Source organism: Parvimonas micra (assembly GCF_021300775.1).
Taxonomy (GTDB): Bacteria; Bacillota; Clostridia; order Tissierellales; family Peptoniphilaceae; genus Parvimonas.
Window position 1 is genome coordinate 634,386 of record NZ_JAJTJP010000001.1, and the last position, 43,577, is coordinate 677,962.

Here is a 43,577-nt window from a genome sequence, read left to right on the forward strand (position 1 = left end):
TATTTTCACGTCCTATACTTACATATATTTCATCTCCATTATAACTTAAAAACAAATCTTCTAACTCATTTTTATTCTCTAAGAAATGAATTAATTCCTTAGCCTTATTTAAGTCTCTATATTCTGGAAAATTAAATATATTTGAAATACCTTCAAGTTCTATGTTAGATTTTTCAGTTTTTGAAATTTCATTTCCTATCAAATTCGTAATATCTGTTATAAATGGAATCTTTGATACAAAAGTTAATTTCAAATACTCTAATCTATCATTTAAATCAGTTACTTTTACATTAATTAAATATTTTTTTAAGTAAAATATCAAATCTTGTAAAAGTTCATCGCTAAGTTCAGTTTTTGAATCAAATACTGTATTAATTACCTTACCATTATCAAAAACAAAAACTAGTACATAAGAATTTCCGCTTATTTTTATAACATCAATACTCTTAACAGAACAATCCATATAATCTGTAATCATTGTAGCAGTAATACATTCTGTTACTTCAGAAATTATCTTTGCAGACTCTTTGAAAATTTTACTTTTCTCTTTAATATGTCTTGATAAAATGTCAACTCCATAAGTGTTTTTAGAAATCTCATCAAAATGAGAGGACAATAGATAATTAACATAATGTCTATATGCCTTGTCTGATGGAATTCTCCCAGAAGATGAATAAGCTTTATTTAGAAAACCTAATTCTTCTAAATCACTCATCTCATTTCTAACCGTTGCTGAACTAACTCCCATATCATATTGTTTTGAGATTGTTCTAGAGCCAATCGGTTCAGATGTGCTAATATAACTATCTATTATGGCATATAAAATTTTCAATTTTCTATCATCAAGCATTTTATCACCTCTTTTTTAGCACTCAATCTATTAGACTGCTAACAATATTATATTATTATTATTCCCCTATGTCAAGTTTTAAAACATTTTTTTAAAAAAATTTTTAAAATTAAGTAATTATCACTAGTTTTTAATAGTAATAAATATATCTTATTTAATAATAATGTATTTTTATATATTTTTTTTAAAATAAATTTTAAATAGTTGACAAATTTTTATAATATTGTTATTATTATCTTGTAAAAATTATAACTTAAACTTATTTAGTTTTTAGGTTTAATTATAATTTAATATTGTATTACATATTAATACAATAAATTTTTACTTTGTTAGTTAAAATTTAAGGAGGACTTTTAAATGAAAGTAGCAGTTGTATATTGGTCAGGTACAGGAAATACAGAAAAAATGGCTGATTGTATCGCAGAAGGTATTGAAAATGTAGGTTCTGAAGTAGAAGTAATCTTCTCTGATGATTTTGGCGCTGATATGTTAAACGATTATGATTTAATCGCTTTTGGTTGTCCAGCAATGGGAGATGAAGTTCTTGAAGAAACAAGCTTTGAACCAATGTTTGAAGAAGTTGAAGAAGAACTTAACGGAAGAAAAATTGCTTTATTCGGTTCATATGAATGGAACGAAGGACAAAAATGGATGAAAGACTGGAAAGTTAGATGTGAAGGAGTTGGAGCTGTATTAGTAGCTGAACCACTTTGCGTATATGATTGTCCAACACCAGAAGATGAAGATGAATGTGTAGCATTCGGAGAAAAAATTGGTAAATAATTAATAATAAAATAAAAAGTAGCTAAAAAATTAGCTACTTTTTTATTTCAAACATTTATAAAATTAAAGAGTTATTACATCTGCTTTTAATTTATATATTACATCTTTTCTTTCAACTATTATATTAACTTTTTCTGAAAGCTCTTCATCACATCTTATTTTTTCTAATAGTCTTTTTGATGGATTAATAGTATATGCATTACCAAATCTTCTAAGCATTGATAAATCTCCGGTAGTATCTCCATATGCATATGATTTTTCAGTATCTATATTATATTTTTCAATTAACTCATTACATACTTTATCTTTACCTTCACTATGCCACATAGGATCTATCTCACCAGTAAATTTTCCATTATTATCATACAAATATTTTGTCGCTCTATATTCTGTAACATCATATTTCTTTGCCATCTCTTCAACTAAAAAGTCTGGACTTCCTGAAACAAAAAATATTAAATGGCCATTAGCTTTATGAAATTCTAGCTGATTTCTAGAAAAAACATAGACTCTTTCAAAAACTTTTTTTATTGATTGTTCTGCTATGAACTTATTATAGTTTATATCAAAGCCTTTTAAATCACTTCTATATTTTTCAGAAAGAGCTTCAATATATGCATCATATGCTCCATATCTATTAACATATTCCATATATAATTGTTTTACGTCATTTACCCAAACACTCTCATCCAATATTTCGTATTTAATAAGTCTTTTAAAATGTTCAATCATTAGTGATTCTCTTGCTATAGTCCCATCTATATCAAAAAAAGCAGCAATATTTCCCATATAAACACCTACTTTCTTTTAAAATTCATAAGTAATAAGGCATAAAATAGTGAAACAACTCCACTTGTTCCAATAATCATTGCATAGTATAACGAATTGATACCCCTAGATGTTAAAATATTTGTCCATCCATCTGCTAAAAAAACAGTACCAACTATAATTAAAACAAATGCTGGAATAAATTTTATAAATCTATTTTTAAATCTACCAAGTAAATATGTTACAAGCATTCCAACAAATATCGCAAGTAATACTGCAATAACTGACAATCTTTTTGCAACTAAAATTCCTAATAACTCTTTCATACTAACCTCTACTCTCTAATTCTTCTTTAAGCTCAGGCAATGATTTTAAACAAATCTTGTCTTCGCTTATATTAAGTAATTTCAAAACTTCACACAAATCTTCGTAATTCGATACCTCAATTTCTATATAAGGATCAGGATATACTTCTTTATCCCAAATATCAATATCTATATGAGCATTTTTTAACTTATATGATGTCCTAAATTTTTTCTCTATATCAAGTTTATCATATCCTATAAGAGACATTATTTTCAACATTTCTTCACTATTTTCTAAAGAAACATTATATTCATTAAACTCTTTCAAAAATTCATTTTTCTTATGTTCCTTATAAGTTAATTCTGAATTAATTTCTTTTCCACTATCATCTAAAAATTTTCTAATTCTTAAAAAACTTCCCTTTGGAATATATTCAAACTTTGAAGAAGATAATCTAATATTTTCTTGATTTTCATAGCCAAGAAATTTCGCTCCTAAATCTTTCAACTTATTTTTTATATCTTCAACATCAATATTTAAAATTTTAACTTCTAATTCTTTTTCCATTTTATCTCCTAATAAGTCTTGGGATAAATTGCAAGTAATCCGCAGAAATACAGTGAAATTCAATTCCTTCAACAACTTCATCAACCACATTATTTAAAGAATATGCATGAAGATGGCCATATACTGCAACTTTTATATTATGTTTCTTTAAAAATAATCCAAAATCATTTAAAGTTCTATCTTTTTCAACTGGCGGATAATGAAAAAGGCAAATAATATCTTTTTCTTTATTTTTAACAGAATCCAAACTAAGTTTTAATCTTGTAAGTTCTCTGTTATAAATCTTTCTATCAGTATCTTCAGAAAATTCAGAAGACTTTGGAGAAAGCCAACCTCTCGTCCCAATAAAAACATAGTCTTCCGTTTCAATACTATTATTTTGTAAAAAAAACATATTTTTTAAATTGAGTTCTTTTATTTTAGTTAAACTACTCCACCATAAATCGTGATTGCCCTTTAAAAAAATTTTCTTTCCCGGAAGACTTTCAATTCTCTTTAAATCATTATATGCTTCATCAATTCTTAAAGCCCAAGATATATCTCCTGGAACAACAATATAATCATCTTCTTTTACAATATCTTTCCAAGCCTCAAACATTCTCTGTTCATAATTTTCCCATGCTGAGCCGAAAACTTCCATAGACTTATCTCCAGTATAATCTAAATGTAAATCAGATAAACCGTAAATCATTCTAACTCCTAAACAAAATTTTTAACTTTATCTATACTTTGACTTGCAAGTAAATATCCTTCCTTATATAAATCAATAACATCTTGCATATTAGTTGTAAAAGACTTAAATTTTAAAGGATTTACAGGTGCAAATACCAGTGCTTTATTGTCCCCTTCTAACTTATCAACTAAATCCATTGTTTCATTATATTTATATTTTTCATTTTCCATAGCCTCTATGAACTTTGGATAATTTTTATAAGCAAGTCTTACTCTATCACTAACTTCTGATTTTACTCTTCTATATCCTCTATTTTTTGCTAGTAAGATTATAAATTTTTCATAGCCTTTTTCTATCGCTCTTTCAAGAGGATTTGTATTATACATTCCACCATCAAAATATGGAATGCCATCAATTATAACATATTTTGCCATATCTGGTAGAGAAGATGAAGCTATTATTTTATCAACCATATCAGAAGTATTTTTTGCGTCTTTTGATGAAAAGAATTTATAACTACCATCAATCAAAGAAGTTACTCCCGCTTCGAATTCACCTTCTAAATTTTTGTCAAATTCAGGAAAATCAAAAATTCTATTAACCATTGATACTAAATCAATAGGTTCTGAAGAATTTTTTAATATTTCCATATTTTTTAAAAATTCATTAAACAATTTATTTACATCGAATTCTATTCCAGTAAGGAATTCAAATCCTGTAATTGCTCCTGCAGATACACCAACAATATAAGGAAATTTAATTTTATTTTCTTTAAAGCAATCTAGGACTCCTTTTAAAAAAGCTCCTCTCATCGCTCCACCTTCAATTACTAATGCAACTTTATCATCCATAAATTACCTCACATTTACTAAGTTATATTTATTATTTTACCATAAAATAAAAAAATATACAAAAAAGCAAGTCAATATGACCTGCTTTTTTGTTTTATTTTTTAATTTAAAATTCTATTTAACAACTATATTACAAATTTTACCAGGAACAAAAATTTCTTTTACGATAGTTTTTCCTTCTACAAACTTTTTAACACTTTCATTATTATATAGTTCTTCTTTAAAATCTTCAAATTTAGCATCTTTTGGAATCATCAAAGTAGCTCTAACTTTACCATTAATTTGAATTGGCATTTCAACTTCGTCATCTATTGTTTTTGCTTCATCATATTTTGGCCAAGTTTGTTCAAAGATATATCCTCCAAAATTCATTTCTTGCCATATTTCTTCTGTTATATGTGGAGAAACAGGATTTAATAAAATTAAGAATACTCTTAAATCTTCTCTAGAAATTTCTTTTGCTGAATAAAATTCATTAATCAAAGTCATAAGAGCTGCTATTGCAGTATTGAATTTTAATGATTCAAAATCTTCTGAAACTTTTTTAATTGTCTTATGAATTGATTTTTCTAAAGATTTGGACATTTCTTCGGATGAATTTGTAATTTCTTGTAATTTCCAAACTCTATCTAAAAATTTTCTACAACCGTTAATTCCACCGTCAGACCAAGACGCACTTCTTTCAAAATCTCCTAAGAACATTTCATAACATCTCAACGCATCTGCCCCATATTTTTCAATCATTTCATCAGGATTTACAACATTCCCTCTTGATTTAGACATTTTTTCTCCATTTTCTCCAAGAATCATTCCATGTGATGTTCTCTTTAAATATGGTTCTTTAGTATTTACTACACCTATATCATAAAGGAATTTATGCCAAAATCTTGAATACAACAAGTGCAATGTAGTATGTTCCATACCACCATTATACCAGTCAACTTGATTGAAATATTTTAAAGCATCCTTTCCAACAAGATTTTCTTTATTATGTGGATCCATATATCTTAAATAATACCATGATGACCCTGCCCATTGTGGCATTGTATCAGTTTCTCTCTTTGCCTTTCCTCCACATTTAGGACAAGTACAATTTACGAATTCATCAATTTTTGAAAGTGGAGATTCTCCTGTTTCTGTAGGTTCAAATGATTCCAGTTCAGGAAGTCTTAAAGGAAGTTCTTCTTCAGGAATTGCAACCCAACCACATTTTTCACAATTTACTAGAGGTATAGGTTCTCCCCAATATCTTTGTCTAGAGAATACCCAATCACGAAGTTTAAAGTTCGTCTTTTTATTTCCAATACCAAGTTTTGATAGATATTCAAAAATCTTTTCTTTTGCTTCTTTAACTGAAAGCCCATTTAGAAAATCTGAATTAACCATAATGCCACTATCAGTATCAGTATATGCTTTTTCTTGAACATTTTCTCCACCACTAACAACTTCAATTATTTCTAATCCAAATTTCTTGGCAAAATCAAAATCTCTAGTATCATGAGCAGGTACTGCCATAATTGCTCCACTACCATAAGTCATTAGAACATAATCAGAAATAAACACAGGTATTTCTTTTTTTGTACAAGGATTAATTGCAGTTATTCCGTCAATCTTAACTCCTGTCTTATCTTTATTCATTTCAGTTCTTTCAAATTCTGATTTCTTTTGAACTTCTAAAATGTAGTTTTCTATTTCTTCCTTATTTTTTATTCTATCTTCATATTTTTTAAGTAATGGATGCTCACATGATATAACCATATAAGTAGCACCAAAAATTGTATCTGGTCTTGTAGTATATACTAAAATAGAATCATCAACATCTTTTATTGGGAATTTAATTTCCATACCATAACTTCTACCAATCCAATTGATTTGTTGTGTCTTAACTCTATCAATAAAATCAACTTCCTCAAGATCATCAATAAGTCTATCAGCATATTCAGTTATTTTAAGCATCCATTGGTTTTTAACTTTATGAATAACTTCACTACCACATCTTTCACAACATCCACCAACAACTTCTTCATTTGATAAACCAACTTTACAAGAAGGACAGAAGTTTATTGGCATTTCCATTTTGTATGCTAGCCCTTTTTCAAACATCTTCATAAAAATCCATTGAGTCCATTTGTAATACTCTGGATCTGTTGTGTTTATTTCTCTATCCCAATCAAAAGAAAATCCAATACTCTTTAATTGTTTTTTAAAGTTAGCAATATTATTTTTTGTTACAACTTCTGGATGAATTTTATTTTTCATCGCATAATTTTCAGTAGGCAAGCCAAAAGCATCCCAACCCATTGTAAACAATACATTTTGTCCTTCAAGTCTTCTTTTTCTACTTACAACATCCATTGCAGTATATGGTCTTGGATGTCCTACATGAAGTCCTTGACCAGAAGGATATGGAAATTCAATTAAAGGATAAAATTTCTCTTTATCATTAATTTCACATTTAAAAGGCTTCTTTTCATCCCAAATATCTTGCCATTTTTTTTCGATATTTTTTGGATCATAATTTTTCATAACATTCCTCCATTCCATAAAAAAACTTCCGCCTCACAAAGAGACGAAAGTTGAAATTTCCGTGGTACCACTCTAATTAGTATTAAACTCACTCTATGATTATAACGTAATCAACGGCATTTGCATTTTATGAACAAGTTCAATACTTCAAAATATTATTTTCCACCAAACAATAACTCTCTAAAAATTTGAATATATTTACTACTTTCAATCAAAAATTTTCTAAATCTATAGTATAAATATTCTATCATATCTTTTATTTTTTTTCAATACATCAAAGTTTAAAATCAAAGTTTTCCCTTATAAATTTTTTGAAGAAAACATAATTTAAAAATCCCTTTACGAATGTACAAAAAGATATTACAACCCATATATATGTTATATCTAATTTTAAATATAAAACTAAATAAGCTAGCGGAATTCTCAGAGCATTTGAAAAAGTACTTATTATAGTAGGTGTTTTCGTGTTTTTTAGTCCATTAAACATACCAGAAAGTCCTATTTCAAGAGCTAAGAATATTTCTGAAAAAGCTAAAACTTTTAAATAGCTAACTCCCATTCTAATTGTTTCTAAATCGTCTTTAATAAATAATCTAATTATAAAATCTGAAGAAACAAATAAAAAGACTGAACAAAAAACTCCAATCCATAAAATTATTTTAAGTCCTTTTTTATAACCAGATTGAATATTTTCAAAATTTTTTGCCCCATAATTTTGAGCGATTAAAGCACATAAGGCAATGGAAAATCCTTCAACTGTCATCCAATTTATTGCTTCAATTTGTACAGCTACATTTTCTGCTGCAACAGCATTTTCTCCCCAGTTTGCAATAATTCTAAGTAATATAGTAGAAATGAAAGCAAATATACAAGATTTAAAAGCAGTTGGTACCCCAAGTCTTATAACCTCTTTAAATATTGCTTTACTAAAATTCTTAACTAAATTAAAGCCTTTTACTATCTTACCATCAAAAAAAGAAAATACTATAAAAATTATTGTAACTATCATTTGAGATAGAGTTGTTGCAATAGCAGCTCCACTTACACCGTATTTTGGTAATCCAAAATATCCATAAATTAATATTGGATCTAATACTATATTTATAATAAGCCCTGCTGAGTTTGCTATAAAAGGCACTTTACTATTTCCTGAACCATTAAACACTCCAGAAAATAATGGATTTAAAAATGTAAAAGGCAGTCCCAATATTACAATATTTAAATAACTACTCGCTAGAGAATTTACCGTTTCACTTTTTATATTAAAAAATCTAATTATATCAACTCCGAAAATATATAATAATATCCCAAAAGTTATTGACATAAATAGATTAATTACAACTGATGTATCAATATATTTTCTAAATTGTTTATCATCTCTTGAACCTATACTATATGCTACACCTATTTCAATACCTGTTTTTGAAACTAGGACTAATGAATTAGCAAACCACATAATAAACGAAACTATTCCAACACCTGCAATAGCTTCTGTTCCAAGCTTTCCAACCCAAAATGTATCCATCAAACTATAAGACATCTGAATAAAAGAAGTTGTCATTATTGGAAGTGAAAGCAATATTAAATTTCTATAGATCCTGTTATCTAATAAATTAATTTTTTTCATTGTTTGTTCCTACAGTTTATTTAATAAATTTTTAATATGTTCAACACTTCTCTTGTACTTCTTATCACAGAAATTACAAGAAATTTCAATTTCTTTACCTTCTTCTATTATATCATTAAGCTCTTTCTTACCTAACCCTAATAACATATTATCAATCTTTTCATTACTACAATTACATTTATAATGAATAATTTTTTCTTCAATAATTCTAATATTAAATATTTTTAAAATAGAACAGATATACTCATAAAAACTCATATCATCAGTATTTGAAGATAAATAATTTTCTAATTCAACTTTAAACATATCTGAATATATTTTAAATTGAGATAAATCTTTTTCTGTATAATTAGGTAAAAGTTCCATCATAAAACCAAATGAAAAATACTTATCTTCAACTTTTTTTACCTGTAAATCAATTGATGTTACAGTTTGGTTTGAAGCACTGAAATAATTACTAAAATTTTCACTAATATCAGAAGAAATTATACTTGTTTGTCCAATATATGGTGCTTTAAGACCTAAATCTTTAATTAAAACAAGTATTCCGTTATCCCCTATAAAATCTTTTGAAGATTTTCCCTTTTCATATATTTTATCGTATTTACTTATATTTTTATTTTCTAAATATCCTGTTATAAATGAGTTATTATATAATTTTGAAATTATAAGACCGCATTCTCCATTTGTCTTTAACTTCAAGTCAATAGAATCAGTATAATTTTTCAAGTCGGAATAAAGTAACGTATTCATCGTTAAAACTTTTCCCATTTCAATATTTGCACTAACAGAACTATTTTGTAATTTTTCAAAGTCTTCAACTAAATCATCAGTAAAAGCAAAGAAAAATCTCATTGAATTATGTTCGTCAATACATCTCAATATTTTAGCCATAAAATCTCCTTAATATCAATTTCATATAAAAATTATATACTAAAACTTTAAAGAAATCAATTGAAAAATTAATATATTTTCCCGTATTTTTTCTTCGCAATTTCAGTATATTTTTTAATGAATTCTCCTTTTGATTCTGTATAAGCATCTCGATTATGTTCAAATTTTTCCCATAGAGATAATTTAAGTTTTTCATACTCTTTTGCAATTTCAGAATTCTCAAATAAATAATCTCTAAAATACAATTCATCATTGTCTCCGACTAATCTTATATGTAAATGAAATACTTTTTTAGCAAATCCTTTTTCAGTATATCCTTTATTCATAGAAATTCTCTTTTCATCTTCACTCATACAAAGCCAATTATTTTTTAATAATATATCCTTTACAAATTGAAAATCTTCATTATTCTTAATCTCTAAAAGAATATCCACAATATTCTTTGCCCATATTGTAGGAATATATGTACTTCCTATATGTGAAATTCTGTAAATTTTTTCATTTGGAATTAATAATAAAATATTTGCTTTTTCATCTTTATACCAAGTTTTCCATTCATCATTATGTTCAACTAGAAATATTGGAAAAATTTCCCACAATTCCTCTAAACTCATCTCATATAATTTTTTACTCATAAAATATCCTTTTAAATAAATTTAAAAAATCTCCTAAATAGGAGATTTTACTTCTTGATTAATATTAATATCACAACATACTTGTATGCTGAAATAGATTTTTTATTAAAAAAACAATCTTATAACTTAACAACACCAGAAGCTTGAGGACCTTTAGCGCCTTCTACTATTTCAAATTCGACAGCTTGTCCTTCTTCTAAAGTTCTAAATTCACCAGTTTCTTCTAATGCTGAAAAATGTACGAATACATCTTCTCCATTTTCAGTTGAAATAAATCCAAATCCTTTAGCCGCATTGAACCATTTTACAGTTCCTTTCATATCCTTTAAATCCTCCATTACTATAGGAAATTGTAGCAAAAAATTACTACCTTCATACTATAACACAATTAAACGAATAAATCAAGTATTTTTATTCATCTTCTAACATGCTTAACTGATTTTCCATTTGTTTTCTGATTTTTTCTTTTTCATAATAGCATTTTCTGCACAGAGGTTCATAGCTTTCAGCAGCTCCAAGTTTTATTCTCTCATCGTCATGAGTTTTTCTGTAACTAACCCATGCATCAACTCCACAATTAGCGCATACAGCATGATGTTTATATAGATAATCTGCTCTTGGCATTAATTCCTTTACTAATTCAAAAGGATCTGCTTTAAAGTCCATATCTAATCCAGCAAGTACAACTGTAAACTCATTTTCTAAGAATAAATTTAAAGTTTCAACAATTTTGCTTATATCGCCTTTTATAAATTGTACTTCATCTATTCCTATTATACTTGCTGTACTAGTTTTCATATATTCAATTATATCATCAATACTTTCAACTGGAATTGCTCTCATTTTATTATTATCATGAGTAACTATCTCTTTTTCTGCATATCTATTATCAAATTTAGGTTTGAAAACAACTGTTTCATATTTTGCAATTTCAAATCTATTTAAGTCCTTCCACAAACTTGAAGTCTTTCCAGAGAACATACTCCCAGTATGTAAAATTAATTTGCCTTTATATTGATGCATGATTAACCCTCAAATACTTTTTCTTCAATTGATAAAATTACCTTATCTTCTATTGGTTTATCATCTTTTGAACAATAAGTATTTGCTATTTCATCAACTACTTCCATTCCTTTAAACACTTGTCCAAAAACTGAATGTTTAAAATCTAACCAGAAAGCTCCTCCAAGTTTTTCGTAAGTATCAACAACTTCATCAGGATATATTTTTTTATCTGAATTTTTTAAGTGATTAATATGGTCATCAGAAACTTTACTATTTTGTACAATAAAAAATTGACTACCATTTGTATTAGGACCAGAATTTGCCATTGATAATGCACCTCTGTAATGTCTAAAATCACCATCAAATTCATCTTCAAATTCTTTTCCCCAGATACTTTCTCCTCCCATACCTGTTCCTTCTGGATCTCCACCTTGAATCATAAAATCTTTTATTACTCTGTGGAAAGTAACTCCATTATAATATCCTTTTTTAGCTAAAGTTATAAAATTTTCACAAGTTTTTGGAGCAATTTCATTAAATAATCTTAAATAAATATCTCCTACATTTGTTTTCATTATATAAACTTTTTCACCAACTTTAGGCATTTCTAATTGTTTCATATTCTTTTTCTCCTTTTAAATAATTTTTTCTTAAAATTGCTCTATATACTAAGGTTATATATCTTCCTTTTAAAAATTCTACATCTTCAAAGATACCCTCTATTTCAAGTCCACATTTTTCCATAACTTTTCCTGAAGCTAAATTTTCTCTAATATGTGTTGCGCTTACTCTATTAACTTTTAAGGTATTAAAAGCATAACCAAGCATAAAATTTAAAGTTTCCGTCATATAACCTTTGTTCCAAAATTTTTTATTTAAAACATATCCAAAAGATAAGGCATTGTTTTTTATATCCGCTTTAAATTCAAAAGAACCGATACATTTATTTGAAATTTTTTCAACTATTGCAAAACAATATTTATTTTTCATAAAATAATCTGTAATTACTTTTTCAGTTTCCAAAATATTTTTGTGTTTATCCCAAGTAACGAATTTACAAGTTTCATCATCACTTCCAAACTCAAAAACATCATCTATATCATCTAAACTGAATTTTCTAAAAATTAATCTTTCGCTTTGCATAATAACTCCTTGTTAAATTCCAATCCTGTTTTATTTAAAATACTAAAAAAATATTCATCCGGTAAAACAGTAAAACTTAAGTTTTCCTTTGTAATTGGATGTGAAAACTCAAGATAATATGAGTGTAACATCTGTCCATTAGCTTTTATCTTTTCGTTTTTATTACCATATGTGTCATCACCTACAATAGGATGATTTAGACTACTAAAATGAACTCTTATTTGATGAGTTCTACCTGTATGAAGAGTTACATCAACTAATGAATACTTTAAATTTGAAGTTAAAATATTATATTCTGTAAGTGCTTCTTTTCCGGACTTACTTTTAACACTCATTTTTTTTCTGTCTTTTTCATCCCTACCAATAGGCTTATCTATGAAACCAGATTCTTTCGAAAAACTTCCATTACAAATTGCTAAATATTTTTTACTTATATCTCTTTTAGAAAACATATCAACTAATTTTAAATGTGTTTCATCATCCTTTGCACAAATAATAAGGCCTGTTGTATCTTTATCAAGTCTGTGAACAATCCCGGGTCTTTCGGAGTTGATCATTGATAATTTACAATGGTTTAAAAGTGCATTTACTAAAGTATGATCTTCATTTCCTACAGCAGGATGCACAACCATATTTCTAGGCTTATTTATAATTATAATATAATCATCTTCATATACAATATCCAAGTCTATTTCTTCAGCAACTAATTTAATTTCTTTTTTTTCAGGAATTGAGACTGAAATTTCATCCCCTATATCCAAAATAATATTAGGCTTTATATTCTTTCCATTTACAAAAACAAATTTCTCTTTTATCAATTTTTGAATTGAAGTTCTAGATAAATTAGAAATTTTTTCCGATAAAAAAATATCACATCTGACTTTCTTATCACAAATATAATTCAATTCTGTCAAAAACTACACTCTCCAATCTATTGGTTTAACTCCTCTACTAATCAAAAAATTATTCGCTTTAGAAAATGGCTTACTTCCAAAAAATCCTCGATGAGCAGAAAAAGGAGACGGATGCGGACTTGTAATAATAAAGTTATTTTCATTACTTTTTATTAAACTGCTTTTTGATATAGCAAAACTTCCCCATAATATAAAAACTTTTGGATAATCAAAATTTGAAATTATCTCAATAACTCTATCGGTAAAAATTTGCCAACCAATATCCTTATGAGAATTAGGCTTTGCTTGTTCTACAGTGAGTGTAGCATTTAAAAGAAAAACGCCTTGTTCTACCCAAGCAGTTAAATCTCCATGCTTTGCTGGAATAATACCTAAATCTGAATTTAATTCAATGTAAATATTCCTAAGTGAAGGTGGAATTTTTTCTCCTTTATTTACAGAAAAACTCATTCCATTTGCTTGATTTACACCATGATATGGATCTTGTCCTAAAATAATAACTTTAACATCTTTAGGTGCTATTTTATCAAAAATTTTAAAAACAGCTTCATTAGGTGGAAAAATAGTTTTATGTTTATATTCTTCATCTAAAAATTTTTTCATTCTAATGAAATAATCTTTATTAAATTCATCTTTTAAATATTCGTTCCAAGCAGTATAATTTGACATTTTTAGTTCTCCTTCTTAGTAAACGAAACTACTATTAGTAGAAAACAAGCTACACATATATAAATATCTGCAAAATTAAAAACTGGAAAATCATATAGTCCACCGAATTTTGTGTGTATAAAATCTACAACAAATGAATATCTAATTCTATCAATACAATTTCCTAATGCACCACAAGCTATTAAAGTATATAATATTTGCTCTACTTTTGAGATTTTATCCTTATTTTTATAAATATAAAGTAAAATTCCAAAAAATGCTACTAAAGAAATTATAATAAATAAGAATTTATATCCTCTAAAACTACCAAAAGCTACTCCAGTATTCTCTACATAAGTAAATTCTAACCAATCCTTAATTATTACTACTGAATCTACACCTTTTAATTTTGTTATTGTAATGTATTTTGTAAACTGATCTAAAACTAGACCAATAACTAAAATTGCATAAATCATATAGAATACCTCTTAATGTTGACCACATATTTATTCTTTTTTGTTAAACCACCAAGACTATCAACTTTAAACTTACCTTCTTTTCTGATAGAAATAATATCATTCTCATTTATCTTCTTATCAAAGTCTTTACATTCATCGTAATTCAAATTAACATTTCCAGACTTTATAAATTTTTGAGCAATTTCTCTTGAAGTTCTTGCAAGTTCTTTTACAAAACAATCTAATCTTAAACTAGAAACAATTATTCTTTCATCTTCAAATTTTCTAAAATTTGAAGGAATAAAATTCACATTTAAAATCTCTAATTTTAAATCTTGTCCTGCAAATCTTAAGCCATTAGAAAACAAAAAGGTTCCTATTGGTTTTAAACAGTAAATATACCAATAGTCGTTAACTTTTATAATTTCTCCTACTTTTTCACGATTTATCCCCAAGTGTGTAATACTTCCTAAGATATTTCTATGTTCAATACCAGAAATATCTTTAAATCTTAAAGTTTCTAAATACTCACTTAAAGAATAATTATCTCTATAAAAAATCAAAAACTTTCTCTCATAATCATCATCAGAAAATATTATATCAAAATCTAAATCAATATTTGCCAAAATTCTCTTAACATATTTAAACTCCAAAGGAGTAAAAAAATTAGAGACAAAAATATCTTTATAATTTTTTTCCATAGAAACAAGACCATCTAAAAATTTATTGATGGTCTTTTTTACTTCTATATTATTAATATTATCTAAGATTTTTAATTTATCAAATGACTTCATTTAATTATAATTGATAAAATCCATTATTTTCAATTTGATCTTTAACTTTTCCGTCAATATCAATTCCCTTAGGAGCTAAGATGAAAATATCTTTAGTAACCTTTTGGATTTTTCCGGATAGAGAATAAATACCTCCACTAACGAAATCAAAAATTTGTCTTTTCTTATCAACTTCTAACATTTCTAAATTAAGAACTACAACCTTACCTTTTAAAACATCATCTAAAACTTGAGTTCCATCATCAAAAGTAATAGGTTCTCTAATAGAAATTAAAAATCTACTAATATTTGGCATTGTAACAATATTTGATTTTTCCTTTTCTAAAGCTATTTTACTTCCAGCGCTTCTTGCATAACTTTCTCCTACTGATTTAGGTTGTTTTTCTACAATAGCCTCTTCTTCATAATCATCATATTCATCATCCAAGTCATCGCTTCCAACAAATTTTTTAATTTTGTCCATAAACCCTGCCATAATATTCCTCCTCATATTTTTATTATTTTTTATAACAAATGAAAATTCAAAAATTTTCTAATTATAATCCTTTTATATACTTTCATAGTTATGAAAGTACTCTATAATCTCTTTTTCCAAATATTGAAGTTCCAATTCTAATTAGATTTGCACCTTCTTCTATAGCAACGATAAAATCATTACTCATTCCCATAGATAATATTTTCATATCGATATTTTTTAATCCAAGACTTGAAATCTCATCAAATAAAGATTTCATCTTTTTAAAATAAATTCTAGTATCTTCAACATTTTCTCTATATGGAGCAACTGTCATAAGACCTTCGATTAAAACATTATCTCTTTTTGAAACTTCTTTAATAAAATCTATTACTTCTTCCTCAAAAAGTCCAGATTTACTATCTTCTTTCCCAATATTCACTTCAACTAAACATCTAACTTTAATTTTTTTATTTTTAGCTTCAGTTTCTAGCTTATCTAAAAGTGATATTCTATCTAAAGAATGTATTAATTCAACTTTATCAATAATTGATTTTACCTTATTTGTTTGAAGATGCCCAATCATATGAAATTTTACTTTTCCTTCAAAAAAATCATATTTTTTTAAAATCTCTTGAACTTTATTTTCTCCAAACGTATTAAATCCTAATTCTATTGCCTCTTGAATTTTTTCTACATCTACCGTCTTAGAAACAGGTAACAAAAATATTTCATCTCTATCTCTATTTGAATTATTACAAGCTAGATCTATATTATTTTTTATTAAATCAATATTTTCTTTCATTACTTTGAAATTGCACCTTCTTTAACTTTACTAGCATCTTTTAAAATGTTAGAAAAAATTCCTACAGAACTATTTCTAGAATCTATATACACTTTAGAATTAATCTTATCAATAAAATTAACTTTAACTTTTGCTCTACTAATATTGTCAAAAGAATCTACTACTAAAACATAATCTTCACCATCTACTGTAGATAATGCTGTTAAAGGTAATTCAAAAGAGTTAGAGACCGTCTGAATAATATTTAAATCAATAAATCTTTTATCTGCAATTTCATTAAAAGCAGAAGAAAATTGACCAACAATTAAATCATATTCTGAACCTTTTTTGAATTTTTTAACTATACCCGTAGCTACTGAATCTCCAATTTTAACTTTAATACTCTTATTTTCTTCTAAATTTTCAAAAGCACCAGCTTTAACTCTTATACACAAATAATATTTTAAATTATCAACAATTTTAACACCATCAATACTAGAGATATTATTTGAACTATCAAAGTTAAAATCTTTTTCATCTATAGAATCAATAACAGAAAAGTCATATACATTCTCAAGACCATCAATTTTATTTAATACAACTCCAGAGTTCTTTGAAATAATTTTACCAGAGTTTATTGTATCGTTTAATAATGAATATCTGAAAAGTTTATCTGAGCTATATTTTTTACCAAAAGCATTTTTGTTCTGATCACTTGATAAAATTTCAAAAGTTTTGGAAAAGTTCTTTTCTCTCACAAAGTTTAAAATATTTTCTATATCAATGCCTTCAACTTTGGAATCTTTATTCTCTTCTTGTGCTTTTAAAACTTCAACTTTGGAATCTTTATTCTCTTCTTGTGCTTTTAAAACTTCAACCTTTTCTGCTAAATAATCTTTTAAATTTTGGTCAATTTGATTTACGTCAACTTCACCAATTTCTTTATCTACTGCAACTTTTGAATTATCAGTTTCAATATTGCTTTTTCCAATAAAATATAGGTACTCATCTTTTATAACTAATGCTTTAGAAGATAAGTTTATGTCGTAACTTTTTGGATTTTCTAAAGCTATGATATCTTTATTTAAGTTTTTACTAAAAAATACATTTTTAATTAAAAATAAACTTACAAATAAAAATAAAATTACTAAACCTATATTTTCTCTAGCATTAGGTAACAATTTTTTACGTTTTTTCATATAATACCCATTAGTCTTAATTTAAATTAAAGACTGCTATTCTTATAAATTATATCTTCTCTTTTTGGACCATTAGAAATCATTTTAATAGGAACTTCCAATTCTTTTTCGATAAATTCTATATATTCTCTACATTCAACTGGTAGTTCATCATAATTTTTAATTCCTCTTATATCCCTATTCCATCCCTTTAAGACTTTCCAAACTGGTTTAGCCTTTTCAAGCTTATCAGATGTTGGAAAATCTCTAGTTACTTCACCATCAATTTCATATCCGATACATACAGGAATTTCTTCTAAATATCCTAAAGCGTCAATAACTGTTAATACAGCTTCTGTACTTCCTTGTACTCTACAACCATATCTTGAAGCAACTGCATCAAAATATCCAACACGTCTTGGTCTTCCAGTTGTAGCACCATATTCACCTTTATCTCCACCACGTTTTCTTAATTCTTCTGCTTCTTCTCCGAAAATTTCACTTACAAATGCACCAGCACCAACTGCACTTGAATATGCCTTAACAACAGTAACAATATCAGTAATTTCATAAGGTGGAATTCCAGCTCCAATAGATCCATATCCAGCTAATGTTGATGAAGAAGTAACCATTGGATAAATACCATGATCAGTATCCTTTAAAGATCCAAGTTGTCCTTCAAGCAAAATTTTCTTGCCATCTTTAATGGCATCATTTAAGAATTTTGATACATCACAAACATATGGTTTAATTGCATCTCTCCATACTAACATATGGTCATACAATTCTTTTGCATCAATTTTTTCTTTTTTATATAAATTTTCTAAAATTACATTTTTTAGTTCAACAACTCTTTGAACTTTTTCAAATAAATTATCATCAAAAAGTTCATTTACTTGAAAACCAATTTTAGCATATTTATCTGAATAACATGGTGCAATTCCTGATTTAGTTGAACCAAAAGAATTTTTACCAAGTCTTTCTTCTTCATATGCATCAAAATCAATATGATAAGGCATTACAAGTTGCGCTCTATCTGATACTAAAATATTAAGATCTGGAACATTTTTTTCCTTTAAATACTCAATTTCTTTAAGTAAATAAGGAATATTTAATGCTACACCATTTCCTATTACAGATGTTGTATGTTTATAAAAAACACCTGATGGTAATAAATGTAGGGCGAATCTTCCATACTCATTAATAATAGTATGTCCCGCATTGGAACCACCTTGGAATCTAACAATAATATCAGCATTTTCTGCTAACATATCTGTTATTTTTCCTTTTCCTTCATCTCCCCAGTTTGCTCCTACTACTGCTTTAACCATAATTCCTCCTCATATTAAAACAAAAATTTATAATAAAAACCAATATTATACAAATAAATAGTCCAGCTAAAAAATACAAGACCTAATAAGGAACCAAATATAACATCTGAAAACCAATGAACTCCTACAACAATTCTACTTATTGCAATACTAAGTCCAAACAAAATACCTAAAGACATCCAAATTGGAAAAGAACTATGACCATTAAATAATACATACATAACAGTCGGATAAAAACTTAAACCAATACAAGAGTGTCCACTTGGGAAACTATATCCCCAGTATTTAATATCAGAATGTGATACTGGACGTTCTCTCCTAAATAAAAATTTAAAAGAGTTTAAAAATATCATATTAAATAGTGATGAATTTAAAATAGCACTAGCTAACACATAGTTTTTTTCTGAAACAGAATAAAAGAAGATTGGAAAAATAATAATCAATGACGTAACAACATCCCCCATTAAAGTTATATGTTTCATTGAAGATTTCAAAAATCTTAAATTATTATTTTGAAAAAAGTTTTTTAACTTTAAGTCTACTAAAAAGTTCTGTTTCTTTAATTTATTTCCTACTATTGAAGTAAAAATAAATACTACAACAGTAAAGATAATTAAATATACCATTAATCCCTCCAAAAATTAAGATATATCTCTCTAGATAATCTATAAGATAAATATCCCAATGTAAGTCCTACAATAACATCAGTTGGCCAATGAACACCTAAAATAACTCTACTTAAAGCGATCATTATTATTAGAACATATATAAATATATCTAAATACCTGTTCTTTTTCTTTCGATTTAATAAAAATCTAAAAGTTAAATAAAAAGCTGATATATTCATTGAATGTCCACTTGGATAACTATATCCTGTAACATTAATTATAAAAAACTCAATAGGTCTTTTTCTTAAAACTATATGCTTAATCAATTCATTTAAAATATAAGTTATTAATAATGAACAGACTAAAAATATAAAGTCTTTCTTTAAATCATTAAAATAAAAATATATTCCCATTGGAATTAATAATATAAAGCAACCTATCCCATTTCCCAATGATGTTATAAACTTTATAAAATTTAGGAGAATAGTATTATTAGTAAAAATATTATTACTTTGAACAAAACTCATTAGTTTATAATCAAAACTATCAGTAAGTTTTACACTTTTTAAATAAAAACCAAATAAAATGCTACAAAGTACAACTATAGAAAATAAAATAATCAATTGTCTTAATTTTAATTTTTCCATTTTTCCTCCTAAACAACAATTATTATACCATAAATTGAGTTATTAATCAAAGAAATAACATAGTTTTTAACAAAAAAACTACCATTAAATTACAAAAATTTAACAGTAGTTTAAAATTATTATTAACAATATTATTTAATATCTATAAATGCTAAAAAAAGTAAATATTATTTATTTTTTTATAGTTAATCATAAAAAAAGGCTCAGTAAAAACTGAACCTCTTATTTATTATACTAATATTATAATCCTAATACTTTTGATAATTCTGCTTTGTCAAAACCAACCATTTCAAAATCATCAACACAGATTACAGGAACACCCATATGTCCTTTTGCCATTAATTCTTTTCTAGCTTCTAAATCAGTTGAAACATTTTTTTCAACGAATTCAACATTATTTGCCTTTAAGAATTCTTTTGCTTGTTTACAATATGTACAAGACTCACTTGAATATACTACTACTTTTGCCATTTTAGTTTCCCCCTAAAAAATTTTTTTTTGTAATTTTAAATATTTTCAATATTTATTTCAATAAATTTATACCCTATGATTTTTTATTTAAACAAAGCATAAATTTTTTTTATACAAATTAAGTATAAATTTATCTTATTTAATTACATATTTTCATATTCTTTTGCAATATTTTTAAAATCTTCGAGCGATAGTTTTTCAGCTCTTGTTCTAGTATCAATGTTTAATTTATCTAATACTTCAATAATCTTATCTTTTTCAATTCCAGATTTACAAAAAGAATTTAAAATTGTTTTTCTCCTATTTTCAAATCCATTTTTTATAAGTTTAAACATTGTTTTTTCATACTCAAATCTATCTTTTTTTAATTTCAAATTTACAACAGCACTATCAACATTAGGTGCTGGAACAAATACATTTCTTGAAACATTAAATGCTATATTTGCATCTGAATAATATTTCACAAACAAACTAATGCTGGAATTATCTTTGCTTGTTTCATCAGCAACAAGTCTTTGAGCAACTTCTTTTTGAACCATAATAGTTATAGATTCTAAGTCTAAATTACTTTCAAGAAGCTTTGTTATAATAGGTGTAGTTATATAATAAGGTAAATTCGCTACAACTACAATTTTCTTTTGAGTAAATTTTTCTTCGATAAGTTTTTTAAAATCAATTTTTAGAGCATCTGATTGAACAAATTCAAAATTATCATAACCACTAAGTGTATAATCTAAAACTTCTTTTAATCTTGTATCAATTTCAATTGATACAACTTTTCCAGCTTTTTCAAGCAAAAACTTAGTAAGAACACCAAATCCAGGTCCAATTTCTATTACACCATAGTCCTTATCAATAGCTGAAACTTCTACAATCTTTTCCAAGATATTTCTATCTGTCAAAAAGTTCTGTCCAAAATTTTTAGAAAAAGAAAATCCAAATTTATCACAAATTTCTTTTATTACTGATAATTTATATAAATCCATATTAAACTTCCTTTCCTAAAATATTCTCAACAGCTAAAATTAACTCCTCTTCAGTAATTCCAAAACTATTCAATCTATTTACAAATTGTTTTGAGTTACAATATCCTATTTTAAAATACTCACAAAGTTGTTCTCTAAGTTCTTTGCTATTACTCATACCACTAATTCCTAAGGATGTTAAAAGACTTAAATCTATTTCATCTTTTCTATCTAAAACGGTTACTTTAGCATTCTCAATAGCTTCTATAATATCTTCAACTTTAGCATTTTCTACTCCAATATTATCTCCCTTTAAAGCAAGCCTTCTACTCAAAAATGCATTTTTACAATTAGGAACAACCTTGTTTATATTTTTTCTAATCTTTTCTCCTGCGTAGTCAGGGTCAGTAAAAACTATTACTCCACATTTTTCATTTGCCTCTTTAATTTTTTTTAGCAAATTTTTTGAAAAATGCGTTCCATTTGTTGCAATAACATCACAATCAAATGCAGCTTTTACTTTTGAAATATCATCCTTTCCCTCAACTACTATTATTTCTTTAATTTTTTTCATACTAATCCTCTATTGAAAAAAGATTTCTAACATTGCTATTAGTATTGTAAATTAAATCATTTAATTCCATTTCTTTTAGTTCAGCAACTTTTTCAGCTGTAAACTTTACATATTTAGGTTCATTTCTTTTTCCACGATGTGGTTCTGGAGTCAGATATGGACTATCTGTTTCTACAAGCAAATTATCTAACGGAATAGTTTTTACCATTTCTCTAACATTAACTGCATTTTTAAATGTTACAGCTCCAGAAATTGATATATAATAGCCCAATTCCATAAATCTTTTAGCCATCTCACTAGAACCAGTATAGCAGTGCATTACTCCTATTACTTTACCTTTAAATTCAGATAAAATATCATAAGTATCTCCCGTCGCATCTCTTGTATGAATTATAACTGGAAGTTTTCTCTTTTCAGCAATTTCAAGTTGTTTTCTAAAAACTTCTTTTTGTTTTTCTCTAGGAGAATTATCATAATAATAATCTAGTCCAATTTCTCCAATAGCAACTATTTTATCACTAAAAGACATCTGATAAACTTTTTCTAAATCTTCATCAGTAATTCCTTCAACTTCATGTGGATGAATACCAACTGCACCATAAACTTTATCATATTTTTTTACTATTTCAATAATTTTTTCGCTTGATGCAATATCTGAGGCTGGATCAACTATAAAATCAATTCCATCATTTTCAAAGTTAGAAATAACCTCTTCTCTATCATAGTCGAATTTTTCATCATCAATATGACAGTGACTATCTACTATTCTCATTATGATACCTTTGATCCTTCTTTAATATCATTTAAAACTGTTAATACACTTAAGTTTTCTTCATCAGAAGCAGCAAGTATCATACCATTACTTTCAACACCTCTTAGATTAACTGGTTTTAAATTTGTAACAACAATAACTTTTTTACCTATAAGGTCTTTTTCGTTATAGAATTTTCTAATTCCTGAAACGATAGTTCTTACTTCATCCCCAATATCTATTTTAGAAACTAAAAGTCTATCAGCTTTAGGATGTGGTTGACAATCTATAATTTTCCCAACTTTAAGTTCTACTTTTGCAAAGTCATCTATTGTAATTAATTCTCTTTCTTCATCAACTACTTCTTTTTCTTCGTTAAATCCTGAATTTTTCTTCTTTCTAAATTCAATTAATTCAGAATTCTTTTCTACAATTATTTCTAATTCCTTATCTACATCAAGTCTATCAAATAAATTTTTACCTTTACATACTTTTGTTCCAACTTTAAGTAGTCCAAATTTAGTTAAGTCTTCATAAGAATAATCTGAATATCCTATTTGTTCATTAATCTTAGATGAAGTTTCTTTCATGAAAGGTTTAATTAATCCAGAAATAATTCTTATGCTTTCAAGTAAATTATAAATAACTGTTTTAAGTCTATCTTCTTGTCCTTCTTTAATCAAAGTCCAAGGAGTTGTTTCGTCAATATACTTATTTGTTCTTCTTACTAACTTCCAAATTTCTTCAAGTGCCATTGAGAAGTTAAGTTTATCCATTAATTCAGCGACTCTATCTCTAGTTGTAACAGCTGTTTCAATTAAATCATTATCAATATCTGTTAATTCAGTTTGTGCAGGTACTATTCCACCGAAATACTTTTCGCACATTGCAACAGTTCTTGAAACTAAATTTCCTAAGTCATTTACAAGATCTGAGTTTATTCTATTTAACATTTTTGTATAAGTAAAATTACCGTCTTGCCCAAAAGTAAATTCTCTAAGCATGAAATATCTTAATGCATCCATACCATATCTTTCTATAATTGGTTCCGCATAAACAATATTTCCTTTACTTTTACTCATCTTATCATCATCAAATAAAATCCAACCATGACCAAAAATTTTCTTTGGAAGTGATAAATCTAAAGCCATTAGAATTGAAGGCCAAATAATTGCATGGAAACGCATAATTTCTTTTCCTATTAAATGAACATCACAAGGCCAGTATTTATTAAATTTTTCTTCATCTGTTCCATATCCAACTCCAGTTAAATAACAACTTAAAGCATCTATCCAAACATATACAATATGCTTTTCATCAAATGGTACTCTAACACCCCAGTCAAAACTTGAACGTGTAACTGATAAGTCTGTTAAACCCTCATTAATGAAGCTAATCATTTCATTTTTTCTTGATTCTGGTTGAATAAAATCAGGATTTTCTTCATATAATTTTAAAAGTTTATCTTGATATTTTGAAAGTCTAAAGAAATATGTTTCTTCTTCACTCTCAGAAACTTCCCTACCACAGTCTGGACATTTATTTCCTTCTACTAATTGACTCTCAGTCCAAAAAGCTTCGCAAGGAACACAATACATTCCTTTGTAACTTCCTTTGTATATTTCTCCCTTTTCATATAACTTTGTAAAAATATCACTTACATTTTTTTCGTGAATTTTATCTGTACTTCTAACAAAAGCATCAAAATCAATATCTAAAGTCTTCCACAACTCTTTTGCACTATCAACAATTGGATCAATATATTCTAAAGGTTCTTTCCCAGCTTTTATTGCTGATTCTTGTAATTTTTGACCATGTTCGTCAGTTCCAGTTGTTAAAAATACATCATAACCTTGAGCTTGCTTGTATTTTTTTAATACATCTGCAACTATTGTAGTGTAAGTATGACCCAAATGTAAATTACTATTTGGATAATAAATAGGTGTTGTTAAATAAAAGTTTTTCTTTTCCAAAATAATCCTCCTAAAATTTATATCTTTATTTTACTTGCCAATCCAAAAATTTCTTCCCCTTCAACAGAAACTCCATTACAATAGACAACTTTATTTTTCATGTTTTCATTATAAGGGGCCGAAAATCTTATATAATTTCTTGTATATCCTACAAGTCTATTTCCATTAACATTTTCTTCAAATAAAACCTCATGTTTTTCTGAAAGTTGTTTTTTCAAAAATTCCGTTGTCATTTCCTTAGCTAATAATATTAATTCATTGCTTCTTAACTTCTTAATATTTCCATCAACTTGTTCTTTAAAATCATAAGCAGGAGTTCCTTTTCTCTTAGAATATTTAAAAACATGAATTTTAGAAAAACCAATTTCTTTTACAAAATTTACTGTTTCCTTAAAATCTTCATCATTTTCTCCTGGAAATCCTACGATTATATCAGTTGTAAGAGCAACATTTGGAAAAATCTCCTTAATCATAGTAACTTTTTTTCTATACATATCAGTTGTATATCTTCTATTCATAAGTTTTAAAATTTTATCGCATCCACTTTGTAAAGACAAATGGAAATGCTCACAAACTTTTTTACAATTTTTTAATCTAACCAAGAAATCTTTAGAAATTATTCCAGCTTCAATTGAGCTAAGTCTAATTCTATCCAGGTTTTCTATTGTAGATAATTTTTCTATAACATCAATAAGTCTAATATTATTATCTAAATCCAATCCATACGAACCAACATGAATACCTGTAATAATTACTTCTTTATATCCATTATTCGCAAGTTTAACAGCTTCATCATAAATATCATCAATTGGTCTTGATTTAATAGGACCTCTTGCATAAGGTATAATACAATATGTACAAAACATATTACAACCTTCTTGTATTTTTAAATATGCTCTAGTTTTACTTTCCTGATTTTCAATTGATAATACATCGAACCCACAATCCTTTGTAAGTTCTGAAACTATATTAAACTTCAAATTAGATTTCTTTGATTCTTCGCACAATTCAACTATTCTAGCTCTATTTTTTGTTCCAATAATAACATCAACATCTTCAATGGCTGATATTTCATCTGGAGCAACTTGCGAATAACAACCTACAACCGCTAAAATAGCTTCTTCATTTAATTTTTTTGCTCTAGAAATAAATTGTCTTGACTTTCTATCGCTTAAATTCGTAACAGTACAAGTATTTATAACATATACATCACATATATCTTCTTCATTACAAATCTCATACCCTCGTTTCTTAAATAACTCTTGCATAGCCTCAGTTTCATACTGATTTACTTTACATCCCAGAGTTAAAAAACTAACTTTGTTCATAAACCTCCTACATAAATTCATATTGTAGAATTGAAAGCAAATTAATTCCAGCAGTTTCCGTTCTTAATATTCTTGCACCAAGTCCAATACTATATGCACCATTATTCTTTAAGAAATCTACTTCTTCTCTTTCAAATCCACCTTCTGAACCTATTAATATATAAATATCTTTGTAGGAATTATCTTTTTTTATTTTACTAATTACATCTCTTAATGAAATATTTTTATCTTCTTCATAAGCTACGAGTAAATAGTTATCTCCTACAATATTTATAATATCCTTAAATTGTATTACTTCATTTATCTTTGGAACAATTAATCTCTTAGATTGCTTTGACGCTTCATAAGCAATTTTTTGCAATCTTTCAATTTTTTTATTCTCCTTTTTTTCATCAATCTTTACGATACATCTTTTTGAATTAACTAAAATTATATCGTATACTCCTAGTTCAACAGCTTTTTGAACTATTAAATCCATTTTTTCACCTTTTGCTAAACATTGCAATAGATGAATTCTAATATTTGATTCAGTATTTTCAGAAATTTTTTCTAAATTAATAACAGAAATATATTTGTCACAAATCTCTATATTCCCAATATAAAGCTCTCCTAAAACAACGACTTCAATTTTTTCGTCTTCTGTAATTCTAAGAACTTTTTTTATATGATTATAATCATCTCCGTATATTTTAACTTTTCCTTCTATGATTGACTCATCAGTAAAAAATCTATGCATTCTTTCTCCTTGCAATCACACAAACCCAATCTTTATTTCTATTTACTTCTAAAATTTCAAAATTATTTTTTAATAAAGCATTTTCGACATCAACATACTTTTCTTCAATTATTCCAGAGCCAATAAAAATTCCATCAGTTTTTATAAATTTACTTATATCATCTAATAATTTTACTAAAATATGCGCAAGAATATTAGCAACAATTACATCAGCTTTTGAAGTTAATTTTTCACACAAATCACCATGATGAACTATAATTCTATCTTCAACTTTATTTAATTTTGAATTATCTAATGTTGCTTCAACTCCTAAAATATCAATGTCAACAGCTTCAACTTGTTTTGCACCAAGCTTCAATGCACCAACAGATAAAATTCCACTACCTGAACCGATATCAAAAACTGTTTTATCTTTTAAATCAATTTTTTCTAAAGCTTCTAAACATAGAGCTGTAGTTTCATGAGTTCCAGTTCCAAAAGCCATTCCAGGATCTAACTCAATCATAACTTCATTTTCACTTAAATTATACTCTTCCCAAGTTGGTTTTATTATAAAATTTTTACCAACTTTTGTAGGCTTATAATATTTTTTCCACTCATTCGCCCAATCTTCAGTTTTTATTTTAGAGTCTATTTTTAAAATTACTTCTTCATTATATTCTTTTTCAAATTCTGAAATTCTATCTTGTAAAACTTTAAGATTATCTTCAAGCTCATCATCATTTTTCAAATAAGTTTTCACAGTAATATATTCACTTTTTTCAAAATCATCCTCATCTAAAACTACCCAATAAGGCTTATCTTTTGCAAACTCTTCATAGTCTCTTGAATCCTTTATATTTATCCCGTCTATGTCAAATAAATAAAGTATACCAACTATATTATCTTCAAATTGATTTTTTACTACAACCTCGATTTCAGTCCAATCCATTAGTCAAATAGCTCCTTTACTTTTTCAAAAAAGTTCTTTTTATGTTCTGTCAAATGCTCTTCTCTTTCATTAGAAAATTCTCTTAGTAATTCTTTTTGCTTATCAGTTAGATTTTTTGGAGTTATAATCTTTACTTTAAATTTTAAATTTCCTGTTCCGTAACCATTAACATCTGAAATACCTTTGCCTTTTAAAACAAACTCAGTTCCTGTTTCTGTTCCTTCTGGAATTGTATATTTTTCTTTTCCATCTAAAGTAGGAATTTCAACTTCAGCTCCTAAAGTAGCCTCTGTGAAAGAAATAGGCAATTCATAAGATACATCATTTCCATTTCTAACAAATAACTCATGAGATTTTACTTTGAAAATTACATAAACATCTCCATTAGGTCCACCATTTTCACCACAATTTCCTTGACCTTTCAATGTCATAATATTATTTGTATTTACCCCTTTAGGAGCTTTAATAGTAAATTTCTTTCTTACTAAAACATACTTTTTACCTTTACATTTTTCGCATTTTTCTTCTATCATTTCTCCAGAACCATTACATTCATCACATAATTCTTCAGAAACAACAGTTCCAAAAAAGCTTTGTCTTTGAACTCTAATACTTCCTCTACCATTACATTTTGAACATGTAACTTTCTTTGTACCTGGTTTTGCACCACTTCCAGAACAAGTATTACAAACTGTCTTTACATTTATAAAAATTTCTTTTTCAACTCCATTAACAGCTTCAAAGAAATCTAAATCTAAATAAACTTCAGTATCTTCTCCTTTTCTTGGACGATTTGAATTTCTATAATTAGATCCAAATCCGCCAAAGCCTCCAAAGTTACCAAAAATACTTTCGAAAATATCTTCCATATCAGAGAAGCCACCAAATCCACTACCTCCAGAAGCATTAGCATTAAAACTAGCCTCTCCATAAGTATCATATTTTTGTCTTCTATCTTCATCACTTAGTATTTCATAAGCGAAATTTACCTCTTTAAAATTTTCTTCTGCCTCTTTATTATCAGGATTAACATCAGGGTGATACTTTTTTGCTAATTTTCTATAAGCAGATTTTAATTCTGACTTATTACAATTTTTATCTACCCCTAAAATTTCATATAAATCTCTCATACTCTCTCCTAAAAAATATATAATTACTCAATATATTATTTTACCACAAAAAGTAGTTTCTTTCCAGTATTTATAATTATTTTAAGCTCATAAATTCTATTTAAAACAGGCAACAAAAAAAGATTGGGAAATCCCCAATCTAAATGTTAAAAACATAATTATTATTTAAAAATTTTCTAAAATTAATCTTGCAAGTCTATCTTCGTTATGTCTTGAATATCCAGAGGACTTACTAATCAAGTTGTCTTCTAAAACTCTTATATTTAACTTTTTTAAAGTTTTTCTCTCTTCATCACTTAATAATAGTTGACTTGCACTTTTTCTTTTATATTTCAAATCTACTTCTTCCGGAATTATTTCATTATTTACTATAATTGTATCAATTTTAATTCCTTCACAATGCTTATAAATTGCATTTAAATGATCAGTAACCTTATAATCAAAGGTTTCTGTTGATTGATTAACAACATTTAAAATAAAGCAAATTTTTGCTTTAGTATTAGTTAATGCTTCACTTATTTCAGAAATTAATAGATTTGGAATTACAGAAGTATATAAACTTCCCGGACCTATAAAAATTACATCAGAATTGTAGATTTCGTGAACAACTTCATTAAGTGGTTTTGCATATTTTGGAGAAATAAAAACTCTATTTATTCTACTACTATTTTCATCTTCTAAATTCAAAGCAGTAATATTACTTTCTCCCTCAATTATTTCACCATTCTCAAGTTCTGCAAATAATTTTATATTATCCAAAGTAACAGGTAATACTTTTCCAGTTATTGCTAAGATATTAGAAGTTTCTTGTATTCCCAAAACAAAGTCTTTATAAATATCAGCCATTGCAACTAAAAATAAATTTCCAAAACTTTGACCTTTTAAATTTCCCTCTTTAAATCTATATTTCATCAATTTTTCCATTGACTTTTCTGTATTTGCAAGAGAAATTAAACAAGCTCTAATATCTCCAGGTGGTATAACTCCTAAATCATCTCTAAGCATTCCAGAACTTCCACCATCATCAGCAACAGTTACAATTGCAGTAATATCTTTAAAATATTTTTTTAATCCTTTTAGAAGAGTAGAACTACCTGTTCCTCCTCCAATCGTCACAACTTTTAAATCCTCTACCATAATCTATCGTCTCTATGAGCAATATTAACATTAGAATGTCTTTTTTTAAGTTCAGCAAATAATTCTTCAGCTAGGCAAACTGAACGGTGCTTTCCTCCGGTACATCCTACACCTATTGTCAACATAGTTTTCCCTTCAGTTTTATACTTTGGAATTAAAAATTCCAACAAATCTACAATTTTATTTAAAAATATTTTTGAGTCTTCAAAACTCATTACAAAATTCTTTATTTCTTCATTTGTTCCATTAAAATCTTTAAGATCTTCAAGGTAATATGGATTAGGTAAAAATCTTACATCAAAAACTAAATCAGCTTCAACAAGTATGCCATTTTTGAATCCAAAAGATTCTATATTTATAACTAAATCTTTTTTGTTCCCATTAAAAAATAGAGTATTTAATTTGTTTCTAAAACTACTAGCGGTTAATCTTGTTGTATCAATAATTATATCTGACTTATCTTTTATATCACTTAACATTTCTCTTTCTAATTGTATAGACTCAGAAAGAGTTCCCTTTGGATTTACCGGATGTGGTCGTCTTAATTCTTTATATCTGTTAATAAGAGTTCTATCACTAGAATCTAAAAATAGAACTTTTAACTCACAATCCATTTTCTTTAAGTTTTGAATTGTTTCTGATAAATCTTCAAAAAATCTAGCTCTTACATCAACAACTATTGCTAAATTTTCAATTCCTTTTGTAGAATTATTTATAAGTTCTACAAAATCTACAATAAATTTTGGAGGAAGATTTTCCATACAATAATATCCCATGTCTTCAAAATGGTTTAATGCTAATGTCTTTCCTGCTCCACTCATTCCTGTAATAATAACTGCTTCCATAATCTAATCCTTTAATATTCTTACCTCAGTCTCCAATTTGACTTCAAATTTTTCAAAAACAACTTTTTGAACATACTCAATAAGTTCCATAACTTCTTTATAACTCGCATTGCCTTTATTTACAATGAATCCGGAATGTTTTTCAGAAACCCATGCATCATTTATATGATATCCTTTAAGTCCTGCATCTTCAATCAATTTTGAAGCAAAATGTCCCTCAGGTCTTTTAAAAGTACTTCCTGCAGAACCAAAGTTTAAAGGTTGTTTTGAATTTCTTCTTTCCCTTAAATCTTCATAAACAGCTTTTATTTCTTCTTTATTTCCTTTTTTTAATTTTAATTTTATAGTTAATACTATATAATTTTTTCTTTGAATTATACTTTTTCTATAAGAGAAATCTAATTCTTCATTTTTTAATTCTTTTACTTCATAATTATCAAGATCTAGCACTTCAACAGATTCTACTATATCTTTCATTTCTCCACCATAGGCTCCAGCATTCATAAAAATCGCTCCACCTATTGTTCCTGGAATCCCAGAAGCAAATTCAAATCCAGTTAAAGAGTTTTCATATGCAACTGTGTAAACTTCTGATAATTTTGCTCCAGAATGAGCAATTAAACATTCCCATTCAACTTGTATATTTGAAAATTCACTTTTTATTTTTATTATAACTCCGTTATAGCCATCATCTGGAACTAATAAATTAGATCCATTACCTATAACGAAAAATTTTAGATTATTTTCTCTACAAATTTTTATTGCTTTAATTATATCTTCTACCTTTTTTGGTTCGATAAGAGCAATACATTTACCACCAATTTGAAATGTTGTATGATTTTTTAATGGCTCATCATATTTTACAACACAATTCAATTTACTAAATAACATAATTACCACCTAATTCGATTTATTATTAATTTCTTCCATTATTCTTTTAGTTAGTTCCTCAGCAGCATTATAACCATACATCTTTTGGCGTATATTTCTTGCTGCAACCTCTACTATTAAGGCTATATTTCTACCTGGTTTAACTGGAATAACAATATGAGGAATTTCTATTCCTAATATATTTTTATATTTATCATCAAGACCTAATCTATCATATTCTTTATCTTCAACCCAGTTTTCGAGTTCAATAACAAAATCAATATCAGTAGATCTTTTTATCGCTCCTGAACCGTATAATCTTTCAATATCTAATATTCCTAGACCTCTAATTTCTAAAAAATGTCGAATGTTTTCAGGAGACTGTCCATATAGTTTATTGTCAATTTTTTTTATATCAACAGCATCATCTGCTACTAATCTATGACCACGAGCAATAAGTTCTAATGCAGTTTCACTCTTTCCAATACTACTTTTACCTATTATTAATATTCCCATACCAAAAACTTCTAGTAATCCACCATGAATTCTAATTTCTTCACTTAAAGCATATTCTAAAAAATCACTCATTTTAGAAATTAATTTTGTTGTTCCATAATCAACTCTTAAAATAGTTCTATTATGTTTTTTTGCTAATGAATAAACTTCATAAGGTACATTAATATTATAACTATAAATTAAAGCAGGTATTGGATAAGAAAAGTATTTATCAAAAACATTTCTTCTTTTATCAAACGGTAAATGTTTATCATAGTATTCATGTTCTGGTTGTCCAATTATTTGAATTCTTTGATATGGAAATGTATCAAAAAAGCCATTTAGTTGAAGACCAGGTCTATTAAATTCATTAAATTTTATTTCAATATTATCATAATCATCACTTTTATATACAATTTCAAGCTCTAGTTTTTCAACTAAATCTTTTAATAGAACACTTTTTTCCATACTATCCCTCATTATTAAAAAATTCAAATATATTTTTTGCCGTTCTTTTATCCATTTTATCAACAGTCATAAGTTCATCTATACTTGCCTTTTTAATCGCAGAAACATTTCCAAAATGAGATAAAAGTTTTATCTTCTTAATTTCTCCAACACCTTTAATTTCATCTAAAATTGAATTTTGTAATTTTTTATTCTGCAAACTTCTATGATAATTAATGGCAAATCTATGAACCTCTTCTTGAATATCAAATAAAAATCTATATATATTTGTATTTATATCTAGCTCAATATAATTATCTTCAAAAATTATTCCTTTTGTTCTATGCTTATCATTTTTAACAAGTCCTATAACAGGAACATTTAAGTTTTTCTCCAAAAGAACTTCTTTTGCTACATTAACATGCCCCTTACCACCATCCATTAAAATAAGATCTGGCATTTCAGAAAAACTACTTCCAATAGAATTTATTTTTTCATCTAAAAACCTGTTAAATCTTCTTGTAAGCATCTCTTTATGACTAGAATAGTCATCTTGACCTACAACAGTTTTTATTTTAAACTTTCTATAATCTTTTGAACTCTTAAATCCATTTTTATAAACTACCATACTTCCAACATTAAAATCACCAGAAATATTTGAAATATCGTAACATTCTATTCTGTTAAGAGTTTCAATATCTAAAATATTCTTTAAATAGTTAATTGCTTCTAAATATTTTATATTAATATTTTTACTATCAAAAATATGTTTAGTTAAAATTTCTTTTGCATTCTTTTGTAAAATCTTTATTTGTTCAAATTTTACACCTTTTTTAGGATTTTTAACCGAAATTGTATTTTCATCAAAAATTTTTGATAAAAATAAAGATATCTCATTTAAAAATCTATCATCTGAATAATCAATATATATTTCTTTAACCTTATTATGATGACTTATGTAAAATTGTCTAATTATATTTGAAAATAATTCTTCAAACTCCAAGTCTAGATTGTTTTCAACAATAAAATGCTTTCTATCTATTACAAGACCGTCATTTACAATAAAAATTGCAACTACCAATATATTTTCAACATATGCATACGAAATTAAATGATATTCTTTAAATTTCTTTATGTTAAATATTTGTTTTGTAAATAAATAATCTAATTCACTCAAAAAATCTCTGTATTTAATCGCAAGTTCATACTCTTCTTTTACAGAGGCTTCTTTCATCTTATTAAGCAAAATTTCTTTAATTTCAGAAGTATCTCCAGAAAGAAATTTAATAACTTTTTTTACATCATTATTGTAATTTTCTCTATCTATATTTTGAGTACATGGTGCTGAACATCTTCCCAAATAATAGCTCATACAAGGTCTTTGTAAAAACTTTCCCCTATCAAAATTTAATTTACAATCTCTAATATTATAAATTAATATAGATAATTCCATTAATTTTTCTAAGTCTGAAATTGAAGGAAAAGGCCCAAAATATTGAGCCTTATCATCCTTTACATCTCTAACTTTTAAAATTTTTGGAAATTTTTCATTTGTAATCTTTATATAAGGATACTGCTTATCGTCCTTTAAGTTAATATTATATTTTGGTCTATTTTTTTTAATCAAATTTGCTTCTAAAACTAAACTTTCAGTTTCATTATTAACAATTATATATTCAAATCTATGAATATGTTCTACCATAGCTTGAACTTTCTTATACTTATGATTAGTAGTAAAATATGACCTAACTCTATTTTTTAAAGAAACAGACTTGCCAACATATATAATATTGTCATCCTTATCATACATTATATAAACTCCAGGTAAATCTGGTAGTTTTTTTAATTCGTAATTTATATCAAATTCTCTTAAATTTCCTTGCATTGTTCTCTTAAGTATTCTAAATCATGTCCACTTAAATATGGAGATAATTTTTCATAACACATTTTATTATAATCATTTAACCAAGCAATTTCATCATCACTTAATAATGATTTATCAACTGGTCTTGTATCAATTGGAACAACTGTTAAATTATCAAATTTTAAGAATTGTCCAAATTCATTCATTTCATCTTCAACACAAACCATTATACTTTCAATTCTAATACCGTGGCTTCCACTAATGTAGATACCTGGTTCATCTGAAGTAACCATTCCAACTTCCATTGGATACTCATTTCCAGCAGTTGCTATTCTTTGTGGTCCTTCATGAACATTTAATACGTGACCAACACCATGTCCAGTACCATGATTGAAGTTAATTCTATTTTTCCATAAGCAATATCTAGTAAATGCATCTAAATATCCACCATTAGTTCCTTCTAAGAATTTAGCTTCCATTAAATTAATATGAGCTTTTAAAACAAGAGTATAGTGGTAAATTTCTTCTTCTTTTAATTTACCAACAGCAATTGTTCTTGTAATATCAGTTGTTCCATCTAAATAATGTCCACCACTATCAATTAAATATAATCCTCTTGGTTCAACCTTTACAGGATTTTCATGACTTGGTTTATAATGTGGCATTGAAGCATTTGCACCATAAGCAGAAATTGATTCAAAGCTATCTTCTATAAATAAGTCTTGTTGTTTTCTAAATTCTAATAATTTTTCAGAAGCTATCATTTCTGTTATAGTTCCTGTTGGAATTCCTGTTTCTAACCAATTTAAAAATCTTACTAAAGCAACACCATCTTTAATGTACGCATTTTTAGTATTCTTGATTTCTATTTCATTCTTATGACATTTCATTAATGAAGTAAGATTTGTTCCAGTAACAATATTAACACCTCTTGCAATTGATGAATAAACTGCTACATTTGTTTTTCTTGGTTCTAAGTATAATGTTTTTCTTGCTTCAATATCAGAAACATCTCTTCCTATAACTTCATATGGTTTAATGCAAACATTATTTTCTTTTAAGTAATTTGCAACTTCTTCAGATAATTTTGATTTATCAATATATAAATTACAAGCCTTATCAGAAACTAAAAGGTATGAAATAACAACTGGGTTACATTGAACATCATTCGCTCTAATATTTAAAACATATGCTATATCATCTAATGATCCGATGAAATGATAATCTATTCCTCTTTCTTTCATCATAGCTCTTAATCTAGCTAATCTATCAGAAGTTGACTCTCCAGCATATTTTTCATCAAAAATATATACTTTACTATCTGGACTTGCTGGACGACCTTCTTCATTCCAAATTTCTCCAACATAGTCAACATCAGTTATAAATTCAAAATTAGGTAATTTTTTAATTAAATTTTCATATTCAGCAACAGAAGTATTATTACCATCAAATGCAATTTTTCCTCTATTTGGAAATTCTTGTAATAAAAATTCTTCAATAGATATTGATTCTGGTAATCCTGTTTTATATAATTCAACTTCTCCAGCTGCTAATTCTTTTGCAGCTTGAATGAAATATCTTCCGTCAGTCCATAATCCTGATTTCTTTGTTGTAATAACAGCAGTACCAGCTGAACCTGTAAAGCCTGTTATAAATTCTCTTGTTTTGTAATAATCAGCTAAATATTCTGATTGATGAGGATCTGAGCTAGGTACAATATAGGCATCTATATTTCTTTTAGCCATCATTTTTCTCAACTTACTAATTCTTTCATTAATCATAATAATACCCCCTAAAATTTTTAAATTTTAACAATTATATTATATCATTGTAAACTTATTATTTCAATAATAAAAAACTTTTAAATAAAAAAGATACTATTTAAAATAGTATCTTACTTTAATTTTCTTAATTATTTTTTTCCCTTTAAATCTTTTGCAATTAAAGCATCAAGAACTAATTCATATCCTTCAGCGCCAAATTGTAAAGATCTATTTACTCTACTAATTGTAGCAGTTGATGCTCCAGTTTCAAGTTCTATTTCATTGTAAGTTTTTCTAATTTTTAAAAGTTTTGCAACTTCTAATCTTTGAGAAATAGAATTTAATTCACGTAAAGTACAAACATCTTCAAAGAATGCATAACAATCATCTTTGCTTTTTAACATAAGAATAGCTTCAAAAAATTCATCTAATTGTTTTGATTGTAATTTTTTTAAGTTTGACATAATAATACCTCCATTTATTTAATAATACCACGAGCTAATTATACTTCATTGTACAATAATAGTCAAGTGTTAAATCACATTTTATAAAAAAATTGGCGGGAATATGTGGGAATCGAACCCACCTAAGAAGCTACAAACTCCTTACGCTGGTTTTGAAGACCAGAGAGCACACCAGAACTCATCTACTCCCATAAAACAACATTAAGTATTATACATTATTTTGTTTAAAAAATCAACCATTTAAGAAATTAATTCATAAAAAAGTTGATTTTATACAAAATATTAATACTACTTCTCCGAAAATTCTCCAATTTTATCTGTAATCTCATTGATTTTATTAACTCTATCAAATTTAACTCTTTTAATTGATTTAGAAAAAACTGCAGATATTAAAACTCCGATCGCTATAGAGCATGCGTGAATAACAGTGCTTATGCCACTATTTAAAGCTAGTAGATACTCGCTTTTTGCAAAATATTCCATAGTATGATACATTCTATATCCTGGAACTAACATAACAATTCCTATATATAAAAATACTGTTGAAGGAAGTCTTAGTTTTACAGAAAAATATTCAGCAAATAGTCCTACAACTATAGAAGCTATTAAATTGCTAACTGCATTTCCAAAATGTTTACTACAAAAATAGTAAACAATCCAACTTATTGTACCTGTTATTGTACAATATACAATTGCTTTTTTGGGAACAATAAAAAATATTGAAAATGCTATACTTGAAACAATAGCACACATAACATTTAAAAATAAATCCATAAAAACTCCTATCCAAAAATTCTAAGCACTAAAACTACTCCAATAGCAATAGAAACCGCAGTAAATATTGCAGACATTATACCAATTATTCCCGATAAAATATCACCTGATAAGATATCTCTCATAGCATTTGTTATCTGAATTCCAGGAAATAATGGGACAATTGAAGCTATCATAATACTTGATAAATTTGCTATACTTACAATTTTCGACATAGTCATAACAAAAAGTGATACTCCACTTGCAGATAAAAATGTTGTTAAAAATGAAGGCAATCCAGATTTTTCTATATATACTAAGATTAACATTTCAACAAACATTGCTAAACAAGCTGGAATAAAATCACCTATTGTACCTCCAAAAATAAATGCCAAAAATGGAGCTGATAATGTTACTAATGAAATTTTAGTAAAATTACTATATGAACTCTTGTTTTTTATATTTTTTAATTCTTTAAATCCATCATCAAGATTTACTTTCCCAGAAACTATACTTCTAGAAAGATCATTTAACAAGGATATCTTCTCTAAATTTTTAGCAGTATCATTTATTCTTCTCATACTAGTATAATTCGTTTCATTATACACAAAAGAAATCATAACCATATTACTCAATGCAAAAGCATTAACTGCTTTAATGTTTTGAAAAGATTTACAAATTCTATTAATACTATCTTCAACTCTATAAACTTCAGCGCCATTATAAAGTAAAGAGTATGAGAATTTAATGCTAAAATTCAATAGCTTTTTAGCTTCTATATCACTATTTATTGTATTATTCTGATTCTTCATCATCGTATTCATCAAAATGATCTTCCATTTCTTTTTTAAATTTATTTCTTGAACGAACAACATATATTATCAACAAAAGCAATACTCCTGGAACAATTAACATAATAGGATTTTTTAAAAAACTTGTAATTTTTTCCATTCTTTTTTCATAATCTTTTTCAGATTTTTCATTAACTGCTTTAAGTCTTTCCTTTTTTTCTTCTTCAGTTAGTTCATCATAGTTTTTAGTAAAATCATCTTTAGGTTTTGTATATTTATTAGCTTCTAATCTTTTATTCTTTTCGATTTCATCAAGATTAGGAACATACTCTCCCTTATTTATCATATTTTGAAATAATTTAACTTCAGCATTATTAGGATCTTTATCATTTGCTAAATATAAAGTTTCATAATTAGCAGATGTAGCTTTAAAAATCCAAGTTAAATCTAATGTATTATCTTTCTTTAAGATCCCAACAAAATAATCTCCTTTTGCCGGAACTAATCTACTATAGCTATATTCATTAAATTTAGGAACTTCAATTTCATCAATATTTTCTCCAAGAAAAATTGTTGTCGCTTTAACTTTAAACTTTCCATCTGAGTCTTCTATAATATTTCCTATAAAGAAAGATTTATAGTCCATATCATAAATTCTATTTGCTCTATCAAAATTATCATCTGCAAAAGAAATTTTTGAAATAAAATTTAAACTTAAAATAGATATTAATAATATAACAACTATCCTCTCTACATAAGTCTTTATATTAATAAATTTATTTTTCATAAAATCACCTCTATTAATATTTTACCATAAAAAAACAATAAAAAATAGAGAAGAATTAAATTCTTCTCTACATTTATAAATATTAAATTATTTTTACTAAGCATTTTCTTTATTTAATAATTTCATTAAAAAATAAACAACTGCTCCTATAACCAATCCACCAAGACCAATTACAATTTTTTGCATATCTGAATTATATAATAACCAGAAACTGACAACTACAGCTAAAATTGGAATTACTGGTCCAAATGGAACTCTAAATGATGGTTTTAAATCTGGACGTTTCTTTCTTAAAACAATTACGGATAAGCAAGTTGGTACATATTGTACAAATCTTGATACAACGCTTATAGCAGCTAATATTGCAAATGAACCTATTAATGAACCATATAAGCCTAAAGCTAAAGTTAAAACACCAGTAATAATTATTGCAATATATGGAACATCCTTTGAGTTTTTCTTAGCAATAACTCTAGGAATTAAACCATCATCAGCAAGAGCTGAACCACTTCTTGGAGTCATTATAGATGCAGCTAAATTAATACCACCTATTGATACTAATGTACCAGCACCAACTAAGTATTTTCCAGTATTACCAATAATTCTTTGGAAAGCTTCTTGAATAGGAGCTTTTGCTGTAACTAAATCTGTTCCTAAAATTCCTATTGCTATTCCAATAATTAAAACATAAAAAATTGAACAAATAAATATAACCAATAGAATAGCTTTTGGTACATCTTTTTCTGGATTGTCCATATCTTCAGCAGCAACAGCTATACTTTCAAAGCCAGTAAATGCATAAAATATTGTTAATGCAGCTGCACCAATAGCAGCACCAGTTGACATAGCTTGTCCACTAGCATTTTTTCCAGGAACAAAGAAAGGAGTAAAGTTTGAGCCATTTATAAAGAACAAACCTACTGCAATAAAAATAATAAGTGGTAATAACTTTCCTGTTGTTACAATATTATTTAAAATCTTTGAAGTCTTAATACCTGATAAATTCACTAAAGTAAGTAAAACAACAATAATAGTAACTATAATAGCTTTTGCAATATTCTCATTAGCAAATGTTCCCTTAGGTAATAATCCCATTAAAGCTTCAGCAAAACCAACAGTCATTGTAGCCCAAGCAATAATAGCTATTGCCCATTTCATAAAACCTACTTCAAAACCAACAAACTCACCAAAGGCCTCCTTAGCATATACATAAGGGCCACCATTCTTTTTAAACATTCCACCAACTTCGGCAAAACATACTGCAATACTAATAACTAATAATGCATCAAATAATGTTACTAAAACGGCTGCAGGCCCAACTTGTGCCATAACCTTATTAGGTAACAAAAAAATACCTGAACCTATAATACCATTAAATCCTAAAAGAATAATACTAAATAAGCCCATCTTATTTTTATTAGTCATAAAAATATGCACCTCCTACTTCTTGTATTCTATGACTTTTTTTACAAATTCATCAAAAACTTTTTGAGAATCTTCATATTTTACTGACAACATTTCCGGATGCCATTGAACACCAACTACAAAACAATCTTCTGTAATTTTTTGAATAGATTCCACAACCCCATCTGGACTCTTAGCAACAACCTTAAATCCAGGTGCAACATCCTTTAATATTTGATGATGGAAACTATTAACTTTATTTTCTTCACCCAAAATTTCTCTTAAGAATGTTCCTTCTTCAAAATTAACAGAATGAGTTGCTTGACTTGGATTATCTTGTTGATCATGCTTTAATTTAACAAAATCAGCATAAGATAAATCTTGATATAAAGATCCTCCATTAACAACGTTAATAATTTGGAAACCTCTACAAATACCAAACACAGGCTTATTAAATTTAACAGCTGTTTTATAAATTTCCATATCAAAAACATCTCTTTCAGGGAAAACTTCCCCTATTTTTAATAATGGATCTTCTCCATAATTATATGGATTAACATCATGTCCACCTGATAAAATTACTCCATCTACATGTTCTACCATTTCTCTTATACTTTCTAAATCTTCATTAAATGGTATAATGAAAGGAATACCACCTGCTCTTAATACAGCTTCAACATAATCTTGATTGACATAAGATCTTCTATATCCAGAAAAAGTATTACCTTTATTAATTAAAATATTACCTGAAATTCCAATAACTGGTTTCATCTTTCTCGCCTCCTTAAATAGTATCTTAACAATTATATCAAAAAAGTGTAATAATTACAATATAAATAGACTAAAATACATAAAATATTATACTAAAAAAACATAAAAATAATCTTATTTAAATATTATATAAATAATATTATCAATATAATATATATTATTATCTAATTAAAGTAATTGTTTCACTTTCTAGTAAATAAAATAGCAATATTAATATACCCAAAATTAAAGATAAAAAAAGAGTCAACATAATATTTGACTCTTTTTTTATCTGGTAATTCATACTTGGCGTGCCATAGAGGATTCGAACCCCTGGCCTTTTGGTCCGTAGCCAAACGCTCTATCCAGCTGAGCTAATGGCACATATTAGAAAACTCAGAATAAATTCTGAGTTCTTGGAGCGGAAGACGAGATTCGAACTCGCGACCCTCGCCTTGGCAAGGCGATGCTCTACCACTGAGCCACTCCCGCAAATATGGAGCTGGTGGGAGGACTTGAACCCCTAACCTACTGATTACAAGTCAGTTGCTCTACCAATTGAGCTACACCAGCAAAAATTAATTGGCGACCTGGATGGGACTCGAACCCACGACCTCTAGCGTGACAGGCTAGCATTCTAACCAACTGAACTACCAGGCCTTATTTGGTGGGCACAATAGGGCTCGAACCTATGACCCCCTGCTTGTAAGGCAGATGCTCTCCCAACTGAGCTATGCGCCCAAATACAACCTAATAAAAAAATGGTAGCGGAGAAGGGATTTGAACCCCTGACACTGCGGGTATGAACCGCATGCTCTAGCCAACTGAGCTACTCCGCCACAAAAAACATAATGGTGACCCCACCGGGATTCGAACCCGGGTTACCGCCGTGAAAGGGCGATGTCTTAACCGCTTGACCATGGGGCCTAAATAACTGGTGCCGAGGACCGGAATCGAACCGGTACGATGAGTTAACATCGCAGGATTTTAAGTCCTGTGCGTCTGCCAGTTCCGCCACCCCGGCACATTGGCTCCCAGGGTGGGGCTCGAACCCACAACCTACCGGTTAACAGCCGGGTGCTCCACCATTGAGCTACCTAGGAGTTTGGCTGTTTTCTATTCTCCCAGTACGAGATGTACTAGTACCTTCGACGTTTAGGAGCTTAACTTCTGTGTTCGAGATGGGTACAGGTGTATCCTCCTAGCCATCACAGCCATACTGTAATTTAATTTTTGCTGTTAAGCTCCGAGCTTTCACTGTCGAAACTTTCCATTTGTTTCACAAATGGAGTTTCTTAGCATCTGACCTACGACGCAATCACAGATTGCTGTTAGGTCATGAACTTCTGTGTTCGAGATGGGTACAGGTGTATCCTCCTAGCCATCACAGCCATACTTAAAACTTTAAGTCATAAATAATTATAACATAAAATAAATAACATTAAATAAACAAAAAACCATTCTTACGAGTGGTTTGTTTGGCTGTTTTCTATTCTCCCAGTACGAGATGTACTAGTACCTTCGACGTTTAGGAGCTTAACTTCTGTGTTCGAGATGGGAACAGGTGTATCCTCCTAGCCATCACAGCCATACTTATTTATTTACTTTTCTTTGCCGTTAAGCTCCGAGCTTTCACTGTCGAAACTTACCATTTGTTTCACAAATGGAGTTTCTTAGTATCTGACCTACGACGCAATCATAGATTGCTGTTAGGTCATTAACTTCTATATTCGAGATAAAACAGTGTATTCTCTTAAGCTTTACAGCTATACTTATTTGTTTTTTTCTTTTTCAATATATTTCTGTTGAAATCCTCCAATTAAAGAGTATATATTTCTGGTCAAGCTTTCGATTTATTAGTATCAGTTAGCTTTGATGTTGCCACCTTTACACCTCTGACCTAT

The 43,577-nt window shown here is 27.4% G+C and carries 46 protein-coding genes, 10 tRNA genes and 2 rRNA genes (1 of these 58 only partly in view); 1 reads left to right on the forward strand and 57 read right to left on the reverse strand.

Going from position 1 to position 43,577, the window contains the following annotated elements:
- Positions 1 to 850 carry the 5' portion of a heat-inducible transcriptional repressor HrcA gene (hrcA, locus tag LW893_RS03050; RefSeq protein WP_233055747.1) on the reverse strand. Its footprint begins 164 nt before the window's first position, so the window shows 850 of its 1,014 coding nt (coding positions 1–850); the start codon lies at positions 848 to 850; the stop codon falls past the left edge of the window.
- 357 nt (positions 851 to 1,207) lie between these two features.
- Between hrcA and LW893_RS03055 the strand changes: the two genes are divergently transcribed.
- Entirely contained in the window at positions 1,208 to 1,633 is a 426-nt protein-coding gene (locus tag LW893_RS03055; protein ID WP_233055748.1) for a flavodoxin, read from the forward strand.
- Between the two features lie 63 nt (positions 1,634 to 1,696).
- Here the strand turns inward: LW893_RS03055 and LW893_RS03060 are convergent, their stop codons facing one another.
- The 56 genes from LW893_RS03060 to rrf (LW893_RS03335) all read right to left on the reverse strand — a co-directional run bounded on the left by LW893_RS03060 (position 1,697) and on the right by rrf (LW893_RS03335) (position 43,265).
- A complete protein-coding gene (locus LW893_RS03060; protein WP_233055749.1) occupies positions 1,697 to 2,422 on the reverse strand; it encodes an HAD family hydrolase in 726 nt (241 codons plus the stop codon).
- Between the two features lie 8 nt (positions 2,423 to 2,430).
- Positions 2,431 to 2,727: a hypothetical protein gene (locus LW893_RS03065; protein ID WP_233055750.1), complete on the reverse strand. Its 297-nt coding sequence runs from the start codon at positions 2,725 to 2,727 to the stop codon at positions 2,431 to 2,433.
- A 1-nt stretch (position 2,728) separates the two neighbouring features.
- Entirely contained in the window at positions 2,729 to 3,274 is a 546-nt protein-coding gene (locus LW893_RS03070) for a class IV adenylate cyclase (protein WP_233055751.1), read from the reverse strand.
- A 1-nt stretch (position 3,275) separates the two neighbouring features.
- Positions 3,276 to 3,965, reverse strand: coding sequence for a metallophosphoesterase (locus LW893_RS03075; RefSeq protein ID WP_233055752.1), 690 nt, complete (start codon positions 3,963 to 3,965; stop codon positions 3,276 to 3,278).
- Between the two features lie 8 nt (positions 3,966 to 3,973).
- Entirely contained in the window at positions 3,974 to 4,798 is an 825-nt protein-coding gene (locus LW893_RS03080) for a patatin family protein (protein ID WP_233055753.1), read from the reverse strand.
- Between the two features lie 114 nt (positions 4,799 to 4,912).
- Positions 4,913 to 7,324 carry a leucine--tRNA ligase gene (gene leuS / locus LW893_RS03085; protein ID WP_233055754.1) on the reverse strand — a complete coding sequence of 804 codons (2,412 nt, stop codon included), beginning with the start codon at positions 7,322 to 7,324 and terminating at the stop codon, positions 4,913 to 4,915.
- A 274-nt stretch (positions 7,325 to 7,598) separates the two neighbouring features.
- Complete coding sequence (locus tag LW893_RS03090; protein ID WP_233055755.1) at positions 7,599 to 8,951, reverse strand: MATE family efflux transporter; 1,353 nt, start codon at positions 8,949 to 8,951, stop codon at positions 7,599 to 7,601.
- A 9-nt stretch (positions 8,952 to 8,960) separates the two neighbouring features.
- On the reverse strand, positions 8,961 to 9,845 hold the full coding sequence (locus LW893_RS03095; protein WP_233055756.1) for an Hsp33 family molecular chaperone HslO: 885 nt from the start codon (positions 9,843 to 9,845) through the stop codon (positions 8,961 to 8,963).
- Positions 9,846 to 9,913: 68 nt separating this feature from the next.
- Positions 9,914 to 10,480 (reverse strand): GrpB family protein, encoded by a 567-nt coding sequence (locus LW893_RS03100; RefSeq protein WP_233055757.1) that lies wholly within the window; start codon positions 10,478 to 10,480, stop codon positions 9,914 to 9,916.
- A gap of 119 nt (positions 10,481 to 10,599) precedes the next feature.
- Positions 10,600 to 10,800 carry a cold-shock protein gene (locus tag LW893_RS03105; protein ID WP_233055758.1) on the reverse strand — a complete coding sequence of 67 codons (201 nt, stop codon included), beginning with the start codon at positions 10,798 to 10,800 and terminating at the stop codon, positions 10,600 to 10,602.
- 91 nt (positions 10,801 to 10,891) lie between these two features.
- Complete coding sequence (locus LW893_RS03110) at positions 10,892 to 11,503, reverse strand: thymidine kinase (protein WP_233055759.1); 612 nt, start codon at positions 11,501 to 11,503, stop codon at positions 10,892 to 10,894.
- 2 nt (positions 11,504 to 11,505) lie between these two features.
- Complete coding sequence (locus tag LW893_RS03115) at positions 11,506 to 12,105, reverse strand: peptidylprolyl isomerase (protein WP_233055760.1); 600 nt, start codon at positions 12,103 to 12,105, stop codon at positions 11,506 to 11,508.
- The gene (locus tag LW893_RS03120) at positions 12,083 to 12,628 is read right to left on the reverse strand and encodes a GNAT family N-acetyltransferase (protein WP_233055761.1); all 546 of its coding nucleotides are present in this window, start codon (positions 12,626 to 12,628) and stop codon (positions 12,083 to 12,085) included. Before LW893_RS03120 ends, LW893_RS03115 begins: the two co-directional genes overlap by 23 nt.
- Positions 12,610 to 13,542, reverse strand: a complete 933-nt coding sequence (locus tag LW893_RS03125) for an RluA family pseudouridine synthase (RefSeq protein ID WP_233055762.1) — start codon at positions 13,540 to 13,542, stop codon at positions 12,610 to 12,612. The genes LW893_RS03120 and LW893_RS03125 overlap by 19 nt, the downstream gene beginning before the upstream one ends.
- A 3-nt stretch (positions 13,543 to 13,545) precedes the next feature.
- Positions 13,546 to 14,211, reverse strand: coding sequence for a uracil-DNA glycosylase (locus tag LW893_RS03130; RefSeq protein WP_233055763.1), 666 nt, complete (start codon positions 14,209 to 14,211; stop codon positions 13,546 to 13,548).
- A 2-nt stretch (positions 14,212 to 14,213) separates the two neighbouring features.
- Positions 14,214 to 14,666 (reverse strand): signal peptidase II, encoded by a 453-nt coding sequence (gene lspA / locus LW893_RS03135; protein WP_233055764.1) that lies wholly within the window; start codon positions 14,664 to 14,666, stop codon positions 14,214 to 14,216.
- The gene (locus LW893_RS03140) at positions 14,663 to 15,442 is read right to left on the reverse strand and encodes a YlmH/Sll1252 family protein (protein WP_233055765.1); all 780 of its coding nucleotides are present in this window, start codon (positions 15,440 to 15,442) and stop codon (positions 14,663 to 14,665) included. Before LW893_RS03140 ends, lspA begins: the two co-directional genes overlap by 4 nt.
- A gap of 4 nt (positions 15,443 to 15,446) precedes the next feature.
- Positions 15,447 to 15,917, reverse strand: coding sequence for a cell division protein SepF (locus tag LW893_RS03145; RefSeq protein ID WP_233055766.1), 471 nt, complete (start codon positions 15,915 to 15,917; stop codon positions 15,447 to 15,449).
- Positions 15,918 to 16,005: 88 nt separating this feature from the next.
- Complete coding sequence (locus LW893_RS03150; RefSeq protein ID WP_233055767.1) at positions 16,006 to 16,701, reverse strand: YggS family pyridoxal phosphate-dependent enzyme; 696 nt, start codon at positions 16,699 to 16,701, stop codon at positions 16,006 to 16,008.
- Positions 16,701 to 17,879 (reverse strand): HlyD family efflux transporter periplasmic adaptor subunit, encoded by a 1,179-nt coding sequence (locus LW893_RS03155; RefSeq protein ID WP_233055768.1) that lies wholly within the window; start codon positions 17,877 to 17,879, stop codon positions 16,701 to 16,703. The genes LW893_RS03150 and LW893_RS03155 overlap by 1 nt, the downstream gene beginning before the upstream one ends.
- 26 nt (positions 17,880 to 17,905) lie before the next feature.
- On the reverse strand, positions 17,906 to 19,189 hold the full coding sequence (locus LW893_RS03160) for an adenylosuccinate synthase (protein ID WP_233055769.1): 1,284 nt from the start codon (positions 19,187 to 19,189) through the stop codon (positions 17,906 to 17,908).
- A gap of 14 nt (positions 19,190 to 19,203) precedes the next feature.
- Complete coding sequence (locus LW893_RS03165) at positions 19,204 to 19,815, reverse strand: phosphatase PAP2 family protein (protein ID WP_233055770.1); 612 nt, start codon at positions 19,813 to 19,815, stop codon at positions 19,204 to 19,206.
- A complete protein-coding gene (locus LW893_RS03170) occupies positions 19,815 to 20,444 on the reverse strand; it encodes a phosphatase PAP2 family protein (RefSeq protein WP_233055771.1) in 630 nt (209 codons plus the stop codon). Before LW893_RS03170 ends, LW893_RS03165 begins: the two co-directional genes overlap by 1 nt.
- Positions 20,445 to 20,684: 240 nt before the next feature.
- On the reverse strand, positions 20,685 to 20,915 hold the full coding sequence (locus LW893_RS03175) for a glutaredoxin family protein (RefSeq protein ID WP_233055772.1): 231 nt from the start codon (positions 20,913 to 20,915) through the stop codon (positions 20,685 to 20,687).
- A gap of 143 nt (positions 20,916 to 21,058) precedes the next feature.
- Entirely contained in the window at positions 21,059 to 21,901 is an 843-nt protein-coding gene (rsmA, locus tag LW893_RS03180; RefSeq protein ID WP_233055773.1) for a 16S rRNA (adenine(1518)-N(6)/adenine(1519)-N(6))-dimethyltransferase RsmA, read from the reverse strand.
- 1 nt (position 21,902) lies between these two features.
- A complete protein-coding gene (gene rnmV, locus LW893_RS03185) occupies positions 21,903 to 22,454 on the reverse strand; it encodes a ribonuclease M5 (protein WP_233055774.1) in 552 nt (183 codons plus the stop codon).
- Between the two features lies 1 nt (position 22,455).
- Positions 22,456 to 23,226, reverse strand: coding sequence for a TatD family hydrolase (locus tag LW893_RS03190; RefSeq protein ID WP_233055775.1), 771 nt, complete (start codon positions 23,224 to 23,226; stop codon positions 22,456 to 22,458).
- Positions 23,226 to 25,184, reverse strand: coding sequence for a methionine--tRNA ligase (gene metG / locus LW893_RS03195; protein WP_233055812.1), 1,959 nt, complete (start codon positions 25,182 to 25,184; stop codon positions 23,226 to 23,228). Before metG ends, LW893_RS03190 begins: the two co-directional genes overlap by 1 nt.
- Before the next feature lie 11 nt (positions 25,185 to 25,195).
- The gene (gene mtaB / locus LW893_RS03200; RefSeq protein ID WP_233055776.1) at positions 25,196 to 26,506 is read right to left on the reverse strand and encodes a tRNA (N(6)-L-threonylcarbamoyladenosine(37)-C(2))-methylthiotransferase MtaB; all 1,311 of its coding nucleotides are present in this window, start codon (positions 26,504 to 26,506) and stop codon (positions 25,196 to 25,198) included.
- A 7-nt stretch (positions 26,507 to 26,513) separates the two neighbouring features.
- Positions 26,514 to 27,242, reverse strand: a complete 729-nt coding sequence (locus tag LW893_RS03205) for an RsmE family RNA methyltransferase (RefSeq protein WP_233055777.1) — start codon at positions 27,240 to 27,242, stop codon at positions 26,514 to 26,516.
- Positions 27,235 to 28,173 carry a 50S ribosomal protein L11 methyltransferase gene (prmA, locus tag LW893_RS03210; protein ID WP_233055778.1) on the reverse strand — a complete coding sequence of 313 codons (939 nt, stop codon included), beginning with the start codon at positions 28,171 to 28,173 and terminating at the stop codon, positions 27,235 to 27,237. Before prmA ends, LW893_RS03205 begins: the two co-directional genes overlap by 8 nt.
- Positions 28,173 to 29,303, reverse strand: a complete 1,131-nt coding sequence (dnaJ, locus tag LW893_RS03215) for a molecular chaperone DnaJ (RefSeq protein ID WP_233055779.1) — start codon at positions 29,301 to 29,303, stop codon at positions 28,173 to 28,175. Before dnaJ ends, prmA begins: the two co-directional genes overlap by 1 nt.
- A gap of 165 nt (positions 29,304 to 29,468) precedes the next feature.
- Positions 29,469 to 30,440 carry a gluconeogenesis factor YvcK family protein gene (locus tag LW893_RS03220; protein ID WP_233055780.1) on the reverse strand — a complete coding sequence of 324 codons (972 nt, stop codon included), beginning with the start codon at positions 30,438 to 30,440 and terminating at the stop codon, positions 29,469 to 29,471.
- A complete protein-coding gene (gene rapZ / locus LW893_RS03225) occupies positions 30,434 to 31,285 on the reverse strand; it encodes an RNase adapter RapZ (RefSeq protein ID WP_233055781.1) in 852 nt (283 codons plus the stop codon). Before rapZ ends, LW893_RS03220 begins: the two co-directional genes overlap by 7 nt.
- Before the next feature lie 3 nt (positions 31,286 to 31,288).
- A complete protein-coding gene (gene murB / locus LW893_RS03230; RefSeq protein ID WP_233055782.1) occupies positions 31,289 to 32,176 on the reverse strand; it encodes a UDP-N-acetylmuramate dehydrogenase in 888 nt (295 codons plus the stop codon).
- 9 nt (positions 32,177 to 32,185) lie between these two features.
- Positions 32,186 to 33,118, reverse strand: a complete 933-nt coding sequence (hprK, locus tag LW893_RS03235) for an HPr(Ser) kinase/phosphatase (RefSeq protein ID WP_233055783.1) — start codon at positions 33,116 to 33,118, stop codon at positions 32,186 to 32,188.
- A 1-nt stretch (position 33,119) separates the two neighbouring features.
- Positions 33,120 to 34,982 carry an excinuclease ABC subunit UvrC gene (gene uvrC / locus LW893_RS03240; RefSeq protein WP_233055784.1) on the reverse strand — a complete coding sequence of 621 codons (1,863 nt, stop codon included), beginning with the start codon at positions 34,980 to 34,982 and terminating at the stop codon, positions 33,120 to 33,122.
- Positions 34,967 to 36,742 (reverse strand): aminopeptidase P family protein, encoded by a 1,776-nt coding sequence (locus LW893_RS03245; protein WP_233055785.1) that lies wholly within the window; start codon positions 36,740 to 36,742, stop codon positions 34,967 to 34,969. Before LW893_RS03245 ends, uvrC begins: the two co-directional genes overlap by 16 nt.
- Before the next feature lie 131 nt (positions 36,743 to 36,873).
- Positions 36,874 to 37,188 (reverse strand): YerC/YecD family TrpR-related protein, encoded by a 315-nt coding sequence (locus LW893_RS03250; protein WP_233055786.1) that lies wholly within the window; start codon positions 37,186 to 37,188, stop codon positions 36,874 to 36,876.
- 93 nt (positions 37,189 to 37,281) lie between these two features.
- Positions 37,282 to 37,378: transfer RNA gene (locus LW893_RS03255), tRNA-Sec, on the reverse strand.
- A gap of 98 nt (positions 37,379 to 37,476) precedes the next feature.
- A complete protein-coding gene (locus LW893_RS03260) occupies positions 37,477 to 37,962 on the reverse strand; it encodes a threonine/serine exporter family protein (RefSeq protein WP_233055787.1) in 486 nt (161 codons plus the stop codon).
- Positions 37,963 to 37,970: 8 nt separating this feature from the next.
- On the reverse strand, positions 37,971 to 38,765 hold the full coding sequence (locus LW893_RS03265; protein ID WP_233055788.1) for a threonine/serine ThrE exporter family protein: 795 nt from the start codon (positions 38,763 to 38,765) through the stop codon (positions 37,971 to 37,973).
- Entirely contained in the window at positions 38,737 to 39,519 is a 783-nt protein-coding gene (locus LW893_RS03270; RefSeq protein WP_233055789.1) for a hypothetical protein, read from the reverse strand. Before LW893_RS03270 ends, LW893_RS03265 begins: the two co-directional genes overlap by 29 nt.
- A 96-nt stretch (positions 39,520 to 39,615) precedes the next feature.
- A complete protein-coding gene (locus LW893_RS03275; protein ID WP_233055790.1) occupies positions 39,616 to 40,944 on the reverse strand; it encodes an APC family permease in 1,329 nt (442 codons plus the stop codon).
- 15 nt (positions 40,945 to 40,959) lie between these two features.
- On the reverse strand, positions 40,960 to 41,694 hold the full coding sequence (locus LW893_RS03280) for a gamma-glutamyl-gamma-aminobutyrate hydrolase family protein (RefSeq protein WP_233055791.1): 735 nt from the start codon (positions 41,692 to 41,694) through the stop codon (positions 40,960 to 40,962).
- A 286-nt stretch (positions 41,695 to 41,980) separates the two neighbouring features.
- Positions 41,981 to 42,057: transfer RNA gene (locus tag LW893_RS03285), tRNA-Arg, on the reverse strand.
- Positions 42,058 to 42,090: 33 nt separating this feature from the next.
- Positions 42,091 to 42,165: transfer RNA gene (locus LW893_RS03290), tRNA-Gly, on the reverse strand.
- 5 nt (positions 42,166 to 42,170) lie between these two features.
- Positions 42,171 to 42,246 (reverse strand) — tRNA-Thr (locus tag LW893_RS03295).
- A 10-nt stretch (positions 42,247 to 42,256) separates the two neighbouring features.
- Positions 42,257 to 42,333, reverse strand: a tRNA-Asp gene (locus tag LW893_RS03300).
- 5 nt (positions 42,334 to 42,338) lie between these two features.
- Positions 42,339 to 42,414: transfer RNA gene (locus LW893_RS03305), tRNA-Val, on the reverse strand.
- 21 nt (positions 42,415 to 42,435) lie between these two features.
- Positions 42,436 to 42,512: transfer RNA gene (locus tag LW893_RS03310), tRNA-Met, on the reverse strand.
- 13 nt (positions 42,513 to 42,525) lie between these two features.
- Positions 42,526 to 42,600 (reverse strand) — tRNA-Glu (locus LW893_RS03315).
- An 8-nt stretch (positions 42,601 to 42,608) separates the two neighbouring features.
- A tRNA-Leu gene (locus LW893_RS03320) sits at positions 42,609 to 42,697 on the reverse strand.
- A gap of 4 nt (positions 42,698 to 42,701) precedes the next feature.
- Positions 42,702 to 42,776: transfer RNA gene (locus LW893_RS03325), tRNA-Asn, on the reverse strand.
- A 5S ribosomal RNA gene (gene rrf, locus LW893_RS03330) occupies positions 42,777 to 42,892 on the reverse strand.
- A 257-nt stretch (positions 42,893 to 43,149) separates the two neighbouring features.
- Positions 43,150 to 43,265: ribosomal RNA gene (rrf, locus tag LW893_RS03335) — 5S ribosomal RNA — on the reverse strand.
- Positions 43,266 to 43,577 lie beyond the last annotated feature (312 nt).

Excerpts from the sequence above, each read along its gene's own strand:
- LW893_RS03055 (WP_233055748.1), top strand. The coding sequence starts at position 1,208 with ATGAAAGTAGCAGTTGTATATTGGTCAGGTACAGGAAATACAGAAAAA.
- LW893_RS03060 (WP_233055749.1), bottom strand. The coding sequence starts at position 2,422 with ATGGGAAATATTGCTGCTTTTTTTGATATAGATGGGACTATAGCAAGA.
- LW893_RS03065 (WP_233055750.1), bottom strand. The coding sequence starts at position 2,727 with ATGAAAGAGTTATTAGGAATTTTAGTTGCAAAAAGATTGTCAGTTATT.
- LW893_RS03070 (WP_233055751.1), bottom strand. The coding sequence starts at position 3,274 with ATGGAAAAAGAATTAGAAGTTAAAATTTTAAATATTGATGTTGAAGAT.
- LW893_RS03075 (WP_233055752.1), bottom strand. The coding sequence starts at position 3,965 with ATGATTTACGGTTTATCTGATTTACATTTAGATTATACTGGAGATAAG.
- LW893_RS03080 (WP_233055753.1), bottom strand. The coding sequence starts at position 4,798 with ATGGATGATAAAGTTGCATTAGTAATTGAAGGTGGAGCGATGAGAGGA.
- leuS (WP_233055754.1), bottom strand. The coding sequence starts at position 7,324 with ATGAAAAATTATGATCCAAAAAATATCGAAAAAAAATGGCAAGATATT.
- LW893_RS03090 (WP_233055755.1), bottom strand. The coding sequence starts at position 8,951 with ATGAAAAAAATTAATTTATTAGATAACAGGATCTATAGAAATTTAATA.
- LW893_RS03095 (WP_233055756.1), bottom strand. The coding sequence starts at position 9,845 with ATGGCTAAAATATTGAGATGTATTGACGAACATAATTCAATGAGATTT.
- LW893_RS03100 (WP_233055757.1), bottom strand. The coding sequence starts at position 10,480 with ATGAGTAAAAAATTATATGAGATGAGTTTAGAGGAATTGTGGGAAATT.
- LW893_RS03105 (WP_233055758.1), bottom strand. The coding sequence starts at position 10,800 with ATGAAAGGAACTGTAAAATGGTTCAATGCGGCTAAAGGATTTGGATTT.
- LW893_RS03110 (WP_233055759.1), bottom strand. The coding sequence starts at position 11,503 with ATGCATCAATATAAAGGCAAATTAATTTTACATACTGGGAGTATGTTC.
- LW893_RS03115 (WP_233055760.1), bottom strand. The coding sequence starts at position 12,105 with ATGAAACAATTAGAAATGCCTAAAGTTGGTGAAAAAGTTTATATAATG.
- LW893_RS03120 (WP_233055761.1), bottom strand. The coding sequence starts at position 12,628 with ATGCAAAGCGAAAGATTAATTTTTAGAAAATTCAGTTTAGATGATATA.
- LW893_RS03130 (WP_233055763.1), bottom strand. The coding sequence starts at position 14,211 with ATGTCAAATTATACTGCTTGGAACGAATATTTAAAAGATGAATTTAAT.
- lspA (WP_233055764.1), bottom strand. The coding sequence starts at position 14,666 with ATGATTTATGCAATTTTAGTTATTGGTCTAGTTTTAGATCAGTTTACA.
- LW893_RS03140 (WP_233055765.1), bottom strand. The coding sequence starts at position 15,442 with ATGAAGTCATTTGATAAATTAAAAATCTTAGATAATATTAATAATATA.
- LW893_RS03145 (WP_233055766.1), bottom strand. The coding sequence starts at position 15,917 with ATGGCAGGGTTTATGGACAAAATTAAAAAATTTGTTGGAAGCGATGAC.
- LW893_RS03150 (WP_233055767.1), bottom strand. The coding sequence starts at position 16,701 with ATGAAAGAAAATATTGATTTAATAAAAAATAATATAGATCTAGCTTGT.
- LW893_RS03155 (WP_233055768.1), bottom strand. The coding sequence starts at position 17,879 with ATGAAAAAACGTAAAAAATTGTTACCTAATGCTAGAGAAAATATAGGT.
- LW893_RS03160 (WP_233055769.1), bottom strand. The coding sequence starts at position 19,189 with ATGGTTAAAGCAGTAGTAGGAGCAAACTGGGGAGATGAAGGAAAAGGA.
- LW893_RS03165 (WP_233055770.1), bottom strand. The coding sequence starts at position 19,815 with ATGGTATATTTAATTATCTTTACTGTTGTAGTATTTATTTTTACTTCA.
- LW893_RS03170 (WP_233055771.1), bottom strand. The coding sequence starts at position 20,444 with ATGGAAAAATTAAAATTAAGACAATTGATTATTTTATTTTCTATAGTT.
- LW893_RS03175 (WP_233055772.1), bottom strand. The coding sequence starts at position 20,915 with ATGGCAAAAGTAGTAGTATATTCAAGTGAGTCTTGTACATATTGTAAA.
- rsmA (WP_233055773.1), bottom strand. The coding sequence starts at position 21,901 with ATGGATTTATATAAATTATCAGTAATAAAAGAAATTTGTGATAAATTT.
- rnmV (WP_233055774.1), bottom strand. The coding sequence starts at position 22,454 with ATGAAAAAAATTAAAGAAATAATAGTAGTTGAGGGAAAGGATGATATT.
- LW893_RS03190 (WP_233055775.1), bottom strand. The coding sequence starts at position 23,226 with ATGAGAATAGTAGATAGTCACTGTCATATTGATGATGAAAAATTCGAC.
- mtaB (WP_233055776.1), bottom strand. The coding sequence starts at position 26,506 with ATGAACAAAGTTAGTTTTTTAACTCTGGGATGTAAAGTAAATCAGTAT.
- LW893_RS03205 (WP_233055777.1), bottom strand. The coding sequence starts at position 27,242 with ATGCATAGATTTTTTACTGATGAGTCAATCATAGAAGGAAAAGTTAAA.
- prmA (WP_233055778.1), bottom strand. The coding sequence starts at position 28,173 with ATGGATTGGACTGAAATCGAGGTTGTAGTAAAAAATCAATTTGAAGAT.
- dnaJ (WP_233055779.1), bottom strand. The coding sequence starts at position 29,303 with ATGAGAGATTTATATGAAATTTTAGGGGTAGATAAAAATTGTAATAAG.
- LW893_RS03220 (WP_233055780.1), bottom strand. The coding sequence starts at position 30,440 with ATGGTAGAGGATTTAAAAGTTGTGACGATTGGAGGAGGAACAGGTAGT.
- rapZ (WP_233055781.1), bottom strand. The coding sequence starts at position 31,285 with ATGGAAGCAGTTATTATTACAGGAATGAGTGGAGCAGGAAAGACATTA.
- murB (WP_233055782.1), bottom strand. The coding sequence starts at position 32,176 with ATGTTATTTAGTAAATTGAATTGTGTTGTAAAATATGATGAGCCATTA.
- hprK (WP_233055783.1), bottom strand. The coding sequence starts at position 33,118 with ATGGAAAAAAGTGTTCTATTAAAAGATTTAGTTGAAAAACTAGAGCTT.
- uvrC (WP_233055784.1), bottom strand. The coding sequence starts at position 34,982 with ATGCAAGGAAATTTAAGAGAATTTGATATAAATTACGAATTAAAAAAA.
- LW893_RS03245 (WP_233055785.1), bottom strand. The coding sequence starts at position 36,742 with ATGATTAATGAAAGAATTAGTAAGTTGAGAAAAATGATGGCTAAAAGA.
- LW893_RS03250 (WP_233055786.1), bottom strand. The coding sequence starts at position 37,188 with ATGTCAAACTTAAAAAAATTACAATCAAAACAATTAGATGAATTTTTT.
- LW893_RS03260 (WP_233055787.1), bottom strand. The coding sequence starts at position 37,962 with ATGGATTTATTTTTAAATGTTATGTGTGCTATTGTTTCAAGTATAGCA.
- LW893_RS03265 (WP_233055788.1), bottom strand. The coding sequence starts at position 38,765 with ATGAATACGATGATGAAGAATCAGAATAATACAATAAATAGTGATATA.
- LW893_RS03270 (WP_233055789.1), bottom strand. The coding sequence starts at position 39,519 with ATGAAAAATAAATTTATTAATATAAAGACTTATGTAGAGAGGATAGTT.
- LW893_RS03275 (WP_233055790.1), bottom strand. The coding sequence starts at position 40,944 with ATGACTAATAAAAATAAGATGGGCTTATTTAGTATTATTCTTTTAGGA.
- LW893_RS03280 (WP_233055791.1), bottom strand. The coding sequence starts at position 41,694 with ATGAAACCAGTTATTGGAATTTCAGGTAATATTTTAATTAATAAAGGT.